This is a genomic window from Streptomyces sp. NPDC017943 (genome assembly GCF_044328425.1).
GTDB classification, from domain to species: Bacteria; Actinomycetota; Actinomycetes; order Streptomycetales; family Streptomycetaceae; genus Streptomyces; species Streptomyces djakartensis_A.
The window spans coordinates 126,583-183,604 of record NZ_JBIRHH010000003.1; the positions used below are offsets into that span (position 1 = coordinate 126,583).

Genomic DNA, 57,022 nt, shown 5'->3' on the forward strand with positions numbered 1-57,022 from the left:
GGCTGCGGCCCTCGCCCGCAGCCTGGGGGTAGGCCACCCCGTCACGGCCCCGCCGTAGGGGGGTGGGGTGCGGAAAATCCGCACCCGACCCCCGCCTCAGCGCCGCGATCGTCTTGTCCGACAGGCCGGCCACGCTCGCCAGCCGCCGGTTGGACCACTCGGGGAAGTCGGCCAGCATGTGGAGGGCCGCGGCCTTGCGGTCGGCCAGGGACAGAGGCAGTCCGTGATTGCTGTTCAGCTTGACCGCCAGGACGAAGGCCTGGCGCTCGTCACCGTTGAAGAGCACGGCGCTGATGTGCGAGGCGCCGCTCTTCTCCGCCGCCCGGAGCCGGTGCACACCGTCGATGACCGTCATGGTCGTCCGATGGATTACGATCGGCGGCAGTTCGGAACACACCTCGGCGAGCATGCTGATGTGCCGTGGGTCCTCTCCCGTGGTGCGAAGGGAACCCGCGACCACAATGCTGCATATCGGTACGCGCGTGATCTCCGATAAGAGGCCACTGAAGTACAATTCTGAACGACTTAAATGCTGCTGCATCGGCTGCTGCGTGGCTGCCGAGACGTGGTCCCTCACTCTTCCTCCCCAGCGATCACCCGAGGAGAGAAAGGGCTGTCATGAGCCATCGGAAAGGTGAGCAACATCGAGTCTCCCCCGCGACGCAATGCCGAATGACCTCGAACCCTGCCAGCAGGATCGATGCCACGCAAGAGTCCGTTCACACGGGCCAGTTGGAATGGTCATGCACTCCGTGATCGCCGAATGGGCGGCTCCGGCCGTGCAAAGGGGGGCCTCCTGCCGGAATGATCCGCTCCCCGAGGACGCACGAGTCATGTCTTCGCTGCTCGGCGCATGATCCGTCCCGGTTGTCTGGACCAAATGGTCTGTTTTGCTTGGCCGGTGTGCATGCACAGCACGGGAAAAGCGCGGCCCGTGGGCGGCCGTCGAGCAGGTAGTGACATACCCGCCCCGGAGAAGTTGCTCCAGCAGCGGCTGTTCACGCCGCCGCGGCGTTGTCCAGCTCCAGCGCTCCGCGCAGCCAGTCGTCCGCGGTGCCCGGGGTCGGCTCGGGCAGCCCGGACGGCGGTGTGCGCAGGACGGCCGTCAGCTCCCAGTACCGGTCCAGGCGCGGCTCGGTGGCGAGCCGCGCCGCCAGCAGCCGCCGGAACTCCCGTGAGTCCCGGCAGCCGTACGCACGCGCGTACGCCGCGACATACGCGTCGAGGGCCTCGCCCGCGTGCGGGGCACGGTCGTGGCGCACCTGCGGGCCCGCGAGGTCGAACGCCTCGATGAGTCCGGCGTAGAGGAGACAGGCGCCGCCGGCTCCGGCCACCCGGTGCACGTCCGGCTGGGGCCGCCGGCCGGACGGGCAGGGAGACGTCGTCATCGCGTGCAGCCGGGCGAAGGCGAGCACCTGGTCGGGGGTCGGGTCGTCGGGCGGCTGGGGGACGGCCACTTCCAGGAACGCCGCCGTCACGCGGGCCGGCATGCGCGGCGGCAGCCAGCCCCGCCAGAAGCGGACCAGCGGCGCCGTGCTCGGCGGGGTGCTCACCGCACCCAGGATCCGCAGCCGTTCGGACCGCTCCGCGGCCGGGCACTCCGCCACCAGCCGCAGGGCCGCCTCACGCCAGCGCATCGCCGTCAACTCACTGCCCAGCTCGCGCAGTCGGCTCGCGACCGCCTCCTCCAGGACGCGGCCCGCCCCGCCCGCGTCCTCGACGACCCGCCGCACCTGCGGCACCGACAGGTCCAGCGCGCGCAGGGACCGGATCAGCCTCAGCCGCTCCAGTGCCTCGGGCCCGTAGCGCCGGTGCCCGCCGCCGCTGCGGGCCGACTCGGGGAGCAGGCCCCGGTCGGAGTAGAAGCGGACGGTCTTCACGGTGACGCCCGCGCGCTCCGCGAGCTCGCCGATGCTCCAGAACTGCTCGTCGGACATGGCCGGTTGAACCTCCCTCAGGGGGAGTTCCTACGGTACCGGCGCACGGAGCGGGCCGACGCCCCGGCCTCATGGCCGGTGTGCGCGAGGCACGGCAGGCAGCGAATGGGGAGGAGAGACCCATGACGGTGTTCATCATGGTGGCGGGTGTGTTCACGGGGACACACGTGTGGCAGGAGACGGCCGCCCGGTTGGCCGCGGCCGGCAGCGAGGCACTCCCGGTGGCCCTGACGGGGCTCGACGCGGCCCGGCCCGCGGATCCGTCGGTCCGGACGGACCTGGAGACACACATCGCGGATGTGCTGGCGGTGGTCGACGCGGTGGACGCCGGCGAGGAGATCGTGCTCGTCGGTCACGACTACGGGATCCACCCCGCCCTCGGGGCCGCCGACCGGCGGGCCGCGCGCATCGCGCGGATCGTGTACCTGGACTGCGGAATGGCGCAGAACGGTGTTCCGGCGCTGGCCGCGATACCCGACCGCACACTGCGCGCACAGCTCGCCGAGCGCGACCGGCGCACCGCGGCGGACGAGGTACTGGCGCCGCCGACCGGTGAGGAGTGGCAGCGCTGGGGCAGCACCGCAGGAGTGCCCGACGCGGCACTGGACCGGTTGTCCGCCCTCGCGGCACCGCAGCCCCTGGGCACTCTGCTCCAGCCGTTGCGGTTGAGCGGGGCGGTGGCCGCGGTACCGGTCACCGGGGTGCTGTGCACCGGCAACGGCGTCAGCGTCGACCTGGTGCAACGGCTCGTCGATCTCGGCGACCCCGCGCTGGTGGCGCTGGCCGGGCCGCACATCGGCTTCTTCGAGATGCACACCGGGCACTGGCCGATGCTGTCGTGCCCCGCCGATCTGGCGGACGTCCTGCTGCGCGCGGCGGCCGGCGAGGGGCGCCGCCTGCTCCCGCCCGGCGCGCAGTCGCCACCCGCCCATCTGCGTCCGTTCCCGGTCGACGTTCCCGAGGTGGTGCGGGACCGCCGGGGGCAGGTCGATCTGTACGTCCCCTCAGGCGGCGCACCGCGTCCGGCAGTGGTCTTCGTCCACGGCGGCCCGGTCCCCGCCGGGGTCCGGCCCACCCCCCGGGACTGGCCCACCCTGGTGGGCCACGCCCGCCTGGCGGCCGCCGAGGGCGCCGTCGGGGTGACCCTCGACCACCGCCTGCACGACATTGCCGACTACGAGCGCGCCGCCGGGGACGTCGCGGCGGCGGTCGAACTGGTCCGGGCCGATCCCCGGGTGGACCCCGAGCGGATCGCGCTGTGGTTCTTCTCCGGCGGGGGCCTGCTCACCGCGGACTGGCTGGCCGGCCCGCCGGCCTGGCTGCGCTGCCTGGCCGCTTCCTACCCGGTGCTCGCACCCCTGCCCAACTGGGGGCTCACGGACAGCCGTTTCCATCCGGTCCGGGCCGTCGCCCACACGGGCGGTCTGCCCCTCGTCCTGCTGCGCGCCGGGCTGGAGACCCCCGAGATCGCCGCCACCGTCGAGGCGTTCGTGACCGCGGCCGAGAAGAGCGGCGCGGCGTTGGAGCTGGTCGACGTGCCCCGCGGCCATCACGGCTTCGAGACGCTCGACCCGCCCGAGGAGACCCGCCCGGCCCTGCTCCGTGCGATGCGCTCGGTGATCAAGCACCTCGAGAGCTGACGCGAGGGGCCTCCTCCGTGCCGCTCCTGGACGGCAGCCGTCTCAGGGGCGTGCGGCGGGGCCGGTGCGCCCCAGCCGGAGCGCGGAGACGAGGAAGAAGACACCGCCGAGGAAGGCGTAGCCCGCCAGGGATGCCAGTGAGGTGCCGTCCTGTCCCGCCTGGGCGACGAAGGAGGCTCCGGCCAGGGTGGAGAGGGCACCGCTGGCGATCATCGGCCGCTGTCCTCCCATGCCGCGCCGCAGGACGCCGACGACCAGCTGGACGAGGCCGGCGGTGATCGCCCACACGCCCCAGACGCGCAGGACCGCCGGGATGCCCGAGGCGACCGCCGCGGCCAGGGCCCCGGCGGTCAGGGTGCTCAGGGCGACGTTGACGTACAGGCCGCGCACGGGTCCGCGGCCGGCCCTCGCGGACCTGATGTCGACGACGGCGCAGGCGACGTCGAACAGCGGATAGACCACCAGCAGCGTCGCGCCCAGGGTGCCGAGGGTGTGCGTGGTGGTGAACAGCAGCGCGGCCCAGACGACGGCGAACGCGAAGCGCACGACGTACAGCCGGCGCAGCGCCCCGGAGGCGGCGGCCGGGGCGGGGGTGGGTGCGGGAGGGGCGACGGAGCTGGCCATGGCGGCTTCTTCCTGCTCGACGGGATGGGCCGTGCCGTGAGGGAGAACGTTCGGTCTCCCTCACGGCACGGCCCATCCAAGGCCCACCCGCGCTCTCCTGTCAAGACCGAACGTTCTCCCTCAGAGGGCTGCTACCGTGGCGCCATGAGCGCGAGCACAGGGAGCGGGAGCACGTCGGAGGCACGGTCGCGACTGCTCGGAACGGCCACCCGGATCTTCTACGCCGAGGGCATCCACTCGGTCGGGGTGGACCGGATCATCGCCGAGGCGCAGGTCACGCGCGCCACCCTGTACCGGCACTTCAAGGGCAAGGAGGACCTGATCCTCGCCTATCTCCAGCAGGCCGACCAGGGCATCAGGGGCCAGGTCGCTGCCGTCCTGGAGCAGGACCTCACGGCGGCCGACACGGTCCGCGCCGTCGCACGGTCCATCGCGGAGAGCATCCGGACGCCGGGTTTCCGCGGGTGCGCCTTCCTGAACGCGGCGGCCGAGTACCCCGACCCGGCGCACCCCGTCCACCGGGCCGTCCTGGCGCATCGCCAGTGGTTCCTGGACACCGCCACCCGGCTGCTGGCCGAGGCCGGCTGCGTTCCCGCCGAGACGGCGGGGCGTCACTTCGTCATGCTCCGCGACGGCGCCATGGCGGCGGGCTGCCTCTTCGACCCGGCGCTCATCTCCGAGACGTTGCTGAACGGCGTCGAGGGCCTGCTGCGGACGGGCATCCCGGGTACTGCCGACCCCTCCTGAGGCTCGACGGAGCCGGGGCGCGAAGCAGGGGACCACGAGGAGTCGCCCCCGCCCCCGGGACCGCCGGAGGAGGCCGGGCACGGCAGCGCCGCTTGAGGCCGAGGACCCGGACGGTTGCTCCGCTCGAGGCCGAGGGCCCGGACGGTTGCTCCGCGGCGTCGGCGCGGTGTGCGGACCCGGGCCCCCGCGCCGCCGCGCCAGGGGCCCGGGGAGTGCGCCGCCGCCCGTATCCCTCGTGCCGGCGGGCCCTCGCGCGGGACGGTGTCCCGCACCCTTGCCGATCCTTCCGGGCCGGCGGCTGCGACGGATGCAGCCGCGGGCCGTCCGCCGTCCGCGCCGGCCGGCCGGACGTGTCCCCCGGACAGGCGCGGTGAGCGGCCCGGGACTGGGCACTCGCTCCCCCATGAACGAGCACCACGACGGTCCCGACGCCGCCCACCGCCGACCGCAGGGCGTGTCGGACACCACCGTCCAAGCCCTCGGCGCCCTGTCCAAGGCGCTGGAGACGACCGAGCGCGCCCGCGGGCACCTGTACGCCTTCCACCAGCTGACCGGTGGGGCCGACTTCGAGCTGGACCGTGCGGTCCGGCTGCTGCGCGAGGCGGGCCACCACGCCTGGGCGGACCGCGTCCAGCGCGAGATCCTGGGCCGCAACGTCATCCCGGGGCACTGGACGTTCCAGATCGTCGAGGCGTACAACGACACCTACTACGACCCGTTCAAGGCCGCGGAGAAGGCAGCACGGCAGGAGCTGGCCGAGGGGAAGGACCACCTGTTCGAGGCCGAGCTCAAGGAGGAGCGGCGCACCGGCGGCCACCCGGACCACTCGGCACGTCCCGGCACCGCGCCGCAGGGGTGAGCCCCGCGGGGCTCACCCGGTGACGGTCCGCCTCAGCACAGCACCCGCAGCGCGCCCGGCAGCACCCTGGCCGTGACGGGGAGGACGGCCTCGATCTCGCCGTCCGCGCCGTAGGGCAGGTCCCGGTCGGCCTCGATACGTATCTCGCGGCCGCGGACCACCTGCACCTGGGGGCGGTGGACGTGGGCTCCGGTGTCCAGCTCCTTCATCAGGGCGAAGAACAGGCGGCGCGGCGCGTCCCGGATCATCACGACGTCGAGGAGTCCGTCGTCCAGACGGGCGTCGGGGGCGATGCGGCGTGCCGAGCCGTAGTAGCTGGAGTTCGCGGCCACCACGGTGTAGCCGCTGTAGGCGTGGTCCCGGCCGTCGACGGTGACCCGGTAGCGCACGGGGCGCCAGCCGCTGATCGCGCGCAGGGCCCCGGCGTAGTAGGAGGCCGGGCCGCGCAGCATCCGGGACCGGTTGGCGTGCTGGTTGGCCAGGGCGTCCACCCCCGCGTACACGCTGCCGAGGACGACGGTGGCGGCGTGGACCGACGACACGACCTCGATGGTGTCCACGGCGCGCGGGGTGCCGTGCAGCAGGACCCGGGCCACGCCCTCCGGGTCGCTCGGCAGGCCGAGGGCCCGGGCGAAGTCGTTGCCGCGCCCGGCCGGGACCATGCCGAACAGGGCGCCGGTCCCGCTGAGGGCTCCGCCGATGCTTCCGGTGATGCCGTCGCCGCCGACGGCGAGGACCACCCGGCCGCGCTCCCCGGCGCTCCGGGCGAGCTCACGGGCGTGGGCGAGGCTGCGGCTGTACTCGGTCTCCAGCTCGGCGCCCGCCTCCCTCAGGAGACGGGCCACCTGCAGCAGCGCCGCCGCGCTGGTGGCTCCGCCCGCGGTGGGGTTGACGACGGCGGTGAACTGTCGCATCGATGTGCCTCCGGGCTGACGGGTGGTGCCGGGTGGTCGTGAAGGTGGGGTGGTGCGGTCGGGCGGGCCGGGGGCCGGTTCAGTCGGCCGGCAGCAGCACGCCGGGGTTCAGCAGGCCGTCCGGGTCCAGCCGCTGCTTGACGGCTCGCAGCGCCGCGACCCCGAGGTCGGTGGCCTCGCGCACGTACCAGTCGCGGTGGTCGGTGCCGACGGCGTGGTGGTGGGTGATCGTGCCGCCGGCCGTGAGGATCGCGTCGTTCGCGGCGTGCTTGGCGCGCGTCCAGTGCGCCACCGGGTCGTCGCCCTGGGCCGAGACGACCGTGAAGTACAGCGAGGCGCCGTTCTCGTAGACGTGCGAGATGTGGCACATGACGAGGGGCGGGGTGCCGTTCCCGGTGAGCGTGCTGGTCAGCGCGTCGCGGACGGCCGTGTACAGGCCCGGCAGCCTCGACCAGTAGGCGGCGGTCTCCAGGGTCTCGGCGAACGCGCCCGCCTCGAGGAGCGAGTCGCGCAGGTAGGGCGCCGAGTAGCGGCCGTGGGCCCAGCGCTCCCCCGGCTCGTCGCCGGCGAACTCGCCGCCGCAGTCGGCGAGGACGGCCGCTGCCGCCGCCCGGCGCCGGGCGGTGTCGTCCTCGGTGCCCTCGAAGCCGACCACGGCGAGGCAGCCCGCGTTCCCCTGTTCGACGCCGGCACCGATGGCCTCGGGCTGGGCCAGGCCGATCAGTGTCTCGGTCTCGTCGGACAGCCGCAGGACGGTGGGGCGCGGTCCGTCCTGGGCGAGGCGGCGCAGTGCGGCGGTGCCCTGGTCGAAGGAGGCGAAGCGCCAGCCCTCGTAGCGGCGCGTCCGCGGAACGGGCCTCACGCGGACGGTGACGGAGGTGATGACGCCGAAGGCGCCCTCCGAGCCGAGCACCAGGTGGCGCAGGTCGGGTCCGGCGGCGGAGCGGGGTGCCCGGCCGGTGTCGAGGGTGCCCTGCGGGGTGGCGAGGGTGAGGCCGAGGACCATCTCGTCGAAGCGGCCGTAGCCCGCGGAGGCCTGTCCGCTGGAGCGGGTCGCGGCGAAGCCGCCGATGGTGGCCCACTCGTAGGACTGGGGGAAGTGGCCGAGGGTGAAGCCGTGTCCGGCCAGCAGCGCCTCGGCCTCGGGTGCGCGCAGGCCGGGCTGGAGGGTGGCGGTCCGGGACACCGGGTCGAGGTCGAGCAGGCGGTTCATCCGCCGCAGGTCCAGGGCGACGAAGGGCGCCGGGCCGGTGGGGGCCAGTCCGCCGACGACGGAGGTGCCGCCGCCGAACGGGACGAGGGCGAGGCCGTGTTCGGCGCAGACGCGGAGCACGGCGAGCACCTCGTCGTGGCTCTCCGGGAGCGCGACGGCCGCGGGGGCGTCGGAGGTGTCGGCGGCGCGGATGCGCAGCAGGTCCGGGGTGGACTTGCCCCGGGTGTGCCTCACCCGGCTCTCGGCGTCCGTGCGGACGCTGTCCGCCCGTCCGCCGAGGGCGGCGTGCAGGGCGTGCAGGGCGGTGCCTTCCAGGGCGGGGGTGGAGACCTCGATCTCCTCCAGGCGGGCCGATGCCGTGGGCTGTGTCGTGACACCGAGCCAGTCACGCAGCAGCCCGGTGACGGTGTCGGGCAGCGGCGTCGCCCTGGCGGGGTCGCCCCAGCCGTTCCACAGCATGTCCATGCGTGTCGTCCTCACCGGTCGTCGGGGTTGCCGCCGGAGCGGCCCTGCGCGTTACACTGTTACACATGACGCCTAACCGTCACAACAGCTCGGCTCAGCAGAAGTCCTCGGACAACGACGTGGTGCTCGACGCCGTCCGCGACTGCGTCCTGGCCGTCGGCGTGCGCCGGACGACCATGACCGACGTCGCCCGCCGCGCGGGTGTCTCGCGGATGACGCTCTACCGCCGGTGGCCCGACGTCCGCTCCCTCGTCGGCGACCTGATGACGCGTGAGTGGATCGCGGTCGCCACCGGCGCCATGCCCGAACACCGGCCGGAACCGGGCACGCGCCCGCCGCTGGTCGACGGTCTCGTGGCGGGCGTGAAGGCCTTCCGCGCCCACCCGCTGTTCCAGAAGATCGTCGACGTGGACCCCGAACTCCTCCTGCCCTACGTGCTGGACCGGCGGGGGGCGAGCCAGGAAGCCCTGCTGGAGCTGCTCGCCGGGGCCCTGCGGGAGGGACACGCGGACGGTTCGGTGCGCAGGGCTCCCGCCCGGCTTCAGGCGCGCACCGTGCTGCTGATCCTCCAGTCGTTCGCCCTGTCCCTGCGCACCATGACCGACGAGGACGACGACGGCCTCACGTCCGAGGCGTTCCTCGCCGAACTGCACACCGTCCTGGAGAGGACCCTCACCCCATGAGCCAGAGCAACGTCCCGGCCGGCGGGGCCTCCCTGTCCGCGGCCCGGCGCACCCGTGAGCTGACCGAGGCGACCGACGGCCGCGTGGTGGACGTGCTGGTCGTAGGCCTCGGCGCCACCGGCGCGGGAGCGGCCCTCGACGCCGCCGCCCGCGGCCTCGACGTCGTCGCCGTCGACGCCCACGACCTCGCCTTCGGCACCTCGCGCTGGAGCTCCAAACTCATCCACGGCGGGCTGCGCTACCTGGCCTCGGCCCAGTTCGACGTCGCCCACGAGAGCGCTGTCGAACGCGGCGTGCTGATGGAGCGGACGGCGCCCCACCTGGTGCGCGCCCAGCCCTTCGTGCTGCCCCTGACCACACTCGTCCCGCGCGGCCAGGCCGCGCTGGCGTGGGCCGGGTTCCGGGCCGGCGACGCCCTGCGGCTGTCGGCCCGCACGGCCCGCGCCACCCTGCCCGCGCCCCGCCGGCTCTCCGCGGTCGAGACCCGCCACCTGGCCCCGGCGCTGCGCTCCGGCGGACTGCGCGGCGGACTGCTCTCCTGGGACGGACGGCTCACCGACGACGCCCGCCTGGTCACCGCCCTCGCCCGCACCGCCGCCGCACGCGGTGCCCGCGTCCTCACCCGGGTGCGGGCCCTGGGACTCACCGGAACCGGCGCCCGCGTCCGCGACGAACTCACCGGCCAGGAGGGCGAGATCCGGGCCCGAGCGGTGATCAACGCCTCCGGGGTGTGGGCCGGCGACCTCGTCGAGGGCCTCCGCATCCGTCCCTCCCGCGGCACCCACCTCGTCCTGCGCGCCGACCACCTCGGCCCCCTCCCCGCCGGCCTGCACGTCCCCATCCCCGGCGAGACCAACCGCTTCCTCCTGGTCCTGCCCCAGGACGACGGCCGCATCTACGTCGGGCTCACCGACGAACCCCTGGACGGGCCCGTCCCGGACGTCCCCGACGTCCCGGAGACGGACATCGGCTTCCTGCTGGACGTCCTCGGCTCGGTCCTCGACGTCCCGGTCCGGCGCAGCGACGTGGTCGGCGCCTTCGCGGGGCTGCGCCCGCTGCTGGACACCACACCCGCCGCACAGCCGGGCGCCGTCCCGCGCACGGCCGACGTCTCCCGCAGGCACGCCGTGCTGACGTCACCGGACGGCGTGGTCAGCGTCGTCGGCGGCAAGCTCACCACCTACCGCCGGATGGCCGAGGACGCCGTGGACGCGGCGGTCGGCGCGCGCGGCCTCGCCGCCGGCCCCTCCCCCACCGCCGCACTCCCCCTGGTCGGTGCCGCGGCCCCCGCGGCCCTGTCCGCGCTCCGCGCGCCCCGCCGCCTCGTCCAGCGCTACGGCACCGAGGCACCGGCGGTCCACGCCCTGGCGGCACGGGACCCGCGCCTGGGTGAGCCCGTCGTGCCCGGTCACCCCGTCACCGGCGCCGAACTGCTGTGGGCGCTGCGGCACGAGGGCGCCCTGGACGAGGCCGACCTGCTCGACCGGCGTACCCGCATCGGTCTGGTCCCGGCGGACCGGGCCGAGGCTCTGGGGGCCGTGCGCGAGCTGGTGGGCGAAGTTCTCGCCGCGGGCGGCTGACCGCGGGGCGTCCGGCCCTCCCCGGCCGCCGCTCTCGTCAGGGGCCGCGGGGCTGGAGGAGCTGGTCCACCGGGGCGTGGTCGTCGGTGAGCGGCTCGGCGGCACCCGTCCAGGCGTCCAGCCGCTCACCGGAGGTGACGCGCCAGCCGGTGTCCCGGGCGTCCAGTTCCCGCTGGACCGCCCGGAGGTCGACCGGCCGGTCGGAGGCGAGCACCACGAGGTTGCCGCCCTCGCCGGCCGGGCCCGAGGCGGTGGCGGCGGGCTCGCCCAGCACGGCCACGTGCCCGAACGTCGCGGAGAGGGTGGCCACTTCGGCGCGTGCGAAGGCCATCTCCCCGTGGTCGATGAGATTGACGACGTACACCCCCTGCGAGCCGAGCACGCGCCGCACGTCGGACAGCGCCTCCGCGGTGGTGAGGTGCCACGGCACGCCGACACCCCCGAAGGCGTCACCCACGACGAGGTCACGGCTGCCGGTGTCCAGGCGCCGCACACCCAGCCGGCCGTCCTCGACCCGCACCTCGACACCGGCTCGCGGGCGCAGCCCCAGCCGGTCGTGGGCGAGGCGCACGACCCCGCCGTCGATCTCGGAGACGACGCTGCGCGTCCCGGGCCGTGTGGCCGCGAGGTACCGGGGCAGGGTGAGCCCGCCGCCCCCCACGTGGTGGGCGACGAGCGGGCGTCCCTCCGGGAACGCGGCGTCGACCACCGACGCGACGGCGCGCACGTAGGCGAACTCCAGACGGGTCGGGTCGGCGAGGTCGACGTGGGAGTGCCGCAGGCCGTCCAGGACGAGGGTGCGGCCGCCACCCCCGCCGGGATCCGCGACGACCCGTGCACAGTGGTACGTGGTCTCCACGTCGCAGCCCCCGGGAGCGGCCGTGGCCGCGAGACCGCCCGCGACGACCACCAGGGTCAGGGCGGGGGCGCCGCTCCAGCCGCGGGTGCGCCACGCGAACCAGGCCGAACCCGCCACCAGCAGCGCGCCGAGGCCGAGCAGTATGCCGCTGACCGGCAGCCGCGACACGAGGACGAAGCCGGTCAGCACCGTGCCGGCGATGGCCCCGACGGTACCGACCCCCGACAGCCGGCCGACGACCGTGCCGGTCTCCGCCAGGCTGGTCAGACGCAGTTTGGTGACGAACGGCGTCACCGCGGACAGCAGGGCGCCCGGCACCAGGATGGTCAGCCCCGCGACGAGCAGGAGCACCACGGGCGCCCACTCGGCCGTGCTCCGCAGCACGGCCGGGGTGAGCGCCACCACCGCGCCGGACACGCCCAGCGCCGGGCCGATGAGCCGGCGTGGGTCGACGTGGTCCGCGACGAGTCCGCCCAGCCAGGAGCCGAAGGCGATCGCGCTGAGCGCGATGCCGATCACCATGGTGCTCGTCTCGAGGGTCAGTCCCAGATAGGGCGCGAGCAGCCGCAGCGCGACGATCTCGATGACGAGGACGGCCGCCGAGGAGCCGAACACCAGCACCGCTGCGGCGCGCGGGCCCAGGCCGGCACGGCCGGGCGTGCTCTCGGCGACGGGCGAGGAGGACGATCCGGTCACGGGCCGCATTCTCGCACGCAACGCGTCAAGCGGACGGCCCCCACCGCACCCGAGCGGGGGCTCAACACCACTCCGCGTCAGGGCTGTTGACGGGCCTGCTCGGCTGCCCGGTCCGCCGCGGCCTGTTCCGTCCTGGCGTCCGCGGTGCTCAGACGGCCGCCGCTGCTCTCCAGGTGGGCGCGGACGAACCACTGGAACAGCTCCAGCCCGCGCAGCTGCTCGATGAGGATGTCCTGGGTGACGGGGTCGGAGGACTCGGTGGCCGCCATGGCCTCGCGGTGGTCCTCGATGAGCCGGGTGTAGACCACGTCGAGGGCGCCCAGGTGCTCGATGGCCTCCGCCCTGCCGATGGAGTAGTCGTCCCAGGACCGGTCGGCGACCAGCGCGCCCGGCGTTCCCTGCGGCACTCCGCCCAGGGTGGAGATCCGCTCGGCCAGGTCGTCGGTCATGGACCGCACCTGCTCGACCTGGGGGTCGAGCATCTCGTGGACCGCGATGAAGTGCGGGCCGACGACGTTCCAGTGGATGTGCTTGAGGGTCAGGTGCAGATCGTTCAGCGAGTGCAGCCGCCGCTGGAGCAGCGTGATGATCTCGGCACTGTCCTCGGGGGTCATGCCCGGGACGGTGTACTGGAGGGAGGACTCAGGGGCCACGGCCGTACCTTTCTCCTGCCGGCGGGGAAGACGTCTCCCGGCCAGGCAACCACCGCCCGTACCGGCCTGCCCGTCCAGGACGGCCGTACGGATACCCCGCGCCCGGGGGTGCGCGGTGGCTCCGCCGTCACGGCGTCCGCCGTTCGCCGCCCTCGCCGATGCGCATCTCCCGGCTGATGGCGCGGCGCTGCCGGGCGGTGGTACCGCCCCAGATGCCGGCGTCCTCCCCGTGCTCGATGGCCCAGGAGCGGCAGGCCAGCAGGACACGGCAGCGGCGGCACACCGCGCGGGCCTCGGCGACCCGGGCGTCCGTCTCCCGCTCCACCAGCGGGAAGAACAGCTCGGGGTCCTCGCCGATGCAGGCGGCGTCCCGGAGCCAGGCGCGACCGCCGCCGGTGAGGACCTCCGCCACGGCATCGCGGTACAGCAACCAGCGGTTCTCGGGCACGGCGCACCTCCGCGTGGCACCGGCTGGGCCGGTGGGTGGGCTGCGGCACGACGAGGCCGCAGGCCCGGCAGGGGTCGCGCTCTCCATGCTAGGCGCGCGGCGCACGGATGGCCATGGCCCGTTCCCGGCGGCCCGGCACGCGGACGCACGAACCCGCGGGGTGCCCCGGCCGGTGCCCGGGCCGCGGGTGCCGGCATGGGCGTCCGGCCACCGGGCACCCGGGCGGCGCGCGCCGTGCCCGCGCGGCCGCACCCTCGGAAGGGAGACACTCGGTGACGCAAGCCGCACACCACCACAGCCACCGGCCGCACGGCCATGCGCAATGGCTGCTGCTCCTGCTGCTGCTGGGGCTGTGCTACGGCGTGGCCGCCGTCGGCGGCACGGCCGCCGCGGACGCCGGCAGCACCTACGCCTCGCTGGACCGGCCCGCGTGGGCGCCGCCGTCCTGGCTGTTCGGACCGGTGTGGACCGTGCTCTACGCCACCATCGCCGTCTCCGCCTGGCTCGTGCTGCGCGGACGCGCACCGGCGCACGTCCGCGCCGACGCCACCGCCTGGGGCACGCAGCTCCTCCTCAACCTCGCCTGGACCCCGCTGTTCTTCGGGGCCAACCGGTACGGCCTCGCGTTCCTCGACATCTGCCTGCTGCTGGGCGCGCTGGGCGTCACGATGCTGCTCTTCCGGCGCCGGAGCCGGGCCGCGTTCCTGCTCCTGGTGCCGTACGCGCTGTGGACGCTGTACGCGGCCGCGCTCAACCTCGCCATCTGGCAGCTCAACGCCTGACCGGTCACCGGGCGCCCCGTACAGTTGCACGTAGGGGACATTTCTCCTCCTGGCACCCGTCCGTACAGGAGCACCCATGCACCACCCGTCCGGCGTCCCGGACGACGACTCCGGGGCGCTGTTCGGTCTCGACGCGCTCTCCCCCGGGTGCGTCGCGACGACCGACCGGCAGGCCCCGTCGTTCCGCACCTCCGCCACCGCCCGCCGCCTGCTGCCCGTGCGGGAGATCTACGCGGAGCCCGCGGCCGCCGCGTCCCCGCGCGGGCGGCAGATCCGCGCCCGGTTCCCCGACGCGCGGCTGACCACGGTGGACTCCCACTGGCGCATCCCCGGCCTGCACGGCAACGAGGGCAACGTCGACCGCTGGGTGCGCGTCAAGGGGGAGACGCTGGTTCTGGGCGAGAAGAAGACCCTCACCACCCGGCCCAACGGCCGCTCGGCGGACTGGATCGCTCCGGGCCCCTCCAACGGCTGCGCCATGGCCTGCGCCTACTGCTACGTGCCCCGCCGCAAGGGCTACGCCAACCCGATCACCGTCTTCACCAACATCGACCGGATCATCGCCCACCTGGGCCGGCACATCGCGCGGCAGGGGCCCAAGCCCGAGCCGAACCAGTGCGACCCCGAGGCGTGGGTGTACGACATCGGGGAGAACGGCGACTGCTCGGTGGATGCGCTGATCTGCGACAACACCGCGGATCTGGTGCACGCCTTCCGGCAGTGGCCGACCGCCAAGGCCTCCTTCGCCACCAAGTTCGTCAATCCCGACCTGCTGGCCCTGGACCCGCGCGGCCGGACCCGCATCCGCTTCTCGCTGATGCCGCCCGAGGACGCCCGGCTGCTCGACGTGCGCACCTCGCCGGTCCCGGAGCGGATCGCCGCCGCGGCGGACTTCCTCGACGCGGGGTACGAGGTGCACTTCAACCTCTCCCCCGTGGTCGTCCGCCCCGGGTGGGAGGACGCCTGGTCCGAGCTGCTGATCCACCTCGACGACGTGCTGCCCGAGCGAGTGAAGCGGCAGGCCGCCGCCGAGGTGATCATGCTCACCCACAACCAGGAGCTGCACGAGGTCAACCTCGGCTGGCACCCCCGGGCGGAGGAGGCCCTGTGGCGGCCGGACATCCAGCAGGCCAAGCGCTCGGAGAACGGCGCGCTGAACGTCCGTTACCGCAACGGGATCAAGGGTGAAGCGGTGCAGACCCTGCGCACCCTGATCGACCGCCACGCCCCATGGCTGCGGGTGCGCTACGCGTTCTGACGACCCGGGTCTTGTCTGTCGAGGTCTCCACCGGCGTCCCAGCCGCGGACGCGGTGGACGCGGGCCGTCTTCGGGTAGGCCGTGCCGGATCCCGACCGGGGACCGATCTCGAACAGGTCGATCAGGAGGAACAGGGGGTAGGCGGGCGCCTGGGGAGACCGTTTCACGACGACTCCCTCGCAGCCGATGACCGTCCCCGACCCGTCCCAGATCACCGTCCACGTGTGCGGCGCGGACGCGTCCAGGGGCAGGACGACCTCCGCCATGTCGGTCGTCAGCCGCCCGTCCGTATGCGCCTTCACCCCACAGCGGGCGCGGCTCTCCCGCTCACCGACGGCTGCGGCGTCGATCTCGAAGAGGCAGATCTCACCGGTGTCCCGGTCCGACAGGTGCTCCGTCCCGACGAGCCAGGCCGCGAGCATGCACCCCTCGTCCCGGCTCGCACCGACCGTCACGTCCACGCGTCCGGCGGCGGGTGCCCAGAGCAGCCGCTCGGGGGTCTCCGTGCGGACGGCCAGTCCGTCCGGCCGATGCCGATGCGTCCCCCGGCGCGAGCCGAGAGGGCCGGAGAAGACGCCGGTCTGCACGTTGGACACCCGCAGCGGGGCGTCCTCCTCGCGCCAGTCCGGCTGGTCGGCGTCGATCCGCAGCCGGAGTCCGGCGGAGTCGATGTCGTACCGGGCCCGTGACCGCTCGGGGGTCGTCCAGTGCGGCAGGTAGTGATCGACCCACCGGTCCCGCCGGAGGTCCGCAGCGGCGAAGTCGTCGTGGAAGTCGGCCTCGCGCGCCGGAGGCTCGGGAAGACGCAGGACATCGGCATCCATGGCGCCATCCTGACAGACGACCGTGCACCCGCTCGCAACCCCGGGCCGGATGCGCGCACTTGACCGGCCGACACCCCGCGCCGGACGACCGCGCCCATGGCATAGACCTTTCCTTGATCACGGGCTAGGCTCTGCCGCGCATGCCAGAGAGCGCTCTCAAGCTCTGCTGTTCCACCCCCACCCTGCTGGAACAACGAAGGGGCATCCCTTGAGACGCACCACGACCCTGCGCACCGCGCTGTCCGCACTCCTCCTGCTCGGTACCTGGGCCACCGCCAGCGCCCTGCCCGCCTCCGCCGCCGAGGGTCCCGCGCGCTCCCCCCAGGCTCCCGCCTCCCCGGGGCTTCTCGACGCCATGCAGCGGGATCTGGGCCTGACCCGCGACGCGGCCGAGGCACGCCTCGCCGCCGAGAAGAAGGCCACGGCCACCGATCGCACGGCGCGCGACGTCGCCGGCTCCGCCTACGGCGGCTCCTGGTTCGACGCCGAACGCGGCCGCCTCACCGTGGCCCTCACCGACGACGAGCGCGCCGACGCCGTGCGCGCGACGGGAGCGTCCGTACGCCTCGTGCGACACAGCGCGCGTCAGCTCGACGCGGCGATGAAGCGCATCGACGCCCTGTCCGCGCCCGCCGGAGTGGGCAGTTGGCATGTGGACCCGAAGGCCAACAAGGTCGTCGTGAACGTCGTCGGCGAGCATCGGGACGACAACGATGTCCGGGCCTTCCTCGCCCGCGCCCGCGAGGCGGGTCCGGTGACGGTCCGCCAGACCGCCGCCGCACCGCGCACGTTCGCCGCCGGAACCGTCGGCGGCGACCCGTACTACACCGGCAACGTCCGCTGCTCCATCGGCTTCTCCGTGCAGGGCGGCTTCGTCACGGCCGGACACTGCGGTTCGCCCGGCTCGGCCGTGTACGGCTGGGACCGGTCGTACGTCGGCAACTTCCAGGGGTCGTCGTTCCCGGACAACGACTACGCCTGGGTGAACGTCGGCAGCGGCTGGTGGACCGTGCCGGTCGTGCTCGGCTGGGGCACGGTCTCCGACCAGCTCGTCCGCGGCTCCGCCGAGGCTCCGGTGGGCGCCTCCATCTGCCGTTCCGGCTCCACCACGCACTGGCACTGCGGCAGGGTGCTGGCGAAGAACGAGACGGTGAACTACAGCCAGGGCGCCGTCCACCAGATGACGAAGACCAGCGTCTGCGCCGAACCCGGTGATTCCGGCGGCTCCTTCATCAGCGGTGACCAGGCCCAGGGCGTCACCTCCGGCGGCTGGGGCAACTGCAGCAGCGGCGGCGAGACCTGGCACCAGCCGGTCAACGAGATCCTCAACCGCTACGGGCTGAGACTGCACACCGCCTGACCACCCGACGCGGGAGCACCGAGCGGGCCCGCCACCGTCCCGGACCACGACGGCGGCGGGCTCGCGCGCGTCCGGCGGACGGGCGGTCGGCGCCGCTTGACCTTGACACCGTGACAAGGTCTTCACTGCTGCCCGAGGAGGTGGTCCGATGACCACGACATCACGGGACGCAGACGTGCAGCGAGCGCTGCAGGCGTTGGAGGACGGCCGTTCGCCCGTGCGGCTGCGGGCGGCCATGGCGGTCGGCTCGACGCCCGACCCCGCCTTCGTCGGCAAGCTCGTCGAGCGGTGCGCCGTCGAGCCCGAGTTCTTCGTGCGGGACATGCTCACCTGGGCGCTCACCCGCCACCCCGTGCCGCTGACCCTTCCGCGGCTGCTGCGGGAGCTGCACTCGGAACGTCCGCAGGCCCGCAGCCAGGCGCTGCACACCCTGTCCAAGATCGGGGACCGGCGGGCGTGGCCGGCGATCACCCGCGCCCTGCTGTCCGACGCCGACGACGAGGTGGCGCGCAGCGCCTGGCGGACGGCGGTCGTCCTCGTACCGGAAGGCGAGGAGGCCGGCCTGGCCCGCGTCCTGGCGACGCAGCTCGGGCGCGGTGACCGCGCGGTCCAGCTGAGTCTCAGCCAGGCGCTGGCCGGGCTCGGCGAGGTGATCGTGCCGGTGCTGCGGGCAGCGGCGGCGGCCGGGGAGCCGGACGTGCGGGCGCACGCACTGGCCACGCGCAGGCTGCTGGAGGACCCGGAGGCGGGGTTCGAGTCGGTGCTCGAGGAGGCCAAGCGCATCGTGGCCCTCACCGGGGCCCCGAAGGGAGGAGGATAGGACCGTGCTGATCGGTGAGGTGGCGCGACGGTCCGGGGTCAGCGCCCGCATGCTCCGGCACTACGAGGCGCTGGGACTGGTGCGGCCCTCGGGCCGCACGGGCTCCGGCTACCGGGAGTACTCGGCGCAGGACATCCGCCGGATCTTCCACGTCGAGAGCCTGCGGTCGCTGGGTCTGTCCCTGCGGGAGATCGGGCGTGCCCTGGACGATCCGCACTTCACGCCCTCGGCGCTCGTGGGCGACCTCATCCGGCGCACACGCGAGCGCATCGCCGCCGAGACCGAGCTGCTGACGCGGTTGAGCAACATCGACTCCGCGGACCCCACCGACTGGGAGGAGGTCCTGCGGACCGTGTCGCTGCTCCAGGCGCTGGGCTCGCACAGCGCGGACGTCCGTCAGCGTGCGGCCCTCTCGTCCGTCGACGGGGGCACGGTCCCGGTCGAGGCCCTGGTCGACGCGGCGCTGCACGAGACGGAGCCGAACGTCGCCGGCGCCCTTCGCTGGGCGCTGGCGCAGTCGGCCGACGGCGCACCCGCACTGCTCGCCGAGGGACTCGGCTCGCCGGTGGCAGCGGTGCGGACCCGTGCCGTGCAGTCGCTCGCCGAGCTGCCCGGCGAGGAGGTGGCCGCACATCTGCGGCACGCCCTCGCGGATCCCGACCCCGGGGTGCGGGGGTACGCGGCTCTGGCACTGGGGACGCGGGGCGTGGGGGACGCGATCCCGACCCTCGTCGACATGATCGTGGCCGGGAGGAACGACACGGATGCGGCCGACGCGCTGGGCGCCCTGTCGAGCGACACGGCGAGGGCCGAACGGATCGCGACCGCACTCGTCGACCGCCTCGCCCGCGACGGCACGGCGGCGCCGGCCCGCGGCCGTCTGACCCAGGCCCTGGCGGACATCCCGGGCGCGACCGCCGCGCAGGCCCTGACCCGGCTGTCGCACGACGCCGATCGGGCGGTCGCCCTGACCGCCACGTATCTCCTGCGGCTGCGCGAGGCCCGGTGAGGGATGCCGCTGGGCCGTCGGGGCGAGGGTTCCGCGGCCGATGAGTTCTGCGGCGTCCCGCGGTCGTACTGTCGAACCCGGTACGGAGGAGGAGTACTCATGCGCAGCGTCACGTACTCGATGAGCGTCTCACTCGACGGCTACATCGTCGCGCCCGACGGCGGTATCGACTGGTCGACGCCCGATCCGGAGGTCTTCCGCTTCTGGATCGACGACATCCGGCAGGTCGGCGTCCACCTGATGGGGCGGCGGCTGTACGAGACGATGCTGTACTGGGAGGACGCCGACGAGAACCCCTCGCTCGACGAGGCGGAGCGGGAGTGGGCGGCGCTGTGGAACCCGCTGCCGAAGGTCGTGTTCTCGAGGACGCTGACGACGGTGCAGGGCAACGCCCGCCTGGCCTCCGGCCCGGTGGCGCAGGAGATCGAGCGGTTGCGGGCCGAGCCCGGGGACGGTGACATCGCCATCGGGGGTGCGGTTCTCGCCGCCGAGGCCGCCGCGTCGGACCTGATCGACGAGTACCGGATCATGGTGCACCCGGTGCTCCTCGGCGGCGGCATCCCCTTCTTCCCCCGGCACGAGCGCCGGGTGGGTCTCGAACTGGCCGAGACCCGGACCTTCGGCTCGAAGGTCGTTCACCTGCGGTACCGCGTGCGGCGGTAGCCGGCCCTCGTGGAGCCGGAACCGGCTTGTCGTGGAACAGTGGAGAACAGGAGAAGCCACCCTGCGACGGCACGGGCCGGGCGAGGAGGCCGGATGCGTTCCCCCGTACTGGCATGCGTCGACGGCTCCGAGTGTGCCGCTGCGGCGGCCGCGTGGGCCGCGGGTGAGGCGAGGCTGCGGGGCGTGGCGCTGCGACTGCTGCACGTCTCGCCCCGCCTTCCCGGAGCCGCCGTCCCGGTGTCGGCCGCGGACCGCCTGCGCGAGATCGGCACCCGGCTGGTGCGCCGGACCGCGGAGGACCTCACCACCCGCTGCCCGGAGCCCGACGTGGACGGCGTGCAGACCGACGGGGACCCCGCGGAGGCCGTCCTCGACGACGCGGCGCGGGGCGCCGGGCTCCTCGTGGCGGGCACCCGCGGCACGGGCGGCTTCCCGGACCTGGTGGTCGGCTCGACCGCGCTGCGCCTCGCGGCGGCGGCCCCCTGCCCCGTCGTCCTCGTGCCTCCTCGCCCGGGGGCGTTCTCCGGCGGCCCCGTCGCGGGCCGCGGCGCCCCTCCGGTCGTCCTCGGCTTCGACGCTCACCGTCCGGTGGGCGCGGCCGCGGACTTCGCCTTCTCCACCGCCGAACTGCGCGCGTCCCGCCTGCGCGTGGTGCAGGCGTGGGTCCTGCCCGCCGAGTCCGTCTCCCCCCGCTCGTTCGTGGTGACGGAGGAGGACCGCGCCACCTGGGAGGACCGGGAGGTTCTGGACCTGTCCGACGCCCTGCGCCCGTGGCAGGAGAAGTACCCGCAGGTGAGGGCCACGCTCGACCTGCGCCTGCTCCACCCGGCGCAAGCGCTGCTCAACGCCTCCCGGGACGCGGACCTCCTCGTCGTGGGACGGTCCGCCGAGGCGCAACCGGCGGGGCGACTGGGTCCGGTGGCGCATGCCGTGCTGCACCATGTGCGTCGTCCCGTCGCGGTCGTGCCGCCCGGAGCGTGACGGTTCAGCCGTAGAACACCTCGAACTCGTCGTACAGGGACGGGTCCACCACCTTGTTCCGTGCCGTGGCGTCGGCGAGCGGCACCCGGACGATCCGCGTGCCCTCGAGGGCCACCATGCGGCCGAAGTCGCCGTCGGCGACCGCCTGGATGGCGTGCAGGCCGAACCGTGTGGCGAGCCACCGGTCGAAGGCGCTGGGGGTGCCGCCGCGCTGGATGTGGCCCAGGACGGTGGTACGGGCGTCCTTGTCGGTGCGTGCCGTGATCTCCTGCGCCAGCCATTCGCCGATGCCGGACAGCCGCACGTGACCGAACTCGTCCAGCGACTGGTCCTTGACGATCAGCTGCCCCTCCCTCGGGGCCGCCCCCTCGGCCACCACGACGATCGGCGCGTAGTTGATCTCGAAGCGGCGCATCACCTGCTCGCACACCTGGTCCAGGTCGAAGGGCCGCTCGGGGATGAGGATGACGTTGGCGCCGCCGGCGATCCCGGCGTGCAGGGCGATCCAGCCGGAGTGCCGCCCCATCACCTCCACCACCAGGGCCCGCATGTGGGACTCGGCGGTGGTGTGGAGGCGGTCGATCGCCTCCGTCGCGATCCCTACGGCCGTGTCGAAGCCGAAGGTGAAGTCGGTGCACGAGACGTCGTTGTCGATGGTCTTCGGCACGCCGACCACGTCGATGCCCTGACGGCTCAGTTCCGTGGCCGTGCCCAGCGTGTCCTCCCCGCCGATCACGACGAGCGCGTCCATCTCGTGCGCGGCGAGCGTCTCCCGCACCCGCTGCAGTCCGTTGTCGTGCTTGAGCGGGTTGGTGCGCGAGGAGCCGAGGATCGTTCCGCCCCGGGGCAGGATGCCCCGCACGCTGTCGATGCCGAGGGGGACGACGTCGTTCTTGAGCAGGCCGAGCCAGCCGTCCCGGACGCCGAGGAAGTCGAACCCGTGCTCCTGTACGCCCTTGCGCACGACGCTGCGGATCACGGCGTTGAGGCCGGGGCAGTCGCCGCCGCCGGTCAGCACTCCGACCCTCATGGCCTTCTCCCATCCGCCGCCGGGCCGGCCGCCGCCCTCCCGGTGACCCAGGACCGCCGGGGCATGCCGGTCGCAGCCCTTCTCCAGCGTCCCCCGGAAACGCCCGGCGCGGCCACTCGGCGACCGCCGTCCGCGAAGCTGCCTCCCGCGGGGCCGCGGTCGAGGGCACGGGGTCGGCGCGCGCCGGGGGTGCTCGGCCCGGTCGGTGGCCGCCGGGTGCTCAGCCCAGGCGGTGGCCGCCGGGGCAGACGACGCTCCGGGGCGCGATCCAGGCCCGGCAGTAGGGGCAGGGGCGAACCTGACCGAGAGTGGACAGGGCGTTGTGCACCGTCGTGCGCACCGTCCGTCTCGTCCGGCACGACACCACGGTCATTCTCCTGAGCAGGAGGCCAGGCACCCCGGGCACACCCACGTCCTTCCCTTCGGGCGGGCACAGCCCGCGTCGAGCACTCCGACCTCGACCACGTCTTCCCCGGCTCCCGCCGCTCACTCCCGGCCCGTTCCGGCCTGGCAGCCGCTTCCCGCGCCGGGCTCAAACGGTGTCGCGCGCGCCCTCCTCGGCCCGCTTGCCGCGCCGCGCCGCGCTCACCGCGCCGAGGACCATGCCGACGGCGACGATCACGAGGCCGCGCAGCCACACGTCCGCCTCGATCTGCGTGGCCAGCAGGACGCAGGAGGCGATACCGAGGACCGGCAGGACGGTCGGGGCCCGGAAGTGGTCGGCCTCGCCGGTGTCGCGGCGCAGCACCAGCACGGCCGTGTTGACCATGAGGAAGACGATCAGGAGCAGCAGGACCAGGGTCGAGGCGAGGGTGGCGACGCTGCCGGTCAGTGCCAGCAGCATCGCGAGCAGGGAGGTGACGGCGATCGCGGCCCACGGCGTGCGGCGACCGGGCAGCACCTTGGTCAGCGCGGCCGGCAGCAGCCCGTCCCTCGCCATGCCGTAGGCGAGGCGGGAGGACATGATGCCGGTGAGCAGCGCGCCGTTGGCGACGGCCACGAGCGCGATGGCGCTGAACAGGCGGGTCGGCACACCCCCCGCCTCCCGCACGACCTCCAGCAGCGGGCCACTGGACCCGGCCAGCCGGGCGGTCGGTACCGCGGCGGACGCGGCGATGCCCACCAGGACGTACACCGCTCCGGCGGTGGCGAGGGCGCCGAACAGGGCGCGGGGGTAGGAGCGCCTCGGGTTGCGGGTCTCCTCCGCGACGTTGACGGAGGTCTCGAAGCCGACGAAGGAGTAGTAGGCCAGCACCGAGCCGCTCAGGACGGCGGCGGCCGCGCCCTTCTCGGGGGTGCCCAGCTGCGTGAGCCGTCCGACGTCGCCGTCGCCGCGGAGCAGCAGCCACGCGCCGAGGACGACGATGACGATCAGCCCGCCCACCTCGATGACGGTGGCGACGACGTTGGCCCGGGTCGACTCCTTGATGCCCCGCGCGTTGACCAGGGCGAGAAGGGCCAGGAACAGGACGGCGACGAGGCCGACGGGCAGGGTCACGAAGGCCGAGAGGTAGTCGCCGCCGAAGCCGCGGGCGAGCGCGGCCACGGAGACGATGCCCGCGGCCAGCATGCAGAAGCCCGCGACGAAGCCGGCGAACGGTCCGAACGCGCGCGTGGCGTAGTGCGAGGCTCCACCGGCCCGGGGGTACTTCGTGGCCAGCTCGGCGTAGGAGGCGGCCGTCAGCAGTGCCAGCAGCAGGGCGACGACGAGCGGCACCCACACCGCTCCCCCGGCGTCGGCCGCCACCTGCCCGACCAGTACGTAGACACCCGCGCCGAGGACGTCGCCCAGGATGAAGAAGTACAGCAGCGGGGTCGTCAGCGCCCGCTTGAGCGCCGTTCCCTCCGGGGCCGCCCCCTGGCCCGCCGATTCCGCCAGCACTCTGTTCCCGCCATTTCTCGCCATACCGCCTCGTGTCCCCCGAACCGCGCGAAGCACGCCCGGCCCGGGCCGCGCAGCTCCATGCGGCTCGTCACATCGCCGCATGTCAGAAGGGGCTGCCCGGCGGATCACGGAGGTGGCAGGGTGTGCGGAGACCGCCCTCGGGGCGGTGATCGTGCCGCAGGACGGGTCTGCGCTGATCTTCGACGAGGACGACCGTCGTCACCTCCCGGCCGGGCTGCGGGAGGGGGGCCTCGTCATCGCCCCCACGGCGGACGCGCTGCACGCGGCGATCCGGGCGCTGTGAGACCTGGTCCGGTGGATGACCGGTTCGGCCCGCCACCTGCGGCACCTGCGGCGGGTCACCGGGCTACAGGGCCACCAGGCCACCGGCCGGAAACCGACGGATGGCCGAGATGGCCATGGGCCGTACGGAAGCCGGGTGGGCGGGGCGCGGCTCATACGCGCCAATGTCATCTTCCGGCGCCCCGGCGACAGCCGGTTCCACGCAGGGCTCCGCGGGTTCCTCCTGCGCGCCGATCACCTGGGCGATCGCCCACGTCCCCGCGACTCCACATCTGCGTCACATCTCACGCACGCCCTGAACACTTCCGGCCGGGCGTTCCGCGGCCGGTGCCGCGTGGGGCAGACGGTGCGGCCGGCCCTGCCTAGCCTCCCTGGCCATGCGATCACCCCTGATGAGACGTTTCGGGCTCGGCGCCGTCCTCGCCGCCGTACTGGCCGTGTTCGGCCTGGCCCCCTCCGCGACCGCGGTCGATCCGGCCGCGGCCGAGCTGACCTTCGCCACCGACAGCGCCACCGCCACCCCGGGCGGCACGGTCAACCTGTCGATGACGCTCACCAACCACCACACCTACGACGTCTGGTTCGTGTACCAGACGATCGAGCCGACCTGGCTGACCACGCAGCGGCCCGACCTGAAGTTCAGCTTCTCCGGCTGCACCCTGGCCACCGCGAACGGCGCCACCCCCTGTGCGGGGACCGGCCCGGCCAACCTCGGCGGCAACTACGGCACCACCATCCCGCCCGGCCAGAGCCGCACGGTCACCCTGAAGCTGGACATCGCCGCCGACTCCGGCTGCAACGGCAACATCGGCTTCTACTCCTACTTCTACTCCGAGTTCAGCGACTCCACGAACGTCAGCGGCGGCCCGGTGTACAGCCCCGTGACCCGCGTGCTCTGCGCCTGACCTCCCCGGGGAGCCCGGCGCCCGTGACCTGAAAGTCGCCCTGCCCGGCTCCGGGTACCGGTCTGGACCACTGGCACGACGACCGGTGGGCCCCCGCGGCCCGCCGGTGCGCCGCACACGGCCCGGACCAGCGGCGACGCCCTCACCGCCGCCCGCTCCGGGCTCCCCCGGCGATCCGAGGCGCTCCCCCTCCCTTCCGGAACGCCCCCGTTCGACACCTGCGCTTTTTCGTCATGTTGTGCAACAGGACCTCGAAATCTCCACACAGACCTCACTATGTGACGCGACGGATGCGTGACGAACCGGCTTCTGAGGGGGACGCCGGCGGCGCGCAAGGGGGTGCGTCCGCTCCACGGGAGCCGTGCCCACCCCTGCCCGGGAGGGGACATCACCGCATGAAGCGGACCATACGCACCACCGCGGTCACGGTGGGCGCGCTCATCGCCGCACTGGGCCTGCCGGCCGGCGCGGCGCACGCCGATCCCACGCCCCGCATCGATCTGCGGGTGCTGGTGGTGAGCGACGGCGGACCGTCCACCGACGCCATCGCCGCCGAACTGGCCGCGGCGGGCACGCCGTACACCACGATCGACCTGACGCAGTCCGGCCGGACCGTGATCGACGCCGGTTTCCTCGCGGACACCGTCGACGGCCGGCCGCGCGCCAGGTTCCAGGCCGTGGTGCTCCCCAACGACAATCCGTTCCCGGCCGGTTCCGCCGAGATGGCCGCACTCGCGGCCTACGAGCGGACGTACGACATCCCGCAGGTGGACGCCTACACCTACGCACGTCCCGAGGCCGGCCTCCAGTACCCGGTGAACGGCGGCTACGCCGGCAGTCTCGACGGCGAGCAGGCCCAGGTGACCGCCGCGGGCCGGTCCGGCCCCTTCGGCTACCTCGACGGTGCGGTGCCCTTCGAGGACAACGACCCGGCCGTGGGCGAGAGTTACGCCTACCTGTCGAAGCCCGTGGCGGGGGCCGACTTCACGCCGTACGTGGAGGCCGCGATCCCGGGCCGGACGGCCAAGGGCACGCTGGTCGGCGAGTACCGGCACGACGGGAGACGGGAACTGGTCGTCACCTTCGTCTACAACCGGTACCAGCAGCAGTTCCGGCTCCTGGCCCGGGGCATCGTCGAATGGATGACCGGCGGGGTGCACCTGGGCGCCGCACGGAACTACTTCTCGGTGCACGTGGACGACGTCTTCGCCGCCGACGACCGGTGGAACAGCGCCCTCAACTGCACACCGGGCGACGTCGACTGCACGGACCCCGGCGCGACGCCCGACCCCATCCGGATGACGGCCGCCGACGTGGACCACGCCGTCACGTGGCAGGACAGCAAGGGCTTCACCCTCGACTTCGCCTACAACGGCGCCGGCAGCGTCGACCACCGCGAGGACAACAACGGCCGGGATCCGCTCGCCGACCGGCTGATCGCGCGGCGGGGCGAGTTCCGCTGGATCAACCACACCTACTCGCACCCCTTCCTCGGCTGTGTGCAGGACACCTCCGTGGTGCCGTGGAAGTGCGCCACCAACCCCGACGGCAGCACCCGCTGGACCAGCCGCTACGACATCTCCGACGAGATCGCCGTCAACCGGGTCTGGGGCCAGCTCGCCCTGCTGCCGCTGGTGAACGACGAGTTGGTCACCGGTGAGCACTCGGGCATGAAGGTCCTCCCGCAGCAGCCCCAGGACAACCCCAACCTGGCCCCCGCCCTGGGCGACAACGGCATCGCCTGGCTCGGCTCGGACAACTCCCGCGAGCCGGACCAGCGCCGGGTCGGCCCGGCCACGACCGTGCCGCGCTACCCGATGAACGTCTTCTACAACGCCGGCCGGGCGGCCGAGCAGGTCGACGAGTACAACTGGATCTACACCAGCCGCGCCCAGGGCGGCAGCGGCATCTGCGAGGACAACCCGGGCACCACCACCTGCCTGCCGGCGCCCCTGGACACCGCCACCGGCTACGCCGGCCACATCGTGCCGCTGGAGACCCGGATCGCCCTCGGCCACGTGCTGTCCAACGATCCCAAGCCGCACTTCATCCACCAGTCCAACCTCGCCGAGGACCGCATCGCCTACCCCGTCCTCGACGGCGTCCTGGACGGCTACAAGGCCCTGTTCGCCGACAACACGCCGCTGCTGAACCCGCGGATGCGCGACATCGGCGTCGAGCTGAAGCGCCGCGCCGACTGGCGGGCCGCGCTCCGCGCCGGGAACGTCACGGCGTACCGCATCGGCACCACGGTGAGCGTCGACGCCCCGGCCGGCGTGGCGGTGACCGCGACCCTTCCGGCCGGCAGCACCCTGCGCGGCACGGCGTTCGGCCAGGCGTACGCGGGTGCCGTGTCCGGCTGGACCTCCTCGGCGGGCACGCCTCTCGTCTTCACCCTGCCGGCGTCCGCCGCCCGGGCGGTCGACGACACCACCGGACCGGCCCGGGTGACCCGCCCCGCGCCGCGCACCCGGGTCCCGGTGGGCGTGACCGAGGCGCCGGCGCGGGTCACGCCGGGCATCACCGGCCCGGTCGGCCACACCGCAGACGGCTGAGCGGCGCAGCCGCGCCCCGCACCGACCGAAGGTCCCGGCCGTCCCCTGGGCGGCGGCCGGGTCCGGCCCGAACCACCCCACACCTCAGCCGTGGAGCACATCGATGCCCTTTCCCCAGGGCGCGCGACCCACCCGAGCGACGCGCGTCACCCTGCTCACCGAAGGCACCTACCCGCACAGCCACGGCGGTGTCAGCGTCTGGTGCGACCAGCTCGTCCAGGGCATGCCCGACCTCGACTTCGACATCGTCGCCGTCACCGGCACCGGACGGGAGCCGGTCGTGTGGGACCTGCCCGCGCACGTGTCGGGCGTGCTGTCCGTCCCCATGTGGGGCGCCCCGCCCGAGGGACGCCCGCCCCGGGGCCGGGCGCGCGGCCGACTCGCCGCCGCCTACGAGCAGTTCGTGACCGCGCTGCTGGACCCGAACGCCGAGGACGGGTTCGCGCCCGCCCTGTACGCGCTGGCGCGCACCGCGCCGGACGGCACGCTGAGCGCCTTCCTGCGCGGTGACCGGGCCGTCACGATCCTCACCGCCCTGTGGAACCGCCCCGGCCTCGCCGTCCGCGAGGCCCGGCCGACCCTGCACGACGCGCTCACCGCGACCGCGCTGCTGGAGCACGCCCTGCGCCCGCTGGCCGCCCCGGCGCCCGAGAGCGGGGTGGCGCACGCGGTCAGCGGCGGGGTCGCCGTGCTGCCGGGGCTGGCCGCACTGGCGGACCACGGTGTGCCCCTGCTCCTCACCGAGCACGGCGTCTATCTGCGCGAGCGCTACCTCGGCTACCGCACCGCGCCCTACCGGTGGCCGGTGAAGGCCGTGATCCTCGGGTTCTTCCGGCTGCTGGCGCGGGAGAGCTACCTGCGGGCCGCCCTGATCACCCCGGGCAACCGCTACAACCGGCTGTGGGAGGAGGAGGGCGGCGCCGACCCGGGGTCGATCCGCACCGTCTACAACGGCGTCGACCCGGCGGCCTTCCCGGCGGCCGGCCCGGAGCCCGAGGTCCCCACGCTCAGCTGGGCGGGCCGCGTCGACCCCATCAAGGACCTGGAGACCCTGATCCGCGCCTTCGCCCTCGTCCGGGCGCGCCTTCCCCAGGCGCGGCTGCGCCTGTTCGGCGGAACCCCGCGCGGTGGCGAGGCCTACCGGGAACGCTGCGAGGCGCTGGCCGCCGAACTCGGGCACGCGGACGCCGTCACCTTCGAGGGGCGCGTGGAGGACATCAAGGACGCCTACGCGGCGGGGAACGTGGTCATGCTCTCCAGCATCAGCGAGGGCTTCCCGTTCACGCTGATCGAAGCCATGTCCTGCGGCCGGGCGACCGTATCGACCGATGTGGGCGGCGTGCGCGAGGCCGTCGGGGAGACCGGGCTCGTCGTCCCCCCGCGCGATCCGCAGGCGATGGCCGCGGCCGCGCTGGAACTGCTCGGCGACGCCGGCCGGCGCCGGGCCATGGGCGAGGCGGCCCGGCTGCGGGTCATCGAACAGTTCACGCTCCGCCAGACCATTGACACGTTTCGCTCCGTATACCTGGAGCTCGCCCACCCCGAACAGGAGCCGACGGCCATGCCCACCGCGGTCAGGATCCCCGCACCGGCCGTCCACGGCACCGGAAGTCTCGCCCTGTGAGCGGGCCGATATCCCTGGAGCCCGGGGGCTCCGAGCAGGACACCCTGGCCATCCGGCTGGCCGGCCCTCGCCCGCCGCGCCGCCGCCCGCGCTGGGCCCTCGACGACGCCACACTCGCCGTCCGGCTCCCGCGCAGCGGCCCCGACGAGCGGGCGGTCAGTGAACTGGCCGCCGAACTCGCCGACCGCATAGGGCCTGCCGTGCACCCCTACGAGGTGGCCGCGCTCCTGGAGGCGGAAGGGCTGTCCGCCTCCGTGATCAACGAGCGCTACGGTCACCCGAACCTGTTCTCCCTGGCCTCCGCGCTGTACGAACGGGTGCCGCGCACCTTCCCCGAGCCCGCTGCCGCGGCCGACCCGTGGCGCCCCGACACCGTGCGCTGCCTGCTGCGCGGTGTGCTGTTCGCCCTGCCGGGGCTCGCCTACCTTCTGACCGCTCCGCTGTGGGACGCCGGCGGAAACGTTCCCCCACTCGTCGTCGCCGGGCTGGTCTCCTGGGCGTGGGGGCAGGCCCTCGGTCACCGCGCGCACCTGCGGTTGACGACCGGGCGCCGGGAGGCGGGTCGTACTCTCCTGGCCGGCGCCCCGGCCGGCGCGGTCGTGGCCACGGCGATCGCCGCGCTGCTCGCCGGGGGCGGGTGGGTGACGCTGGTGGCCGCCGCGCAGTCCGCCTATCTGGCCGCCGCCGGTGTGCTTCTCGTGCTCGGCAGGGAACGGCTGCTGCTGGCCGCGCTCGGCCCGCTGCCCGCGGGTGCCGCCGTGCTGCCCTGGTGGGATCCCGGCCCCGTGGTCCGCACCGGCCTGCCGGCGCTGGCGCTGCTCGCCACGCTCGCCGTCACCGCACGGGTCCTGCACGGCGTCCTCGCCGTCCCGGCCGCCGCCGGGGCGGGCAGCCCACGCCTGCGGTGGTCGCTGCCGTACGGCCTGTTCGGACTGGCCGCCGGGGTGCTGGTGCTGCTGGAGGGGCGCGAGGAGCCGTACGCGGTGATCGTCCTGACGCTGAGCATGGGGCCCGCGGAATGGCTGCTGTACCGCTACCGCGGGCTGTCGGTCGCCGCGCTGCGCGCCACCGCCACACCCGCCGGCTTCCTGCTGCGCTCGGCCGGCATCCTCGGCCTCTGCCTGCTCGTGTACCTCGCCCCGCTGCTGCCCGCGGCCCTGCTCACGGGCGCCGATCCGGTCACCCTGCTGCTCCTGGCGGCCGTGCTGTGGACGGCGCTGCTGCTGCAGGCCTTCGGGGCGGCCTGGCCGTCGGCCGCGATCTGTCTCGCGGCGGCCGCGGGGCCGGCGGCCGTGGTGCTCCTGCGTCTGCCACCGGGCATCGGCCCGGCGCTTCCGCTCGCGTGCGGGGCCGCCGCCGTGTGCCTGACAGCGTGCGCGCTGCGGCTGCTCGGCCGGCCCTCCCCGCACATCTGACACGCCTCCTCCTCCGCTCACCTCCCGACCGATCGAAGGGACCACCCAGTTGACCTCCGCACCGCTCGCCGCCGTCACCGGAGCCGAGGGCTTCATCGGCTCGCACCTCACCGAGGCCCTGGTCGCCTCCGGCCACCGCGTGAGGGCCATGGCCCAGTACAACTCCTTCTCCTCCTACGGCTGGCTGGAGACCCTGCACCCGGACGTCCTGGACCACGTGGAGATCGTCCTCGGCGACGTACGGGACCCCGGGTCCGTCCGCGGCCTCCTCGAAGGCGCCGACACCGCCTACCACCTGGCCGCCCTCATCGCGATCCCCTACTCGTACCAGGCACCGCACAGCTACGTGGACACCAACGTCACCGGCACCCTCAACGTGCTGGAGGCCGTGCGCGCCCTGGGCACGCCCCGGCTGGTGCACACCTCCACCAGCGAGACGTACGGCACCGCGCAGACCGTGCCGATCACCGAGGACCACCCCATCCACACCCAGTCCCCGTACGCCGCTTCGAAGGCGGGCGGGGACCGGCTCGCCGACAGCTACCACGCCAGCTTCGACACCCCCGTCGTCACACTGCGGCCCTTCAACACCTTCGGGCCGCGCCAGTCGATGCGGGCGGTCATCCCCACCGTCATCGGCCAGGTCGCCGCCGGCGAGCGCACCATCACCCTCGGGGACCTGCGCCCCACCCGGGACTTCACCTTCGTCGAGGACACCGCCCAGGCGTTCCTCGCCGTCGGCACCGCACCGGCCGGGAAGGTCGTGGGGCGCACCTTCAACGCCGGTACGGGCGGCGAGATCTCGGTCGGCGACCTCGTCGCCCTGATCGGCAAGGTGATGGACACCCCGCTCGACGTGCGCGAGGACGAGAGCCGCATCCGGCCGGCCAACTCGGAGGTGATGCGCCTGGTCGCCGACGCGAGCCGGCTCGCCGCCGCGACCGGCTGGCAGCCGGCCCACACCCTGGAGGAGGGCTTGGACCGCACGGTGGCGTTCTTCCGCGACCCCGCCAACCTCGCCCGCTACAAGACCGGCATCTACAACATCTGACCCCCGAGGACCTCGTCCGTCCCGTCCTCGCATCTCCTGCATCGCATGCGGGTCATGCACGCCATGCACGTCATGCAGGTCACGTACGTCATGCGTCACACACGTCCCCGAAGCGTTCACGAAGGAGGAGCCCACGATGCACGCAGTGATCCTGGCGGGAGGCAAGGGCGTCCGGCTGCGGCCCTACACCACGGCGCTGCCCAAGCCGCTCGTCCCCATCGGCGACCAGCACGCCATCCTGGAGATCGTGCTGCGCCAGCTCTCCGCCGCCGGCTTCACCAGCTGCACCATCGCGATCGGCCACCTCGGCGAGATCATCCGCGCCTACGTGGGCGACGGTTCGCAGTGGGGCCTGGCCGTCGACTACGCCACCGAGGAGAGCCCGCTGGGCACCATGGGCCCGCTGCTCACCCTGCGCGACCGGCTGCCCGAGACGTTCCTGGTGATGAACGGCGACGTCCTGACCGACCTCGACTACGCCGACGTCCTGCACCGGCACCGCGGCTCCGGCGCGCCGCTGACCATCGCCACCTACGCCCGCAAGGTGCACATCGACTTCGGGGTGCTCACCACCGACGCCAGCAGGGTCGTGGCGTTCACCGAGAAGCCGAGCATGGACTACCGCGTATCCATGGGCGTCTACGGCCTCTCCCGCGCCACGCTGGACGGTTACACGCCCGGACTGCCGCTCGGATTCGACGAGTTGGTCCTCGACCTGCTGAAGTCGGACAACCAGCCGCACGCCTACGAGTTCGACGGCTACTGGCTGGACATCGGCCGCCCGGACGACTACGACCAGGCCAACGCCGAGTTCACCACCCGCAAGTCCCTTCTGCTCAAGGGAGCCTGAGCACCTCATGCGCATCCTCGTCCTGGGTTCCACCGGCTACCTGGGCGCCCACGTCGCCGAGCGGCTGCGCGCGCTGCCGGGCGCGCTGGTCCTCGGCGGCGGCCGGTCGCCGGCCGCCGACGTCGACGTGGACCTGGCCCGCGTCGGCCCGGAGCAGCTGGCGAAGACCCTCGCCCGGGCCGCGCCCGACGCCGTGGTCAACTGCGCGGGCGCGACCGGCGGCGACGCCGTCACCCTGGCCGAGGTCAACGCCCGCGGCCCCGCGGTGCTGTGCGCCGCGCTGCGCGAGGCGGCCCCCGCGGCCCGTCTGGTGCACCTGGGTTCGGCCGCCGAGTACGGCCCGGGAGCGCCCGGCGGCAGAGACACGGAGTCGGCGGCCACCCGCCCCGTCGGCTCCTACGGCGCGACCAAGCTCGCGGGCACCTTCGCCGTGACCGGATCCGGCCTGGACGCGGTGGTGCTGCGCGTGGGCAACCCGGTGGGTCCGGGAGCGCCGCCCACCGGCCTGCCCGGCCGGATCGCCGCCCTGCTGCGCGAGGCCGGCGACGACCCGGAGGCGGTGCTGCGGCTGGGCGACCTGTCCGCCCACCGGGACTTCGTCGACGTGCGCGACGTGGCCCGGGCCGCAGTCCTCGCGACCACGGCCCCGGCCCCCCTGCCGCCGGTCCTGAACGTCGGCGGGGGCCGGGCCGTCCCGGTCCGCAACCTGGTACGGGACCTGGCCGCCCTGGCCGGGTTCCGCGGCCGGATCGAGGAGACGACCGCGAGCACCGCGGGCTCGGCCCGCTCCGCCCGGGTGTCGTGGCAGTGCTCCGACATCGCCGCCGCCGAGGAGGCCCTGGGCTGGCGCCCGGCCCACACCCTCGGCGAGGCGCTGACCGCGCTGTGGGAAGGGGGCCGCACACCGTGAGTCTGCTGATCCCCCTGTACGTCCACCCGGCCGAGGACCCGGGCGCGTGGCACCGGCTGATCAGTGCCGCGCCGCGCACCTACGGGGTCGTCCTGAACCCGGCCAGCGGCCCGGGCGAGGCCCCCGACCCGGCCTTCACCGCGGCGGCCGCCGCCCTGCGGGACGCGGGGACGCGGCTGCTGGGCTACGTCGACACCGACTACGGCGTGCGCGATCCCGAGGACGTGGTCGAGGACGTGCGCCGCCACCAGGAGTGGTACGCGACGGACGGCTGCTTCCTCGACCGTGTCACCGCGACGGCCGACGGGCTCGCGGCCTGCCGCCGGCTCGTGCGGACCCTGCGCAGGGCGGGTTCGGCGACGGTGGTCCTCAACCCCGGCGTCCACCCGGAGCCGGGCTACACCCGCCTCGCCGACCTGACGGTCACCTTCGAGGGCCACTGGTCGACGTACGTCTCCGCGTTCAGCCGCCCGGCCTGGGCCGCACGCCGGCCACCCGAGCGGCTGTGCCACCTCGTCTACGGGGTGCCCGACGCGCTGGTCCCGCTCGCCGTGCGCACCGCGCACGAGCGCGGCGCGGCGGTGTGCGGCCCGGTGACGGGTGAACCACCCAATCCGTGGGCCCAGTTGACACCGGCTCTCCGTGGGGCGGGACAGTGACGGGTGCCCGGTCCCGTGCCGCCCTGCTGGCCGTGCTGGCGGCGGCCGCGGCGCTGACGGGATGCTCCGGCGGCGAGGGACGGACCCCCGATGCGCACGGCACGGCGACGACCGCGCCGCAGACGGCGCCGGCCGGACCCCGCTGGAAGCCGCGCCCGGGCCTCGCCTGGCAGTGGCAACTCGACGGCCGGGCGGACCCGTCGGCCGACGTGCCCGTGTACGACATCGACGGCTTCGAGAACTCCGCCGCGGACGTGGCCCGGCTGCATCGCGCGGGCCGGAAGGTCATCTGCTACGTCAACGTCGGCGCGTGGGAGGACTTCCGGCCGGACCACACGGCGTTCCCGCGTTCCGTGCTCGGCCGGCCCAACGGCTGGAAGGGCGAACGGTGGCTGGACATCCGGCAGGTGGACGTGCTGCGGCCGATCATGGAGCGCCGTTTCGACATGTGCCGCGACAAGGGCTTCGACGCGGTGGAGCCCGATCTGGTCGAGGGCTACGGCAACGACACCGGCTTCCCGCTCACCGCCCGCGATCAGCTGACGTACAACCGCATGATCGCGGCCGTCGCCCACGAGCGGGGGCTGTCGGTGGGGCTGAAGAACGACCTGCCCCAGATCCCCCAGCTCGTGGACCACTTCGACTTCGCCGTCAACGAGGAGTGCGCCCAGTACGAGGAGTGCTCCGCGCTCTCCCCGTTCGTCGAGGCCGGCAAGGCGGTGTTCCACGTGGAGTACACCGAGCCGCGGAGCACGTTCTGCGCCGAGTCCCGCCGGCTGGGGCTGTCGTCCATGGTGAAGAAGCCGGAACTCGGGGTGTGGCGCAGCCCTTGCTGAGCCGGCACCTCAGACGTCCTCGCAGAGGGCGAGGTGATCGACGCGGCCGTGCTGACCCAGATAGCCCTCACCGACCGTGCTCACGGCTCCCGGGGCGAGCGTGTGGCACGGGCCCGTGGCGCCGTCCTGGTAGACGGCTTTCACACGCACGGTGTCACCGCAGTTGTTGGAGGCGCTGAGATACCGCCAGCTCTCGTACACGGCGACACACGCCGGGGCGGGGGTGAGGGAGGTTGCCTGGGCGGCCGGGGCCGAGAGGACGGAGCTCGACAAGGTGACGGCGAAGAGAGCGACGCCGGCCCGTATGACCCGCTTGATCATGGATCATCCTCACGTTCGTAGGTAGGTCGGTTCGAGGAGTGTCGACAACCACCGTGGTTCCGCTGACGGTGTGTTCGAGAACTGAACTTGTCCTGCCTCGGCCTCGCACGCAAAAGCGGGCGTCTGTTTCGGACAGGGAGTGTGTTGCAGGGGTGCGGACACATCCCCCGCGTGCGGGCGCAGTTCACGCCGGGCACGGCAGGGCCGAGGCTTCAACCATTGCGGCCCTTCGCCGGCAGGCCGCCGCCGTCTTCCCACACGAACACCCGCGTCGTACCGGCCGGGCCCCGGCGCCGTTGCAACGCGTCGGGACGTCACTTTGTCGGGAAGCAGGCGGCGCCACACGCCACGTGCCGGGTGACCACCGTGCGGACGGGAACGGCCCGGCCGGACGGAGCCGGCCGGGCCGCGAGGGGCTCCGGGGGTTCTTCGGACGACGGCGGATCAGCGCGTCGTCTGGTCCGAATAGCTGAAGTCACCCACCGTCCAGGCGCTGACGTCCTCGATGGCCACCCGGTACATCCCGCCCGTCTCGGGGATGCCCACGGTCCCCTGGAGGATCCGGGCCACGTGGAAGTGCAGATGGGTCGGCGGCCCGTCCTTCTTGTCGGGGGCCTCGAAGACGGCGGAGAACTCGCCGAGGTGGGCGGAGTCGGTCAGCACCTCGGACACCCGCTGGCGCCACACGGCTTCGGGTGCCAGGCGACCGGTGATGACGGCACCACCGGTGACCACGGTCAGGGACATCCGAGTGCTCTGCCCGGACTCCACACGGGCGGCGATGTCAACGATCAGCTCGTCAGGCTTCGACATGCGACCGGATTGTATTGCGTCGGCCGGTGCCCGTGGTCCGCGAGGGTCCACCAGCGCGCGCAGCGGCGGACCGAGCCACTTCGGATGCGGCCCGGGGGGCGGCTCACCCGTGCGCCGGTGCCGCGTCAGGAGGAGGCGGCGGCGACCGTGTCGTGGATTTCCTGGACCTGGTCGACCACCGACCTGCTCGACCCCTGACGCCCCGGACTTCCGGAGCGCCTCACCCGAACGGCCGCCCTCACGCGGCGCGGAACCCCCCGGTGCGGTCAGCTGGACGGAACGAATGCCTGTCCTATGGGGGAAGCATGTACGAGATGTGCCCCGGCCCCGACGAGCCCGGCACGGCCATGGTGTGGCACGTGAAAGCCAAGCAGGGCACGGTGACCCTGTGCGGACGGCCGCTGGAGCCGGCCCGACCCGATCAGATCGACGCCGACCGGCACTGCACGCCGTGCATGTCCTCCTTCAGCCGGCTGGTCGAGCAGAACGGCTGACGCCCCACGGCGGCGCCCACGCCGGGCTCTCCCTGCGGGAAGCAGCTCCGTCAGTGCCCGGCTGCCGCTTTCACCAGGGCGACGGCCACGCCGATCGCCGCGTCCACGACGCCGGCGAGGATCGCGGTCGGCACACCGCCTCCCATGCGCAGCCCGCCCAGGCAGCCCCAGAGGAACAGCGACACGACGGCCACGCCCGCCGCGGCCGACAGCGCGGTGTCCAGGGGCAGGACGTCCAGGGCCGCGAGTCCGATCAGCAGCGCCGGGCCGACGGCGCAGGACAGCAACGGACTGCTGACGTACAGCATGCGCCGCAGCTCGCGACCGGTCGCGAAGCGGCGGTGGACCGTACGGTGCGCCTGCTGGTCGGCGACGAACGCCGCCAGCCACAGGCCCAGGGCCGTCGTCAGGACCGTGGCGAGAGCACCGAGGGACTCCACGTCGCCGAGCGACAGACCGACCACCACGGCGATCATCGTGATCGTCGCGTAGATGCGCTCCTTCAGGCGGTCCGCCAGGACACCCGCATCCGCGTTGTCCGCCTCCACCTCACCCGCCTCCGCCTCACCCGCGTCCGCCGCGGGCGGGCCGTCGGCCTGCCGGTCGTCCGTCACCCGTGCCCCTCGCCTGTCGTGCCCCACGAAGCCCGCCGGTCGCCGCGGTGTCCGCGACGAGCGTCCTCGGCGACGGCTCCCAGCATGCCCCCGACCCCCCGTCGGGATCCGGGAACCGGGGCCGGCACCCGGCACCGTGTCACACGGCCGACCCGGGCTCGGTGGGGCTCGGCAGGACCGGGTGGACGACGCCGTCCACGACCCCGGACGCACCGACGGCTCCCGTCCCGCGAGGGGAGGGGAGCCGTTCGGAGTGGGGGCAGAGCCCAGGGGGCGTATGCCGGGCGAAGCGGGTTACGCGTGACGGTGCGAGTGACGGTTGCCGGTGATCACGCGGTAGAGGGCCAGCAGGATGAGCGAGCCCACGATCGCGGCGATCCAGGTGGAGAGGTTGAAGAATCCGTCGATGGAGTCGACACCGAAGATGACCTTGCCGAGCCAGCCGCCGAGCAGCCCGCCGGCGATGCCGATGAGCATGGTGATGATGATGCCGCCCGGGTCCTTGCCCGGCATCAGGGCCTTGGCGATGGCGCCGGCGAGAAGCCCGATGAAGATCCAAGCAATGATGCCCATGGTCCGTCTCCACTTCGTCGTATAAAGAACTTGTTAACTCAACGGGTGCGCCGAATCCGGCCGCACAAACGTCACTGACTCGAATTCGTCTGCGGACTCCGTCTCGCCGGGCCAAGGACTCCGTCTCGCCGGGCGAAGGCTCCGGGACGACCGCCGGCGTCTCACGACCGCCGTGCCGACCCCGACTCCCGGTGGAGGGACGGGAGTTCCCGGCCCAGGCGGGCCAGGGGCGACAGCGCCATGATCGCGGGGGACAGCATCATGCCCGCGGCCGTCGTCACCAGACCGGTGCGCAGCCCCCACTCCCCCGCGAGCAGCCCGCCGATCAGGGAGCCGAGCGGTGTCAGTCCCATCCCGACGAAGGTGATCGTCGCGGCGACCCGCCCCTGCATCCGGTCGGGGGTCGCGGTCTGACGGACCGCCATGAGGGCGACGTTGACCAACTGGCCCGCGCACCCGAAGACGAGGCCCACCACGAGGAGGACGGCCACGGTCCGCGCGGAGGAGCCGTGCAGCGCGGGCACGCAGAGGAAGGCGGCGTCGCCGACTGCCGCCGCGCCCACGAGCATCGGGCCGTACCCGAAGCGGACGGGCAGCCGAGCCGCCAGCACCGAACCCAGCAGCGCGCCGGGCCCCGCCACCGCGAGCGTCAGGCCCACCACCGTGCCCGACAAGTGAAGTTCGCGCGGCAGAAAGAGCAAGTAGACCGTCATCAGGGCCGCGAAGGACAACTGGAAGGCCGCCGAGGCCAGGCACACCGCGCGCAGCAGCCCGTCCCGGGCGACGAAGCGAAGCCCCTCGACGACGCCCTGCCGGACCCGGGGCGGCCGCGCAGGACCCTCCGACAGCGCTTCGGTTACTCGGATCCGCCTGATCGCCAGGAACGACAGCGTGAAGAGCACCGCGCCGGAGGCCGTGGCGGCAGGGGCCGGCAGCAGGGCCACCAGCGCCCCGCCGAGGGCGGGTCCACCGATCTGGGCCGCCGAACGACTGCCCTCCAGCGCGCTGTTGGCGCTCAGCAGCCGGTCCCGTCGTACCAGGCGGACGAGGGACGCCTGGTACGCCACGTCGAAGAACACGGACAGGGCGCCGACGGTGAAGGCCAGGACGAACAGCCCGGGCAGCCCGAACCGGCCGCACAGGCAGGCCACGGCCGCCACGGCCAGGGTGAGGGCCCGGCCGGCGTCGGCGAGCGCCATCGTCGTGCGGGTCCGCCAACGGTCCACCCAGACCCCGGCGAGGAGCGCGAGCAGCAGGATCGGCGCCTGCCCCACCGCGCGCAGCGCGCCCAGCCGGCCGGCGTCGGCCTGGAGCGTCAGGACGGCCAGGAGCGGCAGGACCACCGAGGTGGCGTGCTCGCCGAGTTGGGAGGCGGTCTGCCCCAGCCAGAGGCCGCGGAAGTCGGCGTCACGCACCAGGCGGAGGGAAGGGGGACGGCGGAGGTCGTTCCCGGGGGAGGAGTCGGACGGCACGGGAGTCCCTTGTGTGCTCGGCAACGGCGCCCGCCGCCGGACCCGTTGACGGGTCCCGGCGGTTCGGGCAGGAGACAGCTCGCTGCGCCGCGGCATCAAGGGCGGCACACGATGACGGGCCGGTGACGGCCACGGCGTCAACGCGTGCTCGGGCGACCGACCATGTCGACTCCTCACGGGGATCCGGTGCTGCCCAACGTAGCCGCCGGGGGACGGCACGGGAAACGGTTTCCGGGACTCCTGACGGTCGCCCCCGGGGGATCCCGGAGCGCCGGGACGCCGGGGCGCGCCGGAGGGCGGTGCACGGCCTCCGGCGCGGCCCGGCCGGTCAGGGGAGGATCTCGACGTATCCGTCGCTGCCGTGCACCCGGACGCGCTGCCCGTCGCGGATCAGCCGGGTGGCCCGGTCCACCCCCACGACGGCCGGCAGCCCGTACTCACGGGCGATCACCGCGCCGTGCGTCATCAGTCCGCCGACCTCCGTCACCAGACCCGCGATGCCGACGAACAGGGGCGACCAACTGGGGTCCGTGTAGGGCGTGATCAGGATGTCGCCCGCCTCCAGGTCGGCCTGCGCCATGTCGAGGACGACACGTGCCCTGCCCTCGACGGTCCCGGCGGAGACGGCCAGGCCGATCAGGGCACCGGAGGGGGCGTCGTCGCGCCGGTACGCCCCGTTGACCATCTCACCGTCCGAGGTGAGGACCCGGGGCGGTGTGAGCGCGTGGTACGAGCGGAACGCGTCCTTGCGCTGCCGGACGAGCTCGTGGTCCACCCGGTGCGTGCGCACGGCCTCGCCGAACTCGTCGAAGGTCAGGTAGAAGACGTCCTCCGGGTCGGGGAGCGCCCCCGCCCGCACGAGACGCCCGGCCTCGGCGAGCAGGGCCTGCTTGTAGACGAAGTAGCGGCGGATGATGCCGTACTTCGGGTACTCCCGGTAGCCGATGAAGGTGCGGACCCGGTCGATCATCCGCTTGGTCTCGTCGGCCTTGCGGTCCCCGTCGGGCAGCTCCCGCAAGCGGGCCAGGACCTCCTGCTCCTTCTGCCGCGCCTCGTGCAGCCCCTGCTCGAACCGCCTCTTGGCGGCACCCGGTGCGAAGTTGCGGACGTTGTCGAGGATGGCCGGGACGAGGGTGCCGGGGCGCTCGCGCCAGCGGGGCCGGGTGATGTCGATCTCGCCGGCGCAGCGCACGCCGTACCGGTCCAGGTAGGCCTCGATGGCGTCGCGTGCCTCGGCTCCGCCCGGCAGTTTCGGCAGGTCGTCGAGGAAGTCGTCGCCCTGGACGGCGCGCAGGTGTTCCACCACCTCCGGGTGCGGCCGGACGGCGTCCGCCACGTCCAGGAGGTCCAGGCCCATCTCGGAGGTGATGTTGCCCGGGGCGGACAGGGTGAGGGAGTCGGCGGCGTTCTTCTCGCCGAGCCACTCCCCCAGCTTGTCGTTGAGCCACCACGTGGACTCCATCCCCGCCATGATCGCCTGCATGCTCAGCGGGTCGCGGAGGATGCGCTTGTGCTCCTCGAACGCCTCCCGGAGGAAGTCGAACAGGGCCGGTCCGGTCTTGTCCCGGATGCCGCGTTCGAGGTCGGCGAGGGACGCCTCGTTGCGTGCGATCAGCTCCGTGACGAGCGCCGGGTCGGTCGGGATGGGGGCCGGGTCGGCCGGCTGCCCCGCGGGCCGGCCGGCGGGCTGGGGGTCCGGGAGCGACGGGACGAAGTCGCCCCGGTCGAGGACGGTCTCCAGGGCGTCCCGCACGAGTGGGTCGGAGCGGCCGGCGACGTCGAGGAGACCGGCGCGGCCGGTGGGCGTGGCGAGGGCCCTGGTGGCGTCGACGAACAGCCGGCCGCCCGCCTCGTGCATGGTCGCCATGGCCGTCAGCTGCCACAGGGAGATGCCCAGCGGCTTCATGGGGTCGGTCATCATCTGCTGGTGACCGACGGAGACGTAGACGTGGTTGTCCTGGTCGGCGGCCCGCGGGACGGGGTAGAGCGTGGTGATCGGCCGGCTCTGCACGATCCGGAAGCCGTCGTCGCCCAGGCACCACTCGATGTCCTGGGGGCGGCCGAAGTGTGCCTCGATGCGGCGTCCGGTCCGGACGAGTTCCAGGACCTGCGCGTCGGTCAGGGCCGGCTGCTTCTGCTCGCGCGGGTCGACGGTCTCCTGCCGTGTTCCGCCGGCCGGCAGGGCCCGTACGGCGCGTTCCTTGGCGGCGATCGTTCTGGCGACGATCCCACTGTCCCGCACCTGGTAGACGTCCGGGTTCACCAGGCCCGAGACCAGGGCCTCGCCGAGGCCGAGGCCGGCGTCCACGGTGGCGACCTTCCGGTTGCCCGTGACGGGGTCGGCCGTGAACAGGATCCCGGAGGCGTGCGGGACGACCATCCGTTGCACGACGACGGCCATGAGGACCGTCCGGTGGTCGATGCCGTTGCGCTGACGGTAGGTCACGGCCCGCTCGGTGAACAGCGAGGCCCAGCACCGGCTGATGTGCCGCAGGATGGCATCGGGGCCCACGACGTTGAGGTAGGTGTCCTGCTGGCCCGCGAAGGACGCGGTCGGCAGGTCCTCCGCGGTCGCGCTGGAGCGCACGGCGTAGGCGTCCTGTTCCCCGTGCCGGGCGAGAGCGCGGGTGATCGCGGCCGCGAGGTCGTCGGGGACGGCGATCGCTTCGACGGTCCGGCGGATCCGTGCGCTGAGCGTGCGCACGGCCTCCGGGTCGTCCGCGTCCGTGCGCGCGAGGCGTTCCAGGTCCTCGTCGAGGGCTGGCGCTCCCGCCACGATGCGTCGGTAGGCGCCCGTGGTGACGCAGAAACCACCCGGCACGCCGATGCCCTCGATGCGCGAGAGCTCCCCCAGGTGTGCGGCCTTGCCTCCGACGTCCGCGGCCCGCGTCGCGTCGATCTCGTGCAGGTCCAGCAGGTACTGCTCGGTCATCTCCCGTTGCCTTCCGTCAGCGGCACACGCACCTCTCGCGCCGTTTGCGCAGGTCGCGGCCTCGGTCGACGATTGTGCGGGGTGACGGGGGCCTTGCCGCAAGCCCCCATGTGCGCTATACGTTGAGAAGGGCAGGGAGATGTATCCCTGCCCTTCGTCGTGTCCGGCGCATGTCCGGCGCGTGCCTGCCGGTGCCCTAAGGCCTGAGGTCGTCGGGCCCGTCCAGCAGGGCGACGCGTGCGGTGATGCTCTTGCCGACGGGCTCCCGGCGCGCCTCGAAGTCCTGGGCGACGGCCTTCACGATCTCCAGGCCGTGCTGGCCCACCCGTCCGGCGTCGGCGGGTCTGGCCACCGGCAGCACCGGATCCGAGTCCCACACGGTCACCTCGACCGCGTCGTCGTCGATCCGCAGGTCCATGCGGGCCCGGCCGGGCGCGTACTTGCGGACGTTGGTGACCAGCTCGCTGACCACCAGCTGCGTCAGGTCCACGCTCCGCTGGGAGATGTTCAGCCCCTGCTCCGCCTGGTGCCGGGCCAGGAACTCGGCTGCCAAGTGGCGGGCCTTGGCTATGTCTCCGTCCAGGGCCACCGTGAGATCTCGCTCCCCGTTCACACGTCCCGCGTACCCGGGGGAACACGTTTGACGCCCCTGTGCACCAGGTGTGCACAAAGCCGCCAGGCCGGCCGGAGCGAGTCCGGCCGGCCTGGCGGCTTGGAGAATCCGAGGTGGACGGGCTGGGTCAGCCGGTGGCGAGCATGCCCTCACGCAGCCGGGCCAGGCAGCGGGACAGCAGCCGCGAGACGTGCATCTGGGAGACGCCGAGACGCTCGCCGATCTGCGCCTGGGTCAGCTCGTCCACGAACCGCATGTGGATGATCTGCCGGTCCCGCTCGTCCAGCGCGGCGACCATGGGAGCCAGGGCGTGGAAGTCCTCCACGAGCTCCAGGGCGCGGTCGTCGGCGCCGATGAAGTCGGCCAGGACCGCCTCGCCGTCGTCGCTGGTGCTCAGGGCGGCGTCGAGGGAGGAGGAGTTGTAGCCGTTGGAGGCGATCTGCGCCTCCCGGACGTCCTCCTCGGACAGGCTCATGAGCTCGGCGAGCTCCTTCACCGTGGGGGTGCGGCCGAGCCGGCTGCGCAGTTCCTCGGTGGCGCGGGCGAGCTGGACGCGGGCTTCCTGAAGACGGCGGGGCACGTGCACGGCCCAGGTGGTGTCACGGAAGAACCGCTTCATCTCGCCGACGATGTAGGGGATCGCGAAGGAGGTGAACTCGACCTCGCGCGTCAGCTCGAACCGGTCGATCGCCTTGATCAGGCCGATCATGCCGACCTGGACGATGTCCTCCATCTCCTCCGCGCCGCGGCTGCGGAACCGGCCGGCGGCGAAGCGGACCATGGACATGTTCATCTCGATCAGCGTGTTGCGCGCGTACTGGTATTCGGGCGTGCCCTCCTCCAGTACGGCCAGCTGGTCGAAGAACATCCGGGACAGCTCACGAGCGTCCTTGGGCGCGACCTTCGACGGATCGGCGACCTCCGGCAGACGCACCTTGTCCGTGTCCGTTTCTGCAGCTATGGCTGTCGCCATCATGCTTCCCTCCCCATCCGTCCAGCTCGGCGCCGACCCGTCTCGGGTCGGCGCAAGGCCGTCTACCCCGACTTCACGCATACATGCGCACCCAATTCTGCCTCGTCCGCCGACCGGACCGTAAGGGGCCCGTCGGCCGGACGCCCCGGCTGCGCCTCCACGGCCCCGGAAGGCCGGCCGGGCCCTGTCACCGCAGGTCCGCGAGGGTCAGGGCGTGTCCCCGGAGTAGTAGAAGCGGCAGCTCACTCCGGGGCCGCTGCCGCGGGGTTCACCGGGGCGCGGGTCGTACAGGGAGCGGCCGCCGGGGAACTGTCCCAGCTCGGTGGGCAGGGCGGCGCCGTCGTCGACCTCCTCCGGGCGCCATCCGGTGATGTCCAGCAGCAGTCCGTCCAGCGGCCCGCCCGTCAGCGCGGCGTACGTCTGGTGCGGCAGGGGTCCCGGGTCGGGGTCGTCGTGGTCGTGGCCGTACACCCGGCCCCGCAGCAGCTGCTCGTCTCCGTTCATGCCGTCCAGCCTCGCAGCCACCACTGACAACGGCGGCTGCCCGGCGGGACCGCGGTGCTCGCTCGCCGGGGCGGGCTCCCCGCTCACACCCCGGCCCGGCGGCGGACGGCGAGGACGCGCATCGTCAGGGCGACGGCCAGCAGCACCCAGGCGGCCGCGCAGTAGCCCCACGCGGTCGTCCCCCGTACCGCCCCGACGGAGGCCCAGACGGCCCACAGCGTGACCAGCACCGCCAGCGCGCTCCAGGCGATGTCGGCGACGCGGGTCGGCAGTTGGGCGCGCTGCCTGGTGCCGGGTTCGAGTGTGCCGAGTCCGTGCTGCTCCGGCGCGTCCTGATGTGACATGGACGGTTCCTCCCGTGTGCTGAGGGTGTGTGCTCCCGCAGGCGTTCCGGATACCCGGCGGGCGGTACGGCACACCGCCAACTGCCGCCACCGATACGGAAGATGGGCTTCCGTCGCGGCGCCGTCGGGGTGGCCGCTCGGAGATCGGCGACCGACTCGTCCGCTGGCCGGCGTCGCTCAACACGGCGCGAGGAAGCGGGGATTGGCCTGTACCAAAGCCTTGACACGCGCTTGCATCACTTCTTAAATCATGAACTGAAATAAGACTCGGGATTCCCCAAGCGCCCCCTCCCCCGACCCTCCGCTTCCCGAGGCCTCACCCTCACACCCCCCACCCCCGCCCCGGCGGCCGGCCCGCGGCGAGCGCGCGCGAGCTGCGGCGTGTCATGCCCATGACGTGCCCGCGTCCGTGCTCGCCGCCAGAAACGGACGTGACCCCATGATCAGACACCTCGCGGCCGGCTCCACCGGACGCCACCTGCTCGGCATCACCGCGGCGGCGTCACTCCTCGTGGGCCTCGGCGGCGTCCCCGCGAGCGGCGCGGCCGCAGCCACGGGCCGGATCACCGGGCTCGGCGGGAAGTGCGTGGACGTGGCCGGCGCCGCCACGGCCAACGGCACGCCCGTGCAGCTCTACGACTGCAACGGCAGCGCCGCCCAGCAGTGGGACGTGGCCGCCGACGGCACCGTCCGGGCCCTCGGCAAGTGTCTCGACGTCGCCTCCGGCGCCACCGCCGACGGAACCAAGGTGCAGCTCTGGGACTGCAACGGCAGCGCCGCCCAGCAGTGGACCGTCACCTCCGCCCGGGACATCGTCAACCCGCAGGCCGACAAGTGCCTGGACGCCACCGGCAACAGCTCCGCCAACGGCACGAGACTGCAGATCTGGACCTGCACCGGCGCCGCCAACCAGAAGTGGACCGCCCCCACCTCCGGCGGTCCGGCCCCCTCCCCCGGCGCGATGGCGGTGGCGCCCTACCTCTACAACGGCTGGGGCAGCCCGCCCGACCCGACCACCGTGATGAACGCGACCGGCGTCAAGTGGTTCACGCTCGCCTTCGTCCTCAGCAACGGCTACTGCAACCCGCAGTGGGACGGCAGCCGGCCCCTGACCGGGGGCGTGGACCAGCGGACCGTCACCACCGTCCGGGCGGCCGGCGGCGACGTCATCCCGTCCTTCGGCGGCTGGAGCGGCAACAAGCTGGAGAGCTCCTGCGGCAGCGCGGGCGAACTGGCCGCCGCCTACCAGAAGGTCGTCGACGCCTACGGGCTCAAGGCCATCGACATCGACATCGAGGCGGCCGCCTACGACAGCCCGACCGTCCAGCAGCGGACCGTGGACGCGCTGAAGACCGTCAAGGCGAACAACCCGGGCCTCAAGGTGTACGTCACCTTCGGAACCGGCCAGAACGGACCGGACACCGGCCTGATCGACAGGGCCGCGGCCTCCGGGCTCACCGTCGACAGCTGGACGATCATGCCGTTCAACTTCGGCGGCGCCGGGCAGGACATGGGCCGGCTGAGCGTCCGTGCCGCCGAGGGCCTCAAGACCGCCGTGAAGAACGCCTACGGATACAGCGACGACCAGGCCTACCGGCACACCGGCATCTCCTCGATGAACGGCATCACCGACAACGGCGAGACCGTGACGGTCGCCGACTTCCGCACGATCCTCGCCTACGCCCAGCAGCGTCACCTGGCGCGGCTGACCTTTTGGTCGGTCAACCGCGACCGGCCCTGCACGGGCGGCGGGGCCGACACCTGCTCGGGCGTCTCCCAGCAGCCGTGGGACTTCACCCGGGTCCTCGCCCAGTACAACGGCTGACCGCCCCCTCCCCCACGTCCCCCACGTCCCCCACCCCGCCGTACCCCCGGCACAGGAGAAGCCATGCTTCCTGCCCCCCGACCAGCCCCCGGCGGCCGCCCGCGGTCCGCCCGCACCGCCACCCGCACCCACGTGGTCGCCGCCCTGGCGGCCGCCGCCACCGTCTTCTCCCTGCTCGGGGCCGCTCCCCCGGCGCAGGCGGCCCCCTCCGCTCCCGCCGCGGCGGCGGCGCTGCCCGACGGCTGGTCCACCGTGGTGAACAGCGGCAGCGGCAAGTGCCTGGACGCCCGCGCGGCGGCCACCGTCAACGGCACCGCCGTGCAGCAGTACACCTGCAACAGCAGCACCGCCCAGCAGTGGAGCTTCACCCCGACCGGCGACGGCTACGTGCGGATCAACAACCGCAACGACGCCCAGCAGGTCGTGGACGTCAGTGACGTCTCCACCGCCGACAACGCGGCCGTGCACCTGTGGACGTACGGCGGGGGCGGCAACCAGCAGTGGCGGGCCGTCGACGAGGGCGGTGGCGCCTACCACTTCGTCAACCGGCACAGCGGCAAGTGCCTGGACGTTCCCGCGGCCTCCACCGCCGACAGCGTCCAGCTGGTGCAGTACACCTGCAACGGCACGGCGGCGCAGCGCTTCCAGGTGTCCCCGGTGAACACCGCTCCCGGAGACGCCGACCTCGGCCCCAACGTGGTCGTCTTCGACCCGAGCATGCCCTCCTCGACGATCCAGAGCCGGCTGGACTCCATCTTCCGGCAGCAGGAGACCAACCAGTTCGGGTCCCAGCGGTACGCGGTGATGTTCAAGCCGGGCACGTACAGCAACGACGTCAACGTCGGCTTCTACACGCAGGTGCTGGGCCTCGGCCAGTCGCCCGACTCCGTGACCATCAACGGGGCGGTGCACGTGGAGGCGGACTGGTTCCCGCCGCAGAACGCCACCCAGAACTTCTGGCGCGGCGCCGAGAACCTGTCGGTGAACCCCACCGGCGGCACCGACCGCTGGGCCGTCTCCCAGGCGTCCGGCTACCGGCGCATGCACGTCCGCGGCAACCTCGAACTCAGCGACGGCGGCTGGTCCAGCGGCGGCTTCATGGCCGACAGCAAGATCGACGGCCAGGTGCGCTCGGGCAGCCAGCAGCAGTGGCTCACCCGCAACTCCCAGCTCGGCAGCTGGACCGGCTCCAACTGGAACATGGTCTTCGTCGGCAGCCAGGGCGTGCCGGGCAACACCTTCCCCAACCCGCCCTACACGACGGTGAACCAGACCCCCACCGTCCGGGAGAAGCCCTTCCTGTACGTGGACGGCGCCGGCGCCTACAAGGTGTTCGTCCCGGCGCTGCGGGCCGACTCCTCGGCCACCACCTGGGCCGGGGGGAACGCCGCCGGCACCTCGCTCGGCATCGACCAGTTCTTCGTCGTCAAGCCGGGCGCGACCGCGGCGCAGATCAACGCGGCCCTCGCCGAGGGCAAGAACCTGCTGGTCACTCCGGGCGTGTACCACCTGGACCAGACGCTGCGCGTGACCCGCGCGAACACCGTGGTCCTCGGCCTGGGGCTCGCGACGTTCATCCCGGACAACGGCGTCACGGCCATGACCGTCGCCGACGTCGACGGCGTGAAGATCGCCGGGGTCCTCTTCGACGCGGGCACCACCAACTCCCGCTCGCTGGTGGAGATCGGGCCGTCCGGGACGTCCGCCGACCACGGGGCGAACCCGACCTCGCTGCACGACGTGTACTTCCGCGTGGGCGGCGCGGCCGTCGGCAAGGCCACCACGAGCCTCGTCGTCCACAGCGACGACGTCATCGGCGACCACATGTGGATCTGGCGCGGCGACCACGGCTCGGGCATCGGCTGGAACACCAACACCGCCGACACCGGACTCGTCGTGAACGGCGACGACGTGACCATGTACGGCCTGTTCGTCGAGCACTACCAGAAGCACCAGACCATCTGGAACGGCAACGGCGGCCGGACGTACTTCTACCAGAACGAGATGCCCTACGACCCGCCCAACCAGGCCGCCTGGATGAACGGTTCGACGCAGGGCTACGCCGCCTACAAGGTCGCCGACTCGGTCACCAGCCACCAGGCGTACGGACTGGGCAGCTACTGCTACTTCAACGTCAACCCCGCCGTCACCGCGGAGCACGCCTTCGAGGTGCCGAACCGCCCCGACGTGCGCTTCCGGAACATGGTGACCGTCTCGCTGGGCGGCACCGGCACCATCCGGCACGTCATCAACGACCGGGGCGGGCCGTCGAACTCCTCGACCAACGTGGCGAACCTGGTGAGCTACCCGTGAGGCGGCTCGCGGCACGGCTGCTGCTCCTGCCGGCGCTGGTGCTGGGGCTGATCGCCCCGGCCCTCGCCGGGCCCCCCGCCTCCGCCGCCGTACGGGCCCCCGCGTTCAAGGTCATCGCCTTCTACAACGGGACCTGGGACGCCGCGCACATCGACTTCGTCAAGGAGGCCAACGCGTGGTTCCCGCGGGCCGCGGCGGAGAACGGCTTCGCCTACACGGCGACGACCGACTGGAACCTGCTGGCCGACGGCGGCGTGGACGACTACCAGGTCGTCCTCTTCCTTGACGACGCGCCGCAGACGGCGGCCCAGCGCGCCGGCTTCGAGCGGTACGTCAGGGCCGGGGGCGGCTGGCTGGGCTTCCACGTCTCGGCGTTCACCACCCAGGCCGGCTCCTGGCCGTGGTTCTACAACTCCTTTCTCGGCAGCGGCGCCTTCCGGTCCAACACCTGGGGACCGACCACGGCGGTGCTGCGCACCGAGGACCGGACCCATCCGGCCACCGCCGCCCTGCCCGCGACGTTCACCTCGTCGGTCAGCGAGTGGTACAGCTGGTCCAACGACCTGCGGGCCAACCCGGACATCAAGGTCCTGGCGTCGGTGGACCCGTCGAGTTTCCCGCTCGGCACCGACCCGAACCAGTCGTGGTACAGCGGCTACTACCCGATCCTGTGGACCAACACCCAGTACCGGATGCTGTATGCGAACTTCGGCCACAACGCCATGAACTACGAAACCAACACGCGACTGTCGTCCACGTTCGCCAGCGCCACCCAGAACCGCTTCCTCATCGACGGCCTCAAGTGGCTCGGCGGGGCGGGGAACGGGCCCGCCCCCGACGACCCGATCTCGGGGACGGCCTGGTACTCCCTGGCCGACGGCGCCCACGGCACCTGCGTCGACGCACGGGCGGCGGCCACGGCCGACGGAACGGCCGTGCAGCAGTACACCTGCAACGGCACCGCCGCCCAGCAGTGGCAGTTCCGGCCCACCGACGGCGGCTACAGCCGGATCGCCGCCCGCGGCAACCCGCAGCAGTCCGTCGATGTCACCGGCGTCTCCACCGCCGACGGCGCACCCCTGCAACTGTGGTCCTACGGCGGTGGCGGGAACCAGCAGTGGCGCCCGGTGCGGGAGCCGGACGGCGGGTACCGCTTCGTCGCCCGGCACAGCGGCAAGTGCCTGAGCACCACCGGTACGGCGACCGCCGGCACGCAGCTGGTGCAGCGCCCCTGCGACGGCTCGGCCGGGCAGAGGTTCCGGCTCACCGCCGTGTCCTGAGCCGCCACCAGGGCCCGGCGGCACACCGCCGCCGGGCCCTGGTGGCGGTGTGCGCGGGCGGTGGAAGCCGGACCCCAGGTGTGCCCTCCTCGAAGCGGGATAAAAGAGGTGGCGACCGGAAAGGGGGGTCGCCGTGGCCGTCGAATTCGATCTGGGCGAGGTGCTGGCGGCAGCCGAGGACGCAGCGCCGATGGAGTCCGTCGACGTGGTGGCCGGCTATCTGCAGAAGCGCTTCGGTGCGGTGTCGACCTCCTTCCTGTTCCTCGACTTCGTCGGCCAGGAGCTGGTGCGCCTGAAGGCGGCGGACGCCGGCGCCGAGGAGGCGGACGCCGAGCGCACCCCCCTTAGGGGCAGCCCCTACGACCGGGTTCTGCGCACGCAGCGGCTGCATCAGGAGACGGATGCGGAGGGCAGAGCGCTCGTCATCGCCCCGGTCACCAACCGCGGCGACTGCGTCGGCGTGCTGGAGATGACGCTCCCCCACGCCGACGAGACCGTATTGCGGCACGTCACCGAGGCGGCGCACGCACTGGCGTACATCATCGTCACCGACCGCCGCTTCACCGACCTCTACCAGTGGGGGCAGCGCACCACTCCGCTGACCCTCGCCGCGGAGATCCAGCACCAGCTGCTGCCCTCGGCGTCCTCCTGCGAGGCACCGCAGTTCACCGTCGCCTGCGCCCTCGTCCCCGCGGACGACATCGGCGGTGACACCTACGACTACTGCCTCGACCGCGACACCCTGCACCTGTCGCTGACCGACGCCATGGGGCACGACGTCGACTCCGCCCTCCTGGCGACCCTGCTGCTCGGCGCCCTGCGCGGCGCCCGCCGGGCCGGGTGCAACGTGCTGGAGCAGGCCCGTCAGGCGCACCGGGCGCTGCGGGCCCACGGCCGCGGCGCCATGGCCACCGGGCAGCTGCTGTGCATCGAGTTCCAGGAGGAACGCGTCGAGCTGATCAACGCGGGCCACCCCTGGCCGCTGCGGCTGCGCGACGGCACCGTGGAGGAGATCCGCCTGTCGGTGAACCTGCCGTTCGGCGTGCCCTCACCGGTGCCCTACCGGATCCAGGAGATCGACCTGCGCCCCGGGGACCGGCTGCTGCTGATCACCGACGGCATGCAGGACCGCAAGGCGGCCGCCGTCGACCTGCGCGGCCTGCTGCGCGACACCCGCGACCTGCACCCCCGGCAGGCCGTGCAGGTCCTCACCAACGCCGTGAAGGACGCCTGCGACGGCCACCCCCAGGACGACGCCACGGTGATGTGCCTCGACTGGCACGGCCGCGGCGACACGGCCTGACCGGCGTGCCTGACCGGCCCGCCGGACCCGCTCGCCGGTCCGGCGGCGCCGCCGTAACGCCCGGGGCTGTATCGCTCATGTGAGGCTGCTGGGCCCCATGTGGCACATCGCATGCTTGTACGAGCCAGGTCAGGGCACTCGGTAGGCGCGGATCGGCCTCCGCCGCGGCCACAGGGGCCGCAGTCCTCCGGCGGCCGACGCAGGACCCGCCAAGGGGAGAGAGACCGTGACGTTGCGTATCGGGGCAGAAGAAGAGTTCCACGTGGTGGACGTGGAGAGCGGGCGCCTGGTGCCACGAGGACGAGCCGTGCTCGAGCGGCTGGACAGACCCGGGTTCACCACCGAGCTCCAGCGATCGTCGGTGGAGCGCAACAGCGAGGTGCACGACACCCTCGACGCCCTCCACGCCGACCTCACCGGAGCGCGGCGCCGGCTGGACGCGGCAGCGTCCTCCCTCGGCCTCGCCGTCGTGGCGGCCGGCACCGTCCCGCTCGCGCAGCTCGGCGCCGAGGACGTCACCGACGACCCGCGCTACCGGCACATGGCCGACGAGTACCGCAAGCTCGTGCACGAGCAGCTCGTCTGCAGCGCCCAGATCCATGTCGACGTGCCCGACCGCGACACCGCCGTGCGTGCCATGTGCCTGGTGTCGCCCTGGCTGCCGCCGCTGCTCGCGCTCTCCGCGAGCTCGCCGTTCTGGCTGGGCTCGGACACCGGGTACGCGAGCTGGCGCACGATGGTGTGGCAGCGCTGGCCCACCACGGGCCCCGCCGGATGCCACGGCAGCGCCCAGGAGTACGACGCCGCCGTCGCCGAGCTGATCGGTTCGGGCGTCATCAGCGACCCGGGGATGCTCTACCACGACGTACGCCCCTCGGCCCACCAGGGAACACTGGAGCTGCGCATCTGCGACGCCTGCCCCCGGGCCGAGACGGTCGTGCTGGTCGCCGGGCTGTTCCGGGCACTGGTGCGCGACGCCTGCGAGCGGCTGGAGAAGGACAGCGGCCCCGTCTGCGACGGCCACCACGAGTGGCTGCGCGCCGCCACCTGGCGTGCGGCCCGCTCCGGCCTCGAAGGGCCCCTGGTCGACCCGCGGACGCGGCGGGCGGCCCCGGCTGCCGCGGTGCTGCGCCGGATGCGCGACCGCCTGCGCCCGGCGCTGCAGGCTTCCGGCGACTGGGAGACCGTGAGCACCCTGCTGGACGAGGCGCTGGCCGCCGGGAGCGCCGCCCAGCGGCTGCGGCGCGTGGCGGCCTCCGAGGACCTGCTGGCCAGCGTCGACCTCCTGGTCGACGAGACGCGTGGCGGACGTACCGCCCGGCGGGCCGCCCCCGCCCCCTTGCGGCCGTTCACCGGCGGGGGGAACACGACGGTCCGCCCGGAGCTCCGCCGGAGCGCGGCCGGGGGAATCGCGGGCTGAGTCCCATGCCGCTGCACCGCCTTTCGCTCTCCCCGACTTCCCGCCGCCGTGGCAGGCCCGGCTCGCCCGGCCTGCCGACACCATCGCCGAGATCAAGGAGTTGTTCCCCCATGCCCAGCTCGTGGCCCCCTTCGCCGGCGCCGCACGCCGTCCGCAGCGCGCCGCGGCCCGCTTCAGTCGTCGACGGCGACGGAAGGGGGCGGGTCTGATGTGCGGACTCAGCGGAGAGATCCGCTTCGACGGGCGGCGCCCGGACATCGCGGCGGTCGAGCGCATGACCGACCGGCTCGCGCCGCGCGGCCCCGACGGGCGCGGGTTGTGGTCCCAGGGCCCGGTGGCCCTCGGCCATCGCCGGCTCAAGATCATCGGCTTGTCGGAGACCGGCGCCCAGCCCATGACCGACCCGGGCGGCCGGGTCGCCGGCGTGTTCAACGGCTGCGTCTACAACTACCGTGAGCTGCGCGAGGAACTGCGCCGCCTGGGCCACACCTTCTTCTCCGACTCGGACACCGAGGTCGTGCTCAAGGCGTACGAGGAGTGGGGCAGCTCCTGCGTCGAGCGGTTCTACGGCATGTTCGCGTTCGTGCTGGTCGAGCAGGACACCGGCCGGGTGGTCCTGGGCCGGGACCGGCTCGGCATCAAGCCGCTGTACCTCACACAGACCGCCGACCGGCTGCGTTTCGCCTCGTCGCTGCCCGCGCTGCTGGCCGGGGACGGGGTCGACACCTCCCTCGACCCGGTCGCCCTGCACCACTACTTCAGCTGGCACGCCACCGTGCCCGCCGAGCGCACAGTCCTCAACGGCGTGCGCAAGCTGCCGCCCGCCACCGTCCGCGTCATCGAGCCGGACGGCACGCACCGCGACCACTGCTACTGGCAGCCCGACTACGTCCGCCGTCCCGAGCACGCGGCGATGAGCGCCGACGACTGGACGGACGCCGTGCTGGAGTCGCTGCGCACCGCCGTGCGCCGCCGCATGGTCGCCGACGTGCCGGTGGGCGTGCTGCTCTCGGGCGGCCTGGACTCCAGCCTCATCGTCGCCCTGCTGGCCCAGGAGGGGCAGCGCGACCTGGCAACGTTCAGCGTCGGCTTCGAGTCCGAAGGAGGCGAGGAGGGCGACGAGTTCCACTACTCGGACCTGGTGGCACGCCACTTCGGCACCGACCACCACCAGCTGCTGGTCCCCTCCGACCGGGTGTCCCAGGCGCTCGACGGCGCGGTCGCCGCCATGAGCGAACCGATGATGAGCCACGACGTGGTCGCCTTCCACCTGCTGTCCGAGCAGGTCGCCAAGGAAGTCAAGGTCGTGCAGAGCGGCCAGGGCGCCGACGAGGTGTTCGCCGGCTACAGCTGGTACCCGGCCATGGCGGACGTGCCGCGCGAGCGCGCCGCGCAGGCCTACCTCGACGCCTACTCCGACCGCTCGCACACGGACCTGGCCCGGATCCTGGAGCCGGCCCTGATGCCCGCGCACGACGTGTCCGCCGAGTTCGTGCGGCGGCACATGGCGGCCCCGGGCGCCGAGACCGCGCTGGACGCGGACCTGAGGCTCGACACGCACGTGCTGATGGTCGACGACCCGGTCAAGCGCGTCGACAACATGACGATGGACTGGGGCCTGGAGGCGCGGGTGCCGTTCCTCGACCACGACCTGGTCGAGCTGGCCGCCGCCTGCCCGCCCGAACTCAAGCTCGCCGACGGCGGCAAGGGCATCCTGAAGGCCGTGGGGCGCAAGGTGCTGCCGCGTGAGGTCGTGGACCGGCCCAAGGGCTACTTCCCGGTGCCGGCGATCAAGCACATGGCCGGTCCGGTGCTGGAGCGGGTCCGCGAGGCCCTGACCGCCCCCGAGGCCAAGGGCCGGGGCGTGTTCCGCCAGGAGTACGTGACCGAACTGCTCGCCGCGCCCGACGCGCACCGCACCCGTCGTGGGGCCAACACGTTGTGGCAGGTAGCTTTGCTGGAGATATGGCTGCAGACGCACGGGATCAACTGACCGGCAGGCGCGCGGAGCGGGCCGCCCCGTCCCCCTGGGCCGGTGCGCCGGGGACGACTACGCCTGACGCGCCGGGCGCTCCCTGGCCGGTGGTGGACGGGAGTGACACCGCCACCCGGTGGTGGGACCTGCTGGACGCCGGCCCGGCGGCGGACCCGGCGTCCGGCGGCTCGCTGCCCGCGCCCGCGCCCCTGCACCTGCCCGACGCCACGGCGCCCGACGACGGGCCGACGGTGCTGGCGGGGCACGGCTGCTGGTACCCGTCGGCCGACCCGAGCGGCAGGCAGGTGGCGTTCATCTGCGACCGGCGCGGTGTCCCGCAGTTGTGGGCCGGGGCCGTCGACGGGGACGTGCATCTGCTGGACGCCGACCCGGACCCGGTCATCGAGGTGTCCTGGTCCCCCGACGGCCGGTGGATCGCGTACACGACCGCCCCCGAGGGCGGGGAGCTGACCCGCGTGCTGTGCGTGCGCCCGGACGGCACCGGACGGCGGGTCCTGGCCGGTGCCGAGCCGGGCAGCTCCGCCCATCTGGGCTGCTGGCGGCGTGACGGTTCGGCCGTCGCCGTGACGGTCGCGGAGCCGCCGCCGCACAGCGGCCCGGGTGGAGCCGAGGTGGCGCCGGTGCGGACCGAGAGCGGCGCCCCGGGGCCGTCCCTGCCGCCCGGCTGGGACACGCGCGACGGCCCCGCCGTCCTGCTGGGCGGGCAACCCTCCACGCCCGCGCCCTCGTTCACCGTCACCGGCGACGGCCTCGCCCCGGAGGGCCACCGCGCCGGGGGCGAGGAGCCGGCGCCGCTGACGCTGTCGACGTACCTCGTCGACCCGGAGGGTGCCTCCGCGCCGGTGTTCCTGGCGAGCGAGCGCGGCGCGGCGACCCTGCGGGTGTGCGACCTGAGCCGCGACGGCAGGCTGGCCCTGCTGCGGCGCGGACCCCGCGGCCGCCGCGAGGCGCTGGTCGTCGACACCCGCGATCTGAGGATCACCTGCTCGCTTCCCGTCGCCGACGGCGATCCGTGGATCGGCGGGTTCTCACCGGACCGGCGGACGCTGTGGCTGCGCAGCGACCACGACCGGGAGTTCGCCGCCCTGTACGCGCTGCGGCTGGACGCGCGGGGACGGCGCACGGGCCTCACCGTGGCGGCGGAGCGCCCCGACTGCGGCCTGGAACTGCTGGCCGTGGACCGCGACGGCCGCGGCGCCGCGCTCGTGTGGAACGTGCGCGGCGTGAGCGAGCTGGAGATCGTCGCGCTCCACGCGGCGGCGGACCCGGTGGACGGGACGGCGGGCACGGCCGCTCCCCCGGGCACGGCCGCGCCGGCCGGCTCCCCGGCCGTGGCCGGGCCCGTCGCCGCGGTGGGACCCGCGCGGGAGGTGCCCCTGCCGCACGAGGTCGTCACCCGGGTCGCCTCCACCGCCGACCCGGACGGCCCGGTCGTGGCGCTCTCCGGGTCGCAGCGGCGCCCGGGCCTGTGGTGGCTGTACCAGGGCACGGCCCTGCGGACCCCGTGGTCCTCCCGGGACGAGGACACGGTCCCCGATGACCGTCCGCCCGTGCGGCCGGTGCCCATGCGGCCCACCGCCCGGGACGGGCTCACCCTCGGCGGCTGGTACTACCGAGCCCCGGGCCGGGCACCCGGCGAGCCCGCGCCCTGCGTCATCCATCTCCACGGTGGCCCGGAGGACCAGGAACGCCCCGTGTTCGACCCGCTCTACCACGAGCTCGTCGGCCGGGGCCTGGACGTGTTCGCCCCCGACGTGCGCGGCTCCTCCGGCTACGGGCGCTCCTTCGTCGACGCCGACCTGGGCACGGGCCGGTTCGCCGCGATCGACGACGTCGCGGACTGTGCGGCGCACGCGATCCTCGCCGGGCTGGCCGATCCGAGGCGGCTCGCCGTCATGGGCCACTCCTACGGCGGCTACCTGACGCTGGCGTCCCTGGTGTGGCACCCGGACCTGTTCCGCACGGGTGTGGCCGTCTGCGGCATGTCGGACTTCGCGACGTTCTTCGCCGGCACCGAGCCGTGGATCGCCCGGTCGGCGGCCCACAAGTACGGGCATCCCGAACGCGACCGGGAGCTGCTGCGCTCCCTGTCGCCGATGAGCCGCATCGACGCCCTGCGGGCGCCCGTGATGGCGGTGCACGGCCAGCACGACACCAACGTGCCGCCGGGTGAGTCCGAGCAGTTCGTGCGGGC

General features: G+C 73.5%; 51 protein-coding genes (1 of these 51 cut by a window edge). 30 read left to right on the forward strand and 21 right to left on the reverse strand.

Features of this window, described 5'->3' with window-relative positions; translation table 11 throughout:
* Together ACH4C6_RS09860 and ACH4C6_RS09865 are read right to left on the reverse strand one after the other, a co-directional pair.
* A partial coding sequence (locus ACH4C6_RS09860) for a ParB N-terminal domain-containing protein (protein WP_398108042.1) occupies window positions 1–409 on the reverse strand: 409 nt, incomplete at its 3' end.
* Between the two features lie 589 nt (window positions 410–998).
* Window positions 999–1,937, reverse strand: a complete 939-nt coding sequence (locus ACH4C6_RS09865; protein WP_398108043.1) for a MerR family transcriptional regulator — start codon at window positions 1,935–1,937, stop codon at window positions 999–1,001.
* Between the two features lie 122 nt (window positions 1,938–2,059).
* Between ACH4C6_RS09865 and ACH4C6_RS09870 the strand changes: the two genes are divergently transcribed.
* Complete coding sequence (locus ACH4C6_RS09870; protein WP_398108044.1) at window positions 2,060–3,577, forward strand: alpha/beta fold hydrolase; 1,518 nt, start codon at window positions 2,060–2,062, stop codon at window positions 3,575–3,577.
* 42 nt (window positions 3,578–3,619) lie between these two features.
* Here the strand turns inward: ACH4C6_RS09870 and ACH4C6_RS09875 are convergent, their stop codons facing one another.
* Window positions 3,620–4,201, reverse strand: a complete 582-nt coding sequence (locus ACH4C6_RS09875) for a hypothetical protein (RefSeq protein WP_398108045.1) — start codon at window positions 4,199–4,201, stop codon at window positions 3,620–3,622.
* A gap of 144 nt (window positions 4,202–4,345) precedes the next feature.
* Here ACH4C6_RS09875 and ACH4C6_RS09880 point away from each other — a divergent pair, with 144 nt between their 5' ends.
* On the forward strand, window positions 4,346–4,948 hold the full coding sequence (locus ACH4C6_RS09880) for a TetR/AcrR family transcriptional regulator (protein ID WP_398108046.1): 603 nt from the start codon (window positions 4,346–4,348) through the stop codon (window positions 4,946–4,948).
* Window positions 4,949–5,351: 403 nt separating this feature from the next.
* Window positions 5,352–5,807, forward strand: coding sequence for a hypothetical protein (locus ACH4C6_RS09885; protein WP_398108047.1), 456 nt, complete (start codon window positions 5,352–5,354; stop codon window positions 5,805–5,807).
* 32 nt (window positions 5,808–5,839) lie between these two features.
* On the opposite strand, the gene ACH4C6_RS09890 is transcribed toward ACH4C6_RS09885, so the two are convergent.
* Both ACH4C6_RS09890 and ACH4C6_RS09895 read right to left on the reverse strand, forming a co-directional pair.
* Complete coding sequence (locus ACH4C6_RS09890) at window positions 5,840–6,721, reverse strand: diacylglycerol/lipid kinase family protein (protein WP_398108048.1); 882 nt, start codon at window positions 6,719–6,721, stop codon at window positions 5,840–5,842.
* A 79-nt stretch (window positions 6,722–6,800) separates the two neighbouring features.
* Window positions 6,801–8,399 (reverse strand): FAD-binding oxidoreductase, encoded by a 1,599-nt coding sequence (locus ACH4C6_RS09895; RefSeq protein ID WP_398108049.1) that lies wholly within the window; start codon window positions 8,397–8,399, stop codon window positions 6,801–6,803.
* Between the two features lie 65 nt (window positions 8,400–8,464).
* On the opposite strand from ACH4C6_RS09895, the gene ACH4C6_RS09900 reads away from it, so the two are divergent.
* Complete coding sequence (locus tag ACH4C6_RS09900; protein ID WP_398108050.1) at window positions 8,465–9,082, forward strand: TetR/AcrR family transcriptional regulator; 618 nt, start codon at window positions 8,465–8,467, stop codon at window positions 9,080–9,082.
* On the forward strand, window positions 9,079–10,662 hold the full coding sequence (locus tag ACH4C6_RS09905) for a glycerol-3-phosphate dehydrogenase/oxidase (RefSeq protein WP_398108051.1): 1,584 nt from the start codon (window positions 9,079–9,081) through the stop codon (window positions 10,660–10,662). Before ACH4C6_RS09900 ends, ACH4C6_RS09905 begins: the two co-directional genes overlap by 4 nt.
* A gap of 37 nt (window positions 10,663–10,699) precedes the next feature.
* Here ACH4C6_RS09905 and ACH4C6_RS09910 read toward each other — a convergent pair whose 3' ends face one another.
* The 3 genes from ACH4C6_RS09910 to ACH4C6_RS09920 all read right to left on the reverse strand — a co-directional run bounded on the left by ACH4C6_RS09910 (window position 10,700) and on the right by ACH4C6_RS09920 (window position 13,318).
* Window positions 10,700–12,217: a fused MFS/spermidine synthase gene (locus ACH4C6_RS09910; protein ID WP_398108052.1), complete on the reverse strand. Its 1,518-nt coding sequence runs from the start codon at window positions 12,215–12,217 to the stop codon at window positions 10,700–10,702.
* 77 nt (window positions 12,218–12,294) lie between these two features.
* Window positions 12,295–12,831, reverse strand: a complete 537-nt coding sequence (locus ACH4C6_RS09915) for a Dps family protein (RefSeq protein WP_398108695.1) — start codon at window positions 12,829–12,831, stop codon at window positions 12,295–12,297.
* Between the two features lie 166 nt (window positions 12,832–12,997).
* Window positions 12,998–13,318: a WhiB family transcriptional regulator gene (locus tag ACH4C6_RS09920; protein ID WP_398108053.1), complete on the reverse strand. Its 321-nt coding sequence runs from the start codon at window positions 13,316–13,318 to the stop codon at window positions 12,998–13,000.
* Between the two features lie 272 nt (window positions 13,319–13,590).
* Here ACH4C6_RS09920 and ACH4C6_RS09925 point away from each other — a divergent pair, with 272 nt between their 5' ends.
* Together ACH4C6_RS09925 and ACH4C6_RS09930 are read left to right on the forward strand one after the other, a co-directional pair.
* Entirely contained in the window at window positions 13,591–14,100 is a 510-nt protein-coding gene (locus ACH4C6_RS09925) for a TspO/MBR family protein (protein ID WP_398108054.1), read from the forward strand.
* Window positions 14,101–14,176: 76 nt separating this feature from the next.
* The gene (locus tag ACH4C6_RS09930) at window positions 14,177–15,358 is read left to right on the forward strand and encodes a spore photoproduct lyase family protein (RefSeq protein WP_398108055.1); all 1,182 of its coding nucleotides are present in this window, start codon (window positions 14,177–14,179) and stop codon (window positions 15,356–15,358) included.
* Here the strand turns inward: ACH4C6_RS09930 and ACH4C6_RS09935 are convergent.
* The gene (locus ACH4C6_RS09935) at window positions 15,346–16,182 is read right to left on the reverse strand and encodes a hypothetical protein (protein ID WP_398108056.1); all 837 of its coding nucleotides are present in this window, start codon (window positions 16,180–16,182) and stop codon (window positions 15,346–15,348) included. The two genes, ACH4C6_RS09930 and ACH4C6_RS09935, sit on opposite strands and share 13 nt — an antisense overlap.
* Before the next feature lie 208 nt (window positions 16,183–16,390).
* Between ACH4C6_RS09935 and ACH4C6_RS09940 the strand changes: the two genes are divergently transcribed.
* The 5 genes from ACH4C6_RS09940 (at window position 16,391) to ACH4C6_RS09960 (ending at window position 21,015) form a co-directional block, all read left to right on the forward strand.
* Window positions 16,391–17,542, forward strand: coding sequence for an alpha-lytic protease prodomain-containing protein (locus ACH4C6_RS09940; protein ID WP_398108057.1), 1,152 nt, complete (start codon window positions 16,391–16,393; stop codon window positions 17,540–17,542).
* Between the two features lie 148 nt (window positions 17,543–17,690).
* Window positions 17,691–18,362, forward strand: a complete 672-nt coding sequence (locus tag ACH4C6_RS09945) for a HEAT repeat domain-containing protein (protein ID WP_398108058.1) — start codon at window positions 17,691–17,693, stop codon at window positions 18,360–18,362.
* Between the two features lie 4 nt (window positions 18,363–18,366).
* Window positions 18,367–19,371, forward strand: coding sequence for a MerR family transcriptional regulator (locus ACH4C6_RS09950; RefSeq protein ID WP_398108059.1), 1,005 nt, complete (start codon window positions 18,367–18,369; stop codon window positions 19,369–19,371).
* Window positions 19,372–19,470: 99 nt separating this feature from the next.
* The gene (locus ACH4C6_RS09955; protein WP_398108060.1) at window positions 19,471–20,034 is read left to right on the forward strand and encodes a dihydrofolate reductase family protein; all 564 of its coding nucleotides are present in this window, start codon (window positions 19,471–19,473) and stop codon (window positions 20,032–20,034) included.
* Between the two features lie 93 nt (window positions 20,035–20,127).
* A complete protein-coding gene (locus ACH4C6_RS09960; protein ID WP_398108061.1) occupies window positions 20,128–21,015 on the forward strand; it encodes a universal stress protein in 888 nt (295 codons plus the stop codon).
* A 4-nt stretch (window positions 21,016–21,019) separates the two neighbouring features.
* Here the strand turns inward: ACH4C6_RS09960 and ACH4C6_RS09965 are convergent, their stop codons facing one another.
* Together ACH4C6_RS09965 and ACH4C6_RS09970 are read right to left on the reverse strand one after the other, a co-directional pair.
* On the reverse strand, window positions 21,020–22,045 hold the full coding sequence (locus ACH4C6_RS09965; RefSeq protein ID WP_398108062.1) for a 6-phosphofructokinase: 1,026 nt from the start codon (window positions 22,043–22,045) through the stop codon (window positions 21,020–21,022).
* Window positions 22,046–22,577: 532 nt separating this feature from the next.
* Window positions 22,578–23,927 carry an APC family permease gene (locus ACH4C6_RS09970; RefSeq protein ID WP_398108063.1) on the reverse strand — a complete coding sequence of 450 codons (1,350 nt, stop codon included), beginning with the start codon at window positions 23,925–23,927 and terminating at the stop codon, window positions 22,578–22,580.
* 103 nt (window positions 23,928–24,030) lie between these two features.
* On the opposite strand from ACH4C6_RS09970, the gene ACH4C6_RS09975 reads away from it, so the two are divergent.
* From ACH4C6_RS09975 to ACH4C6_RS10020, 10 genes are all read left to right on the forward strand, one after another.
* Window positions 24,031–24,234 (forward strand): hypothetical protein, encoded by a 204-nt coding sequence (locus ACH4C6_RS09975; protein WP_398108064.1) that lies wholly within the window; start codon window positions 24,031–24,033, stop codon window positions 24,232–24,234.
* Between the two features lie 391 nt (window positions 24,235–24,625).
* Window positions 24,626–25,138 carry a hypothetical protein gene (locus tag ACH4C6_RS09980; protein WP_398108065.1) on the forward strand — a complete coding sequence of 171 codons (513 nt, stop codon included), beginning with the start codon at window positions 24,626–24,628 and terminating at the stop codon, window positions 25,136–25,138.
* A 395-nt stretch (window positions 25,139–25,533) separates the two neighbouring features.
* On the forward strand, window positions 25,534–27,693 hold the full coding sequence (locus tag ACH4C6_RS09985) for a hypothetical protein (protein ID WP_398108066.1): 2,160 nt from the start codon (window positions 25,534–25,536) through the stop codon (window positions 27,691–27,693).
* A gap of 103 nt (window positions 27,694–27,796) precedes the next feature.
* Window positions 27,797–29,317, forward strand: a complete 1,521-nt coding sequence (gene pelF, locus ACH4C6_RS09990; protein WP_398108067.1) for a GT4 family glycosyltransferase PelF — start codon at window positions 27,797–27,799, stop codon at window positions 29,315–29,317.
* Entirely contained in the window at window positions 29,314–30,732 is a 1,419-nt protein-coding gene (locus ACH4C6_RS09995) for a hypothetical protein (RefSeq protein WP_398108068.1), read from the forward strand. Before pelF ends, ACH4C6_RS09995 begins: the two co-directional genes overlap by 4 nt.
* Window positions 30,733–30,781: 49 nt before the next feature.
* Entirely contained in the window at window positions 30,782–31,783 is a 1,002-nt protein-coding gene (locus ACH4C6_RS10000; protein WP_398108069.1) for a GDP-mannose 4,6-dehydratase, read from the forward strand.
* 136 nt (window positions 31,784–31,919) lie between these two features.
* Window positions 31,920–32,633, forward strand: a complete 714-nt coding sequence (locus tag ACH4C6_RS10005; RefSeq protein ID WP_398108070.1) for an NDP-sugar synthase — start codon at window positions 31,920–31,922, stop codon at window positions 32,631–32,633.
* 7 nt (window positions 32,634–32,640) lie between these two features.
* Window positions 32,641–33,543, forward strand: coding sequence for an NAD-dependent epimerase/dehydratase family protein (locus tag ACH4C6_RS10010; RefSeq protein WP_398108071.1), 903 nt, complete (start codon window positions 32,641–32,643; stop codon window positions 33,541–33,543).
* A complete protein-coding gene (locus tag ACH4C6_RS10015) occupies window positions 33,540–34,202 on the forward strand; it encodes a spherulation-specific family 4 protein (RefSeq protein ID WP_398108072.1) in 663 nt (220 codons plus the stop codon). The genes ACH4C6_RS10010 and ACH4C6_RS10015 overlap by 4 nt, the downstream gene beginning before the upstream one ends.
* Window positions 34,199–35,038, forward strand: coding sequence for an endo alpha-1,4 polygalactosaminidase (locus tag ACH4C6_RS10020; protein ID WP_398108073.1), 840 nt, complete (start codon window positions 34,199–34,201; stop codon window positions 35,036–35,038). Before ACH4C6_RS10015 ends, ACH4C6_RS10020 begins: the two co-directional genes overlap by 4 nt.
* Before the next feature lie 9 nt (window positions 35,039–35,047).
* On the opposite strand, the gene ACH4C6_RS10025 is transcribed toward ACH4C6_RS10020, so the two are convergent.
* Both ACH4C6_RS10025 and ACH4C6_RS10030 read right to left on the reverse strand, forming a co-directional pair.
* A complete protein-coding gene (locus tag ACH4C6_RS10025; RefSeq protein ID WP_398108074.1) occupies window positions 35,048–35,359 on the reverse strand; it encodes an alpha-amylase in 312 nt (103 codons plus the stop codon).
* Between the two features lie 444 nt (window positions 35,360–35,803).
* Window positions 35,804–36,172 (reverse strand): hypothetical protein, encoded by a 369-nt coding sequence (locus ACH4C6_RS10030; protein ID WP_398108075.1) that lies wholly within the window; start codon window positions 36,170–36,172, stop codon window positions 35,804–35,806.
* Window positions 36,173–36,477: 305 nt separating this feature from the next.
* On the opposite strand from ACH4C6_RS10030, the gene ACH4C6_RS10035 reads away from it, so the two are divergent.
* Complete coding sequence (locus ACH4C6_RS10035; protein ID WP_398108076.1) at window positions 36,478–36,666, forward strand: hypothetical protein; 189 nt, start codon at window positions 36,478–36,480, stop codon at window positions 36,664–36,666.
* Window positions 36,667–36,716: 50 nt separating this feature from the next.
* On the opposite strand, the gene ACH4C6_RS10040 is transcribed toward ACH4C6_RS10035, so the two are convergent.
* From ACH4C6_RS10040 to ACH4C6_RS10075, 8 genes are all read right to left on the reverse strand, one after another.
* A complete protein-coding gene (locus ACH4C6_RS10040) occupies window positions 36,717–37,280 on the reverse strand; it encodes a hypothetical protein (protein WP_398108077.1) in 564 nt (187 codons plus the stop codon).
* A 294-nt stretch (window positions 37,281–37,574) separates the two neighbouring features.
* Window positions 37,575–37,853: a GlsB/YeaQ/YmgE family stress response membrane protein gene (locus tag ACH4C6_RS10045; protein ID WP_398108078.1), complete on the reverse strand. Its 279-nt coding sequence runs from the start codon at window positions 37,851–37,853 to the stop codon at window positions 37,575–37,577.
* Between the two features lie 161 nt (window positions 37,854–38,014).
* Window positions 38,015–39,271, reverse strand: a complete 1,257-nt coding sequence (locus tag ACH4C6_RS10050; protein ID WP_398108696.1) for an MFS transporter — start codon at window positions 39,269–39,271, stop codon at window positions 38,015–38,017.
* A 382-nt stretch (window positions 39,272–39,653) separates the two neighbouring features.
* Complete coding sequence (gene rph / locus ACH4C6_RS10055; RefSeq protein ID WP_398108079.1) at window positions 39,654–42,257, reverse strand: rifamycin-inactivating phosphotransferase; 2,604 nt, start codon at window positions 42,255–42,257, stop codon at window positions 39,654–39,656.
* A 196-nt stretch (window positions 42,258–42,453) separates the two neighbouring features.
* Window positions 42,454–42,870, reverse strand: a complete 417-nt coding sequence (locus ACH4C6_RS10060) for an ATP-binding protein (protein ID WP_398108080.1) — start codon at window positions 42,868–42,870, stop codon at window positions 42,454–42,456.
* 127 nt (window positions 42,871–42,997) lie between these two features.
* The gene (locus ACH4C6_RS10065) at window positions 42,998–43,843 is read right to left on the reverse strand and encodes an RNA polymerase sigma factor SigF (protein ID WP_333930574.1); all 846 of its coding nucleotides are present in this window, start codon (window positions 43,841–43,843) and stop codon (window positions 42,998–43,000) included.
* Between the two features lie 207 nt (window positions 43,844–44,050).
* Window positions 44,051–44,347: a hypothetical protein gene (locus tag ACH4C6_RS10070; protein WP_398108081.1), complete on the reverse strand. Its 297-nt coding sequence runs from the start codon at window positions 44,345–44,347 to the stop codon at window positions 44,051–44,053.
* 83 nt (window positions 44,348–44,430) lie between these two features.
* Window positions 44,431–44,691, reverse strand: coding sequence for a hypothetical protein (locus ACH4C6_RS10075; protein WP_398108082.1), 261 nt, complete (start codon window positions 44,689–44,691; stop codon window positions 44,431–44,433).
* 439 nt (window positions 44,692–45,130) lie between these two features.
* Between ACH4C6_RS10075 and ACH4C6_RS10080 the strand changes: the two genes are divergently transcribed.
* The 7 genes from ACH4C6_RS10080 to ACH4C6_RS10110 form a co-directional block, all read left to right on the forward strand.
* Entirely contained in the window at window positions 45,131–46,516 is a 1,386-nt protein-coding gene (locus ACH4C6_RS10080) for a ricin-type beta-trefoil lectin domain protein (protein WP_398108083.1), read from the forward strand.
* A gap of 63 nt (window positions 46,517–46,579) precedes the next feature.
* Window positions 46,580–48,829 (forward strand): RICIN domain-containing protein, encoded by a 2,250-nt coding sequence (locus ACH4C6_RS10085; protein WP_398108084.1) that lies wholly within the window; start codon window positions 46,580–46,582, stop codon window positions 48,827–48,829.
* Window positions 48,826–50,109 carry a ThuA domain-containing protein gene (locus ACH4C6_RS10090; protein WP_398108085.1) on the forward strand — a complete coding sequence of 428 codons (1,284 nt, stop codon included), beginning with the start codon at window positions 48,826–48,828 and terminating at the stop codon, window positions 50,107–50,109. Before ACH4C6_RS10085 ends, ACH4C6_RS10090 begins: the two co-directional genes overlap by 4 nt.
* 190 nt (window positions 50,110–50,299) lie before the next feature.
* Entirely contained in the window at window positions 50,300–51,412 is a 1,113-nt protein-coding gene (locus tag ACH4C6_RS10095) for a PP2C family protein-serine/threonine phosphatase (protein ID WP_398108697.1), read from the forward strand.
* Between the two features lie 226 nt (window positions 51,413–51,638).
* Window positions 51,639–52,832, forward strand: coding sequence for a glutamate--cysteine ligase (locus ACH4C6_RS10100; protein WP_398108086.1), 1,194 nt, complete (start codon window positions 51,639–51,641; stop codon window positions 52,830–52,832).
* Window positions 52,833–53,040: 208 nt separating this feature from the next.
* Complete coding sequence (locus ACH4C6_RS10105) at window positions 53,041–54,825, forward strand: N-acetylglutaminylglutamine amidotransferase (protein ID WP_398108087.1); 1,785 nt, start codon at window positions 53,041–53,043, stop codon at window positions 54,823–54,825.
* On the forward strand, window positions 54,798–57,022 hold the 5' portion of the coding sequence (locus ACH4C6_RS10110; protein WP_398108088.1) for a S9 family peptidase. It continues 133 nt past the right edge of the window; the window shows 2,225 of its 2,358 coding nt (coding positions 1–2,225); the start codon lies at window positions 54,798–54,800; its stop codon lies beyond the right edge, outside the window. The genes ACH4C6_RS10105 and ACH4C6_RS10110 overlap by 28 nt, the downstream gene beginning before the upstream one ends.

What these genes read in the sequence shown, in the direction of transcription:
- ACH4C6_RS09865 (WP_398108043.1), bottom strand. Translation starts at nt 1,937, where the DNA reads ATGTCCGACGAGCAGTTCTGGAGCATCGGCGAGCTCGCGGAGCGCGCG.
- ACH4C6_RS09870 (WP_398108044.1), top strand. Translation starts at nt 2,060, where the DNA reads ATGACGGTGTTCATCATGGTGGCGGGTGTGTTCACGGGGACACACGTG.
- ACH4C6_RS09875 (WP_398108045.1), bottom strand. Translation starts at nt 4,201, where the DNA reads ATGGCCAGCTCCGTCGCCCCTCCCGCACCCACCCCCGCCCCGGCCGCC.
- ACH4C6_RS09880 (WP_398108046.1), top strand. Translation starts at nt 4,346, where the DNA reads ATGAGCGCGAGCACAGGGAGCGGGAGCACGTCGGAGGCACGGTCGCGA.
- ACH4C6_RS09885 (WP_398108047.1), top strand. Translation starts at nt 5,352, where the DNA reads ATGAACGAGCACCACGACGGTCCCGACGCCGCCCACCGCCGACCGCAG.
- ACH4C6_RS09890 (WP_398108048.1), bottom strand. Translation starts at nt 6,721, where the DNA reads ATGCGACAGTTCACCGCCGTCGTCAACCCCACCGCGGGCGGAGCCACC.
- ACH4C6_RS09895 (WP_398108049.1), bottom strand. Translation starts at nt 8,399, where the DNA reads ATGGACATGCTGTGGAACGGCTGGGGCGACCCCGCCAGGGCGACGCCG.
- ACH4C6_RS09900 (WP_398108050.1), top strand. Translation starts at nt 8,465, where the DNA reads ATGACGCCTAACCGTCACAACAGCTCGGCTCAGCAGAAGTCCTCGGAC.
- ACH4C6_RS09905 (WP_398108051.1), top strand. Translation starts at nt 9,079, where the DNA reads ATGAGCCAGAGCAACGTCCCGGCCGGCGGGGCCTCCCTGTCCGCGGCC.
- ACH4C6_RS09915 (WP_398108695.1), bottom strand. Translation starts at nt 12,831, where the DNA reads ATGACCCCCGAGGACAGTGCCGAGATCATCACGCTGCTCCAGCGGCGG.
- ACH4C6_RS09930 (WP_398108055.1), top strand. Translation starts at nt 14,177, where the DNA reads ATGCACCACCCGTCCGGCGTCCCGGACGACGACTCCGGGGCGCTGTTC.
- ACH4C6_RS09935 (WP_398108056.1), bottom strand. Translation starts at nt 16,182, where the DNA reads ATGGATGCCGATGTCCTGCGTCTTCCCGAGCCTCCGGCGCGCGAGGCC.
- ACH4C6_RS09945 (WP_398108058.1), top strand. Translation starts at nt 17,691, where the DNA reads ATGACCACGACATCACGGGACGCAGACGTGCAGCGAGCGCTGCAGGCG.
- ACH4C6_RS09955 (WP_398108060.1), top strand. Translation starts at nt 19,471, where the DNA reads ATGCGCAGCGTCACGTACTCGATGAGCGTCTCACTCGACGGCTACATC.
- ACH4C6_RS09960 (WP_398108061.1), top strand. Translation starts at nt 20,128, where the DNA reads ATGCGTTCCCCCGTACTGGCATGCGTCGACGGCTCCGAGTGTGCCGCT.
- ACH4C6_RS09965 (WP_398108062.1), bottom strand. Translation starts at nt 22,045, where the DNA reads ATGAGGGTCGGAGTGCTGACCGGCGGCGGCGACTGCCCCGGCCTCAAC.
- ACH4C6_RS09975 (WP_398108064.1), top strand. Translation starts at nt 24,031, where the DNA reads ATGTCAGAAGGGGCTGCCCGGCGGATCACGGAGGTGGCAGGGTGTGCG.
- ACH4C6_RS09980 (WP_398108065.1), top strand. Translation starts at nt 24,626, where the DNA reads ATGAGACGTTTCGGGCTCGGCGCCGTCCTCGCCGCCGTACTGGCCGTG.
- ACH4C6_RS09985 (WP_398108066.1), top strand. Translation starts at nt 25,534, where the DNA reads ATGAAGCGGACCATACGCACCACCGCGGTCACGGTGGGCGCGCTCATC.
- pelF (WP_398108067.1), top strand. Translation starts at nt 27,797, where the DNA reads ATGCCCTTTCCCCAGGGCGCGCGACCCACCCGAGCGACGCGCGTCACC.
- ACH4C6_RS10005 (WP_398108070.1), top strand. Translation starts at nt 31,920, where the DNA reads ATGCACGCAGTGATCCTGGCGGGAGGCAAGGGCGTCCGGCTGCGGCCC.
- ACH4C6_RS10010 (WP_398108071.1), top strand. Translation starts at nt 32,641, where the DNA reads ATGCGCATCCTCGTCCTGGGTTCCACCGGCTACCTGGGCGCCCACGTC.
- ACH4C6_RS10025 (WP_398108074.1), bottom strand. Translation starts at nt 35,359, where the DNA reads ATGATCAAGCGGGTCATACGGGCCGGCGTCGCTCTCTTCGCCGTCACC.
- ACH4C6_RS10030 (WP_398108075.1), bottom strand. Translation starts at nt 36,172, where the DNA reads ATGTCGAAGCCTGACGAGCTGATCGTTGACATCGCCGCCCGTGTGGAG.
- ACH4C6_RS10035 (WP_398108076.1), top strand. Translation starts at nt 36,478, where the DNA reads ATGTACGAGATGTGCCCCGGCCCCGACGAGCCCGGCACGGCCATGGTG.
- ACH4C6_RS10045 (WP_398108078.1), bottom strand. Translation starts at nt 37,853, where the DNA reads ATGGGCATCATTGCTTGGATCTTCATCGGGCTTCTCGCCGGCGCCATC.
- rph (WP_398108079.1), bottom strand. Translation starts at nt 42,257, where the DNA reads ATGACCGAGCAGTACCTGCTGGACCTGCACGAGATCGACGCGACGCGG.
- ACH4C6_RS10065 (WP_333930574.1), bottom strand. Translation starts at nt 43,843, where the DNA reads ATGGCGACAGCCATAGCTGCAGAAACGGACACGGACAAGGTGCGTCTG.
- ACH4C6_RS10070 (WP_398108081.1), bottom strand. Translation starts at nt 44,347, where the DNA reads ATGAACGGAGACGAGCAGCTGCTGCGGGGCCGGGTGTACGGCCACGAC.
- ACH4C6_RS10075 (WP_398108082.1), bottom strand. Translation starts at nt 44,691, where the DNA reads ATGTCACATCAGGACGCGCCGGAGCAGCACGGACTCGGCACACTCGAA.
- ACH4C6_RS10080 (WP_398108083.1), top strand. Translation starts at nt 45,131, where the DNA reads ATGATCAGACACCTCGCGGCCGGCTCCACCGGACGCCACCTGCTCGGC.
- ACH4C6_RS10085 (WP_398108084.1), top strand. Translation starts at nt 46,580, where the DNA reads ATGCTTCCTGCCCCCCGACCAGCCCCCGGCGGCCGCCCGCGGTCCGCC.
- ACH4C6_RS10095 (WP_398108697.1), top strand. Translation starts at nt 50,300, where the DNA reads ATGGAGTCCGTCGACGTGGTGGCCGGCTATCTGCAGAAGCGCTTCGGT.
- ACH4C6_RS10105 (WP_398108087.1), top strand. Translation starts at nt 53,041, where the DNA reads ATGTGCGGACTCAGCGGAGAGATCCGCTTCGACGGGCGGCGCCCGGAC.